This is a genomic window from Vibrio sp., from assembly GCF_038138445.1.
Taxonomy (GTDB): domain Bacteria; phylum Pseudomonadota; class Gammaproteobacteria; order Enterobacterales; family Vibrionaceae; genus Vibrio.
Map to the genome: position 1 here is coordinate 1 of NZ_JAYQDQ010000008.1, position 57,671 is coordinate 57,671.

Genomic DNA, 57,671 nt, shown 5'->3' on the forward strand with positions numbered 1-57,671 from the left:
AACTTTTTTAACTTAATTCTAAGTACTTTGCTTAACGCTTTTTTACCTTCTGAACCGAAGCTGTTAATCAAGTAAAACTTGACTGCGCTCCCGTGTCAGCGAGGGGGAATTATAGAGATCAACTTCACATTGGCAAGCTCTTTTTTTAGTTTTTTTGATTTTTTTTATCGTTTGAAGATTTTCTATTCAATAATCTTCGTTTTTGCTACTTTGGGCCATAGAAAAGCTTAAATTTGCTAGATAAAAAGGATAAAGAATGAACTCTCTCCGTAGCTATAAAAACATTCAACCCCAGCTAGGCCAAAGAGTATATATAGATAGCAGCTCTGTTATTGTTGGCGATATTCACATTGGTCAAGACTCAAGCATCTGGCCGCTTGTTGCTGCTAGAGGGGATGTTAACCATATCCACATAGGAGAGCGAACCAACATACAAGACGGCAGTGTCCTCCACGTCACACATAAAAACGAAAAAAATCCAGAAGGGTTCCCACTTATAATAGGTGATGACGTTACCATTGGGCATAAGGTTATGCTTCACGGCTGCACAATCAGAGACCGAGTCCTAGTTGGCATGGGCGCTATCGTTCTTGACGGCGCATTAATAGAAGCTGATGTAATGATAGGAGCAGGAAGCTTAGTCCCACCAGGTAAAAAGCTTGAAAGTGGATTTTTATATGTCGGAAGTCCAGTGAAACAAGCTCGTCCTTTAACAGAGGAAGAACGAGCTTTCCTACTTAAATCGGCGAGTAACTATGTGCAAAATAAAGAAGACTATCTTCATAAGGTAAAAGATATCAATTACTAATCTCAATCATGCCCTTTTCATCAAAGGCTTCATCTTCAATTAAAGCCTCAGCAAGCTCTTCAATCTCAAAGCGCCACTGAGAAAAAACCGTTAATATATGCTGCTCATTATTCAAAAGGCACCCAGACATCTCCTCTAGTGCCTTTTTACTGATATGGCATTGTATAAGGGCGCCAAAGCACTGTGCCGGAAATAACACAACTTGTTTAGCTTCATCCCACACCTGAGTATCAGAAAACAAGATCGACTGATTCATAGTTTATCCTCAAGATGGTTTTTAAGAGCATCAAGTACTGGCTTTATCTCCGGCCTAACACCTCGCCAAAGAAAGAAACTTTCCGCAGCTTGTCCGACAAGCATGCCCAAACCATCGTAAACTGAGACAGATCCACTATCTATTGCCCACTGGCAAAAAGAAGTATTACCTTTTCCATACATCATATCATAAGCAACGCTGGATGATGAAAAGATCGCGCTAGAGATATCAGGCACCTCACCAGTTAAACTGGCAGATGTTGAGTTAATAATCACATCATATGCTTCCAGCATGGTATCCATTGATTGGGCAACAACCTCACCGTAAGGCTGAAAAACTTCTGCTAACTCCTTGGCCTTACTGTGTGTGCGATTGGCAATCACTATCTTAGCTGGCCCCTGCTCAAGTAACGGCTTTACAACCCCGCGAGCCGCCCCACCAGCTCCAATAAGCAGAATACGAGCACCTTCAAGCTTTACACCATGTCGAAGTAAATCTTGAACAAGGCCCTCTCCATCAGTGTTATCACCTAAGATTTGCCCATCAGCAAGTCTTTTCAGTGTATTGACCGCACCAGCTAGTTGAGCACGCTCAGTAAGCTGGGTCGCCACTCTAAAAGCCTGTTCTTTAAATGGTACTGTGACGTTACATCCTTGACCGCCTTGGTCAAAGAAAGCCTGAACAGTTTCTTCAAACCTATCGATAGGCGCTTGCTCTGCTGTATAAGCGATAGGCTGGTTGGTTTGCTGCGCAAATAGCGTATGAATATAAGGCGATTTACTCTGACCAATCGGATTGCCAAAAACCGCATAACGCACTTTCTGCTCTGTCATGTCCTTACCCACTCAAGACAAAAAGGTCACTCGAATTTAATGACATTATCATCAACCTTACCGAGAAGAAAGCCTACCAATCTCTCGGTTTTAGGAAATGCTTATAAAGCTCCGCTTCATGGCTACCCTCTTCAACCTGATAACCGTATTCCCAGCGAGCCAATGGCGGCATAGACATTAAAATTGACTCGGTTCGCCCACCACTTTGTAATCCAAACAAAGTGCCGCGGTCAAAAACTAAATTAAACTCAACATAGCGACCGCGACGATATAACTGGAACTGGCGCTCTCTATCACCAAAGTCAGTGTCTTTACGTCGCTCAACTATGGGTAAATAGGCCTGAGTATACCCCTCACCAACCGCTTTTATATATGACAAGCATTTATCAAATTCCCAATGATTAAGATCATCGAAAAACAAGCCGCCAACTCCACGCGTTTCGTCACGATGAGGCAGGTAGAAGTATTTGTCACACCAAGCTTTATACTCGCGATAGACGTGCTCGCCAAACGGAGCACAAACTTGCTTAGCGGTATCATGCCAATGCTGCGCATCTTCTTCGAATGGATAAAACGGTGTTAAGTCAAAGCCGCCGCCAAACCACCAAATAGGGTCTTCACCATCTTTTTCAGCAATGAAAAAACGCACGTTGGCGTGCGAGGTAGGGACATAAGGATTATTAGGGTGCATCACTAACGACACACCCATAGCTTCGAAACGTCGACCCGCTAACTCAGGGCGATGAGCCGTTGCTGAAGCTGGCATCTCTTGGCCTTCTACATGTGAAAAATTCACTCCACCTTGCTCAAAGACTGCCCCATCAGTCATGACACGAGTGCGACCTCCGCCGCCTAGTTTCTCTCCGGGCTCTCGACTCCATGCATCTTCTTTAAACTTGGCGACTCCGTCTACCCGTTCCAACTGCTGACAAATTGAATCTTGTAGTTCAATTAAAAATTGCTTTACTGCTTGTTTGTTGATGGCTGGCATTTGTCTTACTTCCCTAACAGAATTAACCTTGTCTCAAAACCTTAGATGTTTTAGCGTCACGAATCTCACTCGGCTTATCTCTTCCACCAGTTTCACCAACCAAAATTGCCGACAATCGGTTTCCTAACTGCTGCTCCACTTCTTGCGATGTCATACAAGGAGGTTGACCACTCAAGTTAGCACTGGTCGAAGTTAACGGTTTTCCAAAAGCATTACACATCTTTTGGACCAAGGGGTGATCGGTAACACGCACCGCTATCGAGTCGAATTGGCCACTCACCAAGTTTGAAACTTTATCGCTACACGGCATAATCCAAGTTACTGGACCAGGCCAAGTGCTATGGACTTGATTAAGTTGCTGCTCAGAAAGCTGAGATTCATCTATGTATGGTAATAACTGCTCATAGCTAGCAGCAATTAAAATCAAGCCTTTCTCAGCAGGTCTTTGCTTTAACTCCAGCAGTTTTATAATGGCTTCCTGGCTATCGGGATCGCAACCAACACCAAACACTCCTTCTGTTGGGTAAGCAATGACCTCACCATTGTTAAGAGCCGATAATACTTGCTCAAAATTATCCACGGATTTTTCCTGTCTGATTTGCACTTGAAGAACCAAAGTTTACAAATATTCTTCTCCAATGCCTAAAGCTATTTGATGACAAATTACACTCATCGCAATCAAAAGCAGGCGCAAACGTTTGCTTGAGGTAAAAATCCTCGTATAATACGGGCAAATTTATCTGCTCATCTAAAAGAGTTGAATTAAGGAGTTGAAGATGAAAGTCGGTATCATCATGGGTTCTAAGTCTGATTGGCCAACCATGAAGCTGGCAGCAGAAATGCTGGATCAGTTTGGAGTGGAGTACGAAACAAAAGTAGTCTCGGCTCATCGCACCCCACAACTTCTTGCCGATTACGCCAATAGTGCTAAACAGCGCGGATTAAAAGTGATTATTGCTGGCGCAGGTGGCGCTGCCCATTTACCTGGTATGGCCGCAGCTTTCACTAGCCTTCCTGTGTTGGGGGTTCCGGTTCAATCGAGAGCGTTAAAAGGCATGGATTCCTTACTTTCCATCGTACAAATGCCAAAAGGCATTGCAGTTGGAACTCTCGCTATTGGCGAAGCAGGCGCAGCCAATGCAGGCATCCTAGCTGCGCAAATTATAGGTACTCATGATGAAGCTGTGATGGCAAAAGTTGAGGCTTTTAGAGATCAACAAACCGAAACAGTTCTCGCTAATCCTAATCCAGCTGAGGAGTAACCCATGCAAGTGTTAGTGCTTGGCGCAGGTCAATTGGCACGTATGATGTCTTTAGCTGGCGCCCCTCTGGGCATCAAGGTCATAGCCTATGACGTCGGTAGTGAAGAAATTGTTCACCCTCTGACACAAGAAAAAATAGGTAAAGGACTAGCGAATGCCATTGAGAAGGCCGATGTCATTAGCGCTGAATTTGAGCATATACCACATCCAATTTTAGATGAGTGCCAAAAAAGTGGGAAACTTCTGCCCTCATCTGAGGCAATAAAGTGCGGCGGTGACCGACGCCTCGAAAAAGCGCTACTGGATAAAGCCAAAGTTCGCAGTGCCAAGTATCATGTTATTCAAACCAAAGAGGATTTCACTCAAGCAATCGAGCAGATTGGCATCCCTATGGTGCTAAAAAGCGCCCTTGGTGGATATGACGGTAAGGGTCAATGGCGTCTAAAAAGCCATGAGCAGATAGAGTCAATTTGGCAAGAGATGAAAATCTGCATTGAATCGGTACATGATCAAGCGATTGTCGCTGAAGAGTTCGTGCCATTTAACCGCGAAGTATCCTTAGTTGGCGTTCGCGCAAAAGATGGGACAATCAAAGTTTATCCATTGGCTGAAAATATCCACACCGATGGTGTGTTGAGTATCTCAACCGCTATTGCTGATAATGAACTGCAGCAACAAGCGGAAACTATGTTCACTGCTGTTGCTAATCAACTTGACTACAGCGGAGTGCTGGCACTTGAGTTCTTTGATCTCGATAGTACTCTGCTTGTCAACGAAATCGCGCCTCGAGTGCATAATTCCGGCCATTGGACACAGCAAGGTGCCGAAACCTGCCAGTTTGAGAACCACCTTAGGGCAGTATGTGGAATGCCTCTTGGTAGCACCAAGCTTGTTCGCGAAACTTCCATGATCAATATCCTTGGAGAAGATCGCCTACCATCTGAGGTCTTTGAGTTATCGGGGTGCCATGTACACTGGTATGGTAAAGAGAAGCGAGCTGGGCGAAAAATGGGCCACATTAATGTGTGTGGTGATTACACAGGCGAGCTACAACGAAAACTTGCTACTTTGTCTAACCTATTGGACTCCTCCGCCTTTCCTGCTGTTCAGCAATGGCGCGATAAAGCGAGCAATTAACAAACCAAGTTATACGGCGCTATTCATAGCGCCGTTTTTTCTCCATTTTAAGCCTGTGTGTAACCACATTTTCGGTCTGCACATTGAAGCTTATTGCCGTTGGCAAGCGTCTTCTCAACTAATAAAGGAAAACCACATTGCTCACAGCAACCTTTCACGGGTGGCTGGTTAAGCGCAAAACGGCACTTAGGGAAATTATCACAAGCATAGAAGGTTTTACCGAAACGGTTTTTCCTCTCAACCAGTTGGCCTTTGTGACACTCGGGGCAGGCTATATCAGCACTTGGGGCTGACTTGGTTTCTTGGTCTAGCGATTCCAAATGGGAGCAGTTTGGATAATCACTGCAACCGATAAACATGCCATAACGACCATGACGTAGCACTAACTCTTGGCCGCACTCGGGGCAAGGTACCCCTAACTCTTTAACAACATGACCATCATTTTGATGCAGTGCTTGAACATAATCGCAACTAGGGTACAAACTGCAGCCAAGAAAAACGCCATGTTTACCATGACGAAGTTGAAGCTGCCCATTGCCTTGCTGAGAGCGACATTTAGGGCATGCTTTTTGTTCTAAAGCGTGCTCATGGGCAGAGAACAGCTGATTATCAATTTTACCACTCATACGCTCTAATGAAGAATACCCTGCTCTTTAGTGTATAGAAGCTCTTCCATTAAGGTATAAGCATTTTCATTCCCCGGCACATTAAACAGCACCATCAACACGATCCACTTTAAATCATCCAACTCAAACTCATCTGTCTCTAACCCCATAATACGGTCGATGACCATTTCACGAGTTTCAGTGGACAAAACGTTAACTTGCTCAAGGAATGTTAAAAAGCCACGAGATTCAATGTTCAGTCTCAAACATTCTTTCTCGGTATAAATACGTGTCGATGTTGACGTGCTACAAATTGAAATCGCCGCGTGCGTTTCGCTCTGTTGTAATGCTGCTAACTCTTCGAGCCAAACAAGGGCTTTATATATGTCTTTTTGATGAAAACCAGCACGAATTAATTCTTCTTCCAGCTCATCTTGATTGACCTGTAACTCTGCATCACTATGGATGTAAGTCTCAAACAGATACATAAGGATATCCATCATCATAGCTCGCCCCTCCCCTTTCGAATATAGCCACCAGAAACTGCAACAACGTGCCCTAAGAGCTCAAGCTCTAAAAGCTGCATCATGACATCTTGAACAGGTATATTGGTCCTGCTTGCAAGAATATCAACAGGTATAGCCTTACTACCTACGTTAGCTAACAGGTGAGGAAATGGCAATTCTTCTTTGCAATCAATTTGTTCAAATGCTTCCATCGTCTCTTTCGATGGGTGAAAATTAGACCAACGTATCAAACAATCTATTTCATCAATAATGTCTGATACCTGTTGAACCAAACACGCTCCCTGCTTTATCAACCAATTACAGCCACGGGCTTGGCTGTGATGGATCGAACCTGGGATAGCGAAGACTTCTCGGCCTTGTTCGCTTGCGTATCGAGCGGTGATAAGCGATCCACTTTTTTCAGCTGCTTCAACAACTAATACACCTAAAGACAAGCCACTAATGATACGATTACGCCGAGGGAAATTCTCTGCTTTTGGCTTTGCATTGGGGTGAAATTCAGACACCAAAGCTCCCTGAGATGCAATTTTTTGCGCAAGCTTTTGATGACGAGCGGGATAAATATTATTTAAGCCACAACCTAAAACCGCCACTGTGTCTCCCCCTACTTGCATAGCGCCATCATGAGCATAACCATCTACTCCTAATGCCATACCACTGGTGATAACCAGGTCTTGCCTAGCCAACTGCATAGCAAAATCTCTTGCAAGATTAAGACCGTCAATACTGGCGTTGCGGCTGCCGACAATGGCAATTTGTGGCTCTTGTAAGCTAATGAGGTCACCTTCAATAAAAAGCACTGGAGGCGCGGAGTCTATTTGTTTTAGTTGCTCAGGATAACCAAGATCATCAAGGGTTAGAATATGCCTGCTTATACCATTGGATTGCCATTCAAGACACTCATCGACGTCTTTGAGCGCTTGATGCTTGAGATATTGAATTTGCCGAGAGTTAAAACCCAACGCGCTTAACGCTTGGGAAGATGACGGGACTATATTGGAGGGTGAATCAATAGCAACAATTTTCTGAAAAGTCTTAGGACCAACTCTTGGGGTAAAGTACAAACTGAGCCAAGAGCTTAGCTCATCACTTTTATTAGGGGAATCACTCAGATGGCACCTCTATATTTCTAGCATGTTGCTCAGTATATAAATTGAACCAGAATAGCCAAGCAAACCTGATTAGTACTCAACTGGCTTTAATTCAGGCAAAACAGTTAAAAGCAATAACCATGCTGTCATTTAGGTGGTAAAATGTCTAGAATTGACCCAGTAAACTTTATCCTGATTCAGCTCAGTTCAAAATTTCGAGTGTATATGTCTGTATTACAAGTATTAACATTTCCAGATGATCGCCTACGCACGGTAGCAAAACCAGTAGAACAGGTGACACCTGAGATTCAAAAGCTCGTCGACGACATGATTGAAACCATGTACGACGAAGAAGGAATTGGCCTTGCTGCCACTCAAGTTGATGTTCACAAACGCGTCGTCGTAATTGACATATCAGAAACGCGCGATCAGCCTATGGTTCTTATCAACCCTGAAATCACTGAAAAACGTGGTGAAGATGGCATCGAAGAAGGCTGCTTATCTGTTCCTGGCGCGAGAGCCTTGGTGCCAAGAGCTGCGGAAGTGACAGTAAAAGCGCTTGACCGAGATGGCAAAGAATTCACATTTGAAGCAGATGAGCTACTCGCGATCTGCGTTCAACATGAACTTGACCACTTACAAGGTAAACTGTTTGTCGACTACCTATCGCCTTTGAAACGTAAGCGCATCCAAGAAAAACTGGCAAAAATAAAACGTTTTAACGAAAAAAACGCCAGTAAAGCCTAACAAATAAACAAAGGAACCCACTTTGAGCAAACCTTTAAAGATTGTTTTTGCTGGTACTCCTGACTTCGCCGCCCGTCATTTGGCGGCGTTGTTGTCTTCTGAGCATGAGGTTATCGCAGTATACACTCAACCTGATCGACCAGCGGGGCGCGGGAAGAAAATCACCGCTAGCCCAGTAAAAACCTTGGCGATTGAGCATAATATCCCTGTCTACCAGCCAGAAAACTTCAAGTCAGACCAAGACAAGCAAGATTTAGCCAGTCTAAAAGCAGAACTTATGGTCGTTGTCGCTTATGGCCTGCTACTGCCTCAAGCTGTTCTCGACATGCCAAAGCTTGGTTGTATCAATGTCCATGGTTCCATTTTGCCAAGGTGGCGCGGTGCCGCACCGATTCAGCGCTCAATTTGGGCGGGCGATGAGCAAACGGGCGTGACCATTATGCAAATGGATATTGGCTTGGACACAGGAGATATGCTGAAGATTGCTACTCTGCCTATCGAGCCGCAAGATACCAGCGCATCTATGTACAACAAACTCGCTGAACTTGGCCCCAAAGCTTTGATCGACTGTCTTGGCGAAATAGCCAATAAATCAGCAAGCGCAGAAAAGCAAGATGACGACCAAGCCAATTACGCCGAAAAGCTTAGCAAAGAAGAAGCTCGCATTGATTGGAGTGACGATGCTAAGCACATTGAACGCTGCGTAAGGGCTTTCAACCCTTGGCCAATCAGTCACTTTGTTGCTGGCGATAAAAACATTAAAGTCTGGCAGAGCAAAGTGGTGCAGCAAGACACTAACCAGGCCCCGGGAACTATAATCCAAGCAGATAAAACTGGTATTTATGTTTCTACTGGTAAAGATATTCTGGTTTTGGAGCAGCTCCAAGTTCCAGGCAAAAAGGCCATGCCAATTCAAGATATTCTGAATTCACGAGCCAATTGGTTTGAAGTCGGTACACAACTGACTTAATTTATACGTACTTTTTGAGGGTGGAGACACCCTCCTTACTATCAAGGTATTTTACATGAATGTTCGCGCTGCTGCGGCTAATGTCCTTTTCCAAGTCGTCGACAAGGGCCAGTCTCTTTCCACTGCACTTCCACTAGCTCAACAGCAAGTTAAACCTCGTGACCAAGCTCTACTTCAAGAAATATGTTACGGCGCCCTGCGCTATCTTCCTCGCCTTGAATCTATAGCTAATGAGCTCATGGATAAGCCACTCAAAGGCAAACAACGTGTTTTTCATCATCTGATTTTAGTTGGTATCTATCAGTTAAGCTTTATGCGTATTCCAGCTCATGCGGCAGTGGGGGAAACGGTTGAGGGCACCAAGACACTCAAAGGCCCTCGCCTGCGCGGTTTAATCAATGCCGTACTGCGTAACTATCAGCGCCAACAGGAAGAACTGGATGCCCACTCGGTCAGCCATAACGCTGGTAAATATGGCCACCCGAGCTGGCTGCTAACCCTACTTCAAGACGCGTACCCTGATAAATGGCAAGACATTGTTGAAGCTAATAATAGCAAGGCACCTATGTGGCTAAGGGTTAATCATAAGCACCATAGCAGTGAAGATTACCAACAGCTTCTTAAAGACAGTGACATCAATAGTATCGCCCATAGTGAAGCACGGGATGCCCTCAGATTAGAAACGCCTTGTGATGTTTCTCAGCTACCTGGTTTTGACCAAGGCTGGGTATCGGTACAAGACGCTGCAGCACAGCTTTCTCTAAACTACCTCACTCCAAAAGATGGCGAGCTGATCCTTGATTGCTGCGCAGCGCCGGGAGGCAAAACAGCGCACATCCTAGAAAGAACTGAAGGGGCTCAAGTTGTTGCTATTGATTGTGATGAAAACCGACTTAAGCGTGTCCATGACAACCTAAGTCGCCTAAAACTAAACGCTCAGGTTATTTACGGTGACGCGCGCCATCCACAGAATTGGTGGCAAGGAGAAAAATTCGATCGAATCTTACTTGACGCTCCGTGCTCTGCCACTGGTGTCATTCGTCGTCATCCAGATATAAAATGGCTAAGACGCCAAGAAGATATAACTGCACTCACCAAGTTACAAAGCGAAATCCTTGATGCTATGTGGCAAGAGTTAAAGCCAGGCGGTACGCTAGTTTACGCGACGTGCTCTATTACTCCCCAAGAAAATAGCGAACAAATAAAGACCTTCCTATCGCGCACCCAAGATGCACAATTAGAAGGCTCTACAACAGAAAAGCCTGGGCGACAAATACTTCCCGGAGAGGAAAGTATGGATGGATTTTACTATGCCATTCTTAAGAAAGTGCATAATGATTAGAGGCTAGCAGTCTTTTCAACTTTGGTTAAACAGGAAACACTATGAAAATCATCATTCTTGGTGCAGGACAAGTCGGCGGGACATTAGCTGAAAATTTGGTGGGCGAAAACAATGATATAACCATAGTTGATAAAGACAGTGACCGACTGCGCGAGCTTCAAGATAAGTATGATTTGCGGGTCGTCAATGGTTATGCGAGTCATCCCGATGTACTGCGCGAAGCTGGCGCTCAAGATGCCGACATGCTGGTTGCTGTAACTAATATGGATGAGACCAATATGGCAGCATGCCAGGTGGCCTTTACTTTGTTTAACACGCCCAACCGTATTGCCAGAATTCGCTCACCACAATACCTATACGAAAAAGAGGCGCTGTTTCAATCTGGTGCAGTGCCTGTCGATCACTTGATTGCCCCAGAAGAATTAGTGACAAGCTATATTGAACGCCTAATTCAATACCCAGGAGCGCTTCAAGTTGTCAGTTTCGCCGACCAAAAAGTAAGTTTAGTTGCAGTTAAAGCCTATTATGGCGGTCCCCTGGTTGGCAATGCTCTTTCTGCTCTTCGAGAACACATGCCGCACATCGATACCAGAGTCGCAGCCATCTTTCGTCAAGGTAGGCCTATCCGCCCACAAGGGACAACTATCATTGAAGCAGATGATGAGGTTTTCTTCGTCGCAGCAAGTAACCATATTCGTTCAGTGATGAGCGAATTACAGCGCCTTGAGAAACCATATCGACGAATAATGATTGTGGGCGGGGGTAATATTGGTGCGAGTCTCGCTAAGTGTCTTGAGCAATCATACAGTGTCAAACTTATAGAGCGCAGCTATATAAGAGCGGAAAAGCTATCTGAAGAGCTTGAGAATACCATAGTTTTCTGCGGCGATGCCGCCGATCAAGAACTGCTACTCGAAGAAAACATCGACCAGGTTGACGTATTCATCGCACTAACAAATGAGGATGAAACCAACATCATGTCTGCCATGCTGGCAAAACGAATGGGCGCTAAAAAGGTCATGGTTTTAATCCAGCGCGGTGCCTATGTGGATCTCGTCCAAGGTGGGGTTATCGATGTTGCCATATCCCCCCAGCAAGCCACCATTTCCGCTTTGCTGACCCATGTTCGCCGAGCAGATATTGTTAACGTATCGTCTCTTCGCCGAGGCGCAGCTGAAGCCATCGAAGCCATTGCGCATGGTGATGAAACAACCTCAAAAGTAGTAGGTCGGGCGATAGGTGACATCAAGCTTCCACCTGCAACCACAATTGGAGCCATTGTACGAGGGGAAGAAGTCTTGATAGCTCACGACCGCACTACTATAGAGCAAGATGATCATGTGGTGATGTTCTTAGTTGATAAGAAGTACGTTGCGGACGTAGAAGCCCTGTTCCAGCCGAGTCCATTCTTCCTCTAGGTTTGAACTTATGGTCAACTTTCGCCCTATTCTGTTTGTTATTGGCTTGGTACTCTCAAAGCTTGCCTTATTTATGTATGTCCCAACGCTGGTGGCTTTTTTTACTGGAACCGCTGGGTTTATCGAGTTTGGCCAAGCCGTTATCATCACCCACATAGCAGCGTTTGCATGTTTAACTATAGGGCGCACTAAAAGCTTCAAGCTCAGTGCTCGAGACATGTTTTTAATCACTAGTTTGGTGTGGACAGTAGCCAGCTCATTTGCGGCTCTACCTTTTGTGTTTATCAATCACATTAGCTTTACCGATGCCTACTTTGAGACCATGTCTGGTATCACAACGACCGGATCAACAGTACTGAGTGGACTCGATGACATGGCGCCGAGCATTTTACTGTGGCGATCCATATTGCAATGGTTGGGTGGTATCGGCTTCATTGTAATGGCGGTTGCGGTGTTGCCAATGCTCAACGTCGGGGGTATGAAGCTCTTTCATACCGAATCATCAGACTGGTCAGATAAAAGCAGTCCCAGAGCCAAAACCGTTGCTAAAAATATTATGCTGGTTTATCTGAGCCTGACAGGTCTGTGTATGATTGGCTACCTTCTTACAGGCATGAGCTTATTTGAAGCAATCAATCACTCATTTACAACCCTTTCTACCGGTGGTTATTCGACTTCTGATGGCTCAATGAACCATTTCTCCCATGGCTCACACTGGGTTGCGACTCTGTTTATGTTTCTTGGCGGCCTACCCTTTTTATTATTTGTGGCCGCACTTAGAAAGCGAACCGTCACTGAGCTGTTTAGTGATGCCCAAGTAAAGGGCTTCACCTATTTGTTCCTAAGTTCTAGTCTTATTATTTCCGGCTGGTTAGTCATTCGAGATGGCTACCACGTCATGGACGCCCTAAGAGTCTCTATGTTCAATATTGTTTCTGTATTGACTACAACAGGGTTTGGCTTGGAGGACTTTACCGCTTGGGGAGCTTTGCCTACCACTTTATTTGCCTTCTTGATGATGGCGGGAGCCTGTTCTGGCTCTACCTCTGGGGGCATTAAGATTTTCCGCTTTCAAATTGCAATCACTCTACTCAATAAACAAATGATGAAACTGATCCACCCTTCAGGTGTGTTTGTTCAGCGATATAACCATAGACCCGTTAACGACGATATTGTTCGCTCAGTCGTCGCATTTGTACTCATGTTTTTCGTCACCATTATTGTTATTGCTGGCTGCCTAAGCGCGCTAGGACTGGATCCTATTACCAGCATCTCTGGTTCCATTACCGCAGTCGCAAACGTAGGACCGGGCATGGGCTCTGTCATTGGTCCAACTGGTAATTTTGCCCCTCTTCCCGATATGGCAAAATGGTTACTCAGCTTTGGTATGCTAATGGGACGACTGGAAATACTCACTATATTGGTATTATTTTTCCCAGCATTTTGGAAGCGCTAAGGACAAAAGATGTATAAAGCTATAAGCTTACTGACTATACTCGCAGCCTCGACTGTAATGGCAGATCAAACAGTGACTTTAAATGATGGTCGCCAAGTCATTTTACATGACAATTTTACTTGGCAATATGTAGCCCAGACGTCACCTGACAAGGCTGAAAGCCTTACTTCAGATAAGTCACAACTTGCAGCCATTCCACTTATCGATAAAAAAACAGACAGCATGATTAAACTCGATAGTAATCACCCTATCATGCAACTGTCAGATTCTGGAGTGGACGTGCTGCTCGGAGCGCCAAGCTATGCTGGTGGTAAGCTCATTATTCCAACCTCTATCACCAATCAAAGCCTCAACTCAGTAATACTCATTGAAATTGAGATTGAAGTATCAGGGATAGATAAAAAAGTTCTCACGAAAAAAAGTATCCAAATATGGCAATCAATCAAACGAATGCCAGATACCTACCTGCGATCACAACAAGTAAAGAAAGGCAAGGATATAGAGCTGGAGGTGGTTAAACAAGACCAGTATCTAATTAGCGCAAATATCACCAGTCTTATCAATCGCTAAACAGGGTCAACATACAAGTAAATGGCGAAAAAATGACAAGCGCAACCTGCCAGAACGAATCCATGCCATATCGCATGGTTGAAGGGAATGCGCTTAGCAACATAGAAGATAACACCAAGTGAATATATTATCCCTCCTGCAGCCAAAAGGGTTAACCCGCCCACTTCTAGGTTAAGCGCAAGTTGATAAATCACCACCAAAGACAACCAGCCCATCATTAAATAGGTTACAAGTGATAGCTTTTTATAACGATAGACAAACGCCAGCTTCATAATAATGCCAATAAGAGCCAATACCCAGATAACTATCATTAAGCCAATCGCAAGAGGGGTTCGTAAGCTGACTAAGAGAAACGGCGTATAACTCCCGGCAATCAGTAAGTAAATTGCACAATGATCAAACGTTTTAAGCGCCCTTTTGGCTCTTTGATAGGGGATAGCATGGTAAAGCGTCGAAGCAAGAAATAGGACTATCATGCTCGCCCCATATATACTCATACTGGTAATAGTGAGAGTATCTGCATTATTATCGACAGCTTTTATTAAAAGTAAAATTAGGCCGACCACCCCTAACAAGATGCCAACGCCATGGGTTAGAGTGTTTGCCAGCTCTTCTGTTGTGCTGTACGCAGGGCTGTGCTGAGTGGTCATAATTAACCATATTGTGGAATAATTGCTCTAGAGTATGACACACTCAGCTTACACATGTAAGCTAAAAATATTAACTTTAGGTTAAGTATGTTTGTCTAGGTATTCGACAACCTGTTTACTCGCTTGTGTTATTGGGGTGTCAACAGGAATAGATAACTGACGTTTCAATTTGCCACTGCCAAGTAAACCAGCCAACATTCCCCGAGTGCCTTTACGATGACGATCAATTTCAAACCAGATTTCAAGATGTTGATCATTTCTATGCGCCACCACCTCTAACTCTCGCCATCGCCCATGGAACGGCCCTGTGGTCGGTACAAATTCAAACTCTTGTACGAAAGGCAAGTCAAAACCCTCGACAGCCTCACATTCAACCTGACGAATACGTAAACCACTCTCTTCCAATACCGTGAAGATACCGTCTAACAAAGGATCTGGGCGTACCGTTAATATATCTTTATCCGTCGGGTCTTTCGCCAAAGCGATATTCAATCCCGTTTCTAGCCATACTTTGGAATCGCCTATTGTCACTGGTGTGTTCCAAGGTATGTTAAGCTCAACATCAAAGTTGCGGGTTTCACCAGGCTCAAGCGTAAACGCATATGGCAAACTCCAACAAGCTAAGGCATGGTTGCTGGGTACTCGTCGCATTCGACTATTCGATCCTTTATCATTACCTTGATTAGAGGGCATTTCCTTGATGTAGCGACAATAGAGTTTTATTTCTATGTTATCTATTTCTTGCGCAGTCGCGCCCCCATAAACATCAACTCTTATGTTTACCTTTTCACCAGGGTAAAGCACTTCTTGTTGAAGTACAGAGTCTACTTTCGCGGATCCTATACCAAAGCTTGCAAGGGTTTTCTTAAAAAACGACATTCACTTCTCCTAGGAACAACACATCTAGATGCAACCTCATAGACTCATACTAATCTGGACGGGAGCTAGACTACTGCAACCTTTCTCACATAATTGCAGTGAGGTTGGATAAAGATAAACGATTAGATATCGACCAATTGATAAGATGGTGCTAGTCTAATCAGTGATATGTATGCTTCATATCACAGTCCCTGATTAGTTACTTGGATTGGCGTGAGCCAGAAGAGTTCCTTGCAACAGCATAGCGCAGCTCATAACTAATTAGGCCATAAATTTGGCAATGGATATGCCTGGCAGTTAGGTTAATCAATGCGACCAACAGTAGTCAGGTGCTCGCACACCAACCGTGCGATGCGTCGCCGCAGTGGCTTTGTAAAGACACCCGCGACACACAATCTCGCGCCCGGAATGACTTTAGTAGAAAAGACGGCATTATTGGCGTCATCTACAGCCAAAGTGACCAAGGCGGCATAGTTAAAAAGCGCAGCGATACTGCGCTTTTTCTTTTATTCCAATATAGTTCCAACTCAATTTAATCCTTGGCACTGGAGCATGCCATTTGATACATTTGACACCATATCATCACAGAAAGTATGGGAATTATCATGAGGTGTCATCGTATTGAAGAGTTGCTTGAGCTCCTAGAACCAGAGTGGAATAAAAACCAAGATCTCAATTTGCTAGCCTTTATTGTCCAACTAGCAAAAGAAGCGGGGTATCAAGGTCCACTAGAAAAGCTCACCGATGATGTATTGATCTACCATCTGAAAATGCGCAATAGCGCCAAAAATGAAATGATCCCTGGCTTAGCGAAAGACCATGAGCCTGATTTTAAGTCTGCACTACTTAAAGCTCGAGGCATCATAAAATAGTTGTTTTCTATTGAGTGTTTTTTTGGTTTTTATATCTAAATCATAAGGATGGGTAAACTGTTAGGTCTTTTTTTTATCAAACTGTACTGCTCTTTGTTGCTAAAGGTTGATTACCTTAAAGAAATAAAAATGACGCCACGTATATAATCATCGCTAAATAAGACAATACTTAACAAGGATTGTCGATAGAGCAAGGCCACAAAGAAGCCTTGCCTTTAGCCCAAGAAGGAAGCGTTATGAGTCAGGACAAGATTGAAGTAAAAGACGTGACTCCCAAAACCTTTAACCCCAAAACTCACAAAACCAAAGGGGACAGGTTTAATCCAAGTAATCGTATATATGTGCGAGAAAGTAAGGGACAATTTCAACGACTACGCCGCTATGGTGGTTGGTTTTTGTTGCTGCTCTTTGCACTTGTGCCATGGATTACATATGGAGAGCGGCAAGCTATACTGCTGGATATAGGTAACCAGCAGTTTAATTTCTTTGGCACCACGCTCTACCCACAAGATCTCACCTTACTGGCGCTGTTATTCGTTATCTCAGCTTTTGGGCTATTTTTTATCACCACATTTTTGGGTCGAGTATGGTGTGGATACCTCTGTCCTCAAACCGTTTGGACCTTTATGTACATTTGGTTTGAAGAAAAGTTTGAAGGAAGTGCCAATAAACGTCGCAAGCAAGATACCGGCAAACTCACTGGCGATCTCATCATGCGTAAAGCTGCCAAGCATTTTGCGTGGATAACTATCGCTCTCGCTACAGGGTTTACCTTTGTTGGTTACTTCGTGCCAATACGCGATCTAGTCATCAATTTCTTCACTTGGGATGAAGCGTTTTGGCCTGTGTTCTGGGTGTTATTCTTTGCTGGATGTACTTATGGTAATGCTGGCTGGATGCGATCCATCATGTGTATTCACATGTGCCCATATGCTCGTTTTCAATCAGCCATGTTCGACAAAGACACCTTTATCGTAGGCTATGACGTAAAACGTGGTGAGTCGCGCGGAGCAAGGTCACGTAAGGCTGATCCAAAAAAGTTAGGCTTAGGTGATTGTGTCGACTGTAATTTATGTGTTCAAGTCTGCCCTACTGGTATCGATATCCGCGATGGCTTGCAGTATGAGTGCATTAACTGCGGCGCCTGTATTGATGCTTGTGATCACACTATGGACAGAATGGGCTACGACAAAGGCTTAATCAGCTATACCACTGAGCACAGACTTTCTGGCAAGCACACTAAGATCATGCGCCCCAAATTACTGGGCTATGGTGCGATATTTGTGTTGATGATCGGATTGTTCTTCGCCCAAATAGCCGCCGTTGACCCTGCGGGCCTGAGTGTGCTTAGAGACAGAAACCAACTATTTAGAGTCAACGAACTCGGTGAAGTCGAAAATACGTACACACTAAAAATCATCAATAAAACACAACAAAAGCAAGAATATAAACTGGACGTAAAAGGGTTAACGGATGTGTCTTGGTATGGAAAGCAAACCGTCAACGTCTTACCTGGAGAAGTCTTTAGCTTACCTATGAGCCTTGGCGTGCAACCCGACAGTCTTAGCTCCCCTGTTGCAACCATAGAGTTTACTCTCTCAGACAATCATGACTTTACTATGTCAGTGGAAAGTAGGTTTATCAAAAAGCTCTAAGCTAGTTCCATTTCACGAGTAAGAAAAAGGCCACCCTTAGCCTTTTTCTTATTCGTGATTAACCACTTGCTGAAACTTTGGCTTCATTGGCACAAAAGGCCACTACCTGACCGTTATTATCGAAAAGCATGCCTTGTTCACTAACTCTATCAATCATGTCTTGATAAGTGACTTGCGCGGCTTGAGAGTCAGGCCAATCATGAGGCTTTTGAATAAAATTGGTGCCCGCCCAGTTTTCATGAAAATAAAGCAACTCTGAACGCTTCCAACAACTGGCTCCTCGTGCTCTGTATGCACTAAACCATACACCTTCATTTTTGCCATTGTTGTAATCAGCTCGGCGAGCAATATTCCACTCGGTATACATCCCTCGCTGCTGCATGACACTACTCCAATCTTGATCTGACTTGATATCGTAGCCCACCAGCAAGGTTTCAAAATGCAAAACCAAGCCCGAATTTTACTGTCATTTTCATTCAGCCGTTCGATACACAGACCTTCAGGATTTGTATTACACCAAGCAGCACTGATAGTGAGCGACGGGCCAAAAATAGTAAGGGAAAATATAACGCCAAATTTACTGTTCATTTTTCGCTATCCATATATACCCCTTGTAAGTTCTGCATCAGATACAAAGCTTACATAGAGAGAAAAGACTATTGGCCAACTCTAAACAATTCAGAGCCCTCCACAATAATTACTGATATCAATGTGAAAAGGAGTATCGCGTGTGAGATGTGCTCAATCAACGACCTGTGTAAAATACAACCAGATAGATGTCTATTTTTTAGCCATTTAGCACATGTTTTTATTGCTACAAATGATAGTTTTAATAACCCCAGCGATAAAATTTCATAACATTCGCAACCTATCAACTTCTAGGTAAAAGAAGCAAGACTAGTAATAAAGAAGCAATCACTTATACTCTGGCTGATTTATTCGTTAGGTATCCTAATGTCGCCCCTTGATGTATATTATTCCATATGAAGTCGTCGAGCTTTTATTACAAGCCATTACACCAGCTACAACACGTCAGCTGCGGATCCTTTGACCTATGACACAACAAGCTTTTAACTTCGATGCATTAACTCCAGACTTTATGTGGTACGCCATAGAAAGCATTGGAATTCGAGCAGAATCTGGTTTCTTACCACTCAATAGTTATGAAAATCGCGTCTATCAGTTCACCGATGAGCAGCGCCAACGCTATGTGGTTAAATTCTATCGTCCAGAACGTTGGACTTTATTGCAAATACAGGAAGAGCATGACTTTACACTAGAGTTAGTAGAGTCGGAGATCCCAGTGGCGCCTCCTGTAAAAATCCAAGACAAAACATTGCACCAATACCAAGGCTACCTCTTCGCCCTCTTTGCAAGTGTAGGAGGGAGACAATTTGAAGTGGATAACCTTGATCAACTTGAAGGGGTAGGACGGTTTTTAGGACGAATTCATAAAGTAGGCTCAAGAATCCCCTTTCAGCACAGACCCACCATTGGCTTGGATGAATACTTATATAAACCACGCCAACTACTTGAGCAGTCTCAGTTTATCCCCACTCATTTAGAAACGGCTTTTTTCAATGATTTAGACTTACTTATCCAGTCTATTAAACAGCATTGGAATGGGTCTGATGACATCATTCGCCTGCACGGCGACTGTCATCCTGGCAATATTCTCTGGCGTGACGGTCCGATGTTTGTCGATCTCGACGATTCGCGCAATGGACCTGCAATACAAGATTTATGGATGCTATTAAGCGGTGAACGCTCTGAAAAACTGGCACAACTTGATATTATCTTGGAGGCGTATCAAGAATTTAACGATTTCGACACTAACCAACTGAAACTAATTGAACCGTTACGTGGTCTACGCATGGTGCATTACATGGCATGGTTAGCCAAGCGATGGCAAGATCCTGCATTTCCAATCGCCTTTCCTTGGTTCAATGACGCAAAATACTGGGAAAGCCAAGTTCTGGCTTTTAAAGAACAAATCTCGGCACTCAGTGAGCCACCACTCTCACTCATGCCACAGTGGTAAGAAGCCCAAATAATCAACACGGAGTCAACAATGAAAAAGCTGTTTGCACTTGTCGCAACTGTCATGCTGAGCCTGTCTGCTCAAGCTGCCCAATACAAAGAAGGGGAACATTACAAAGTTCTCGACTTGGAAGCATCCAAAAAGCCAACGGTCACCGAGTACTTCTCCTTTTTCTGCCCCCACTGTAACACTTTTGAACCCATCATTCAGCAGCTCAAAGCTCAGCTTCCTAAAGACACCAAGTTTCAAAAAGTCCATGTGTCTTTTATGGGGGGCAGTATGGGAGCGCCTATGAGCAGAGCCTACGCAACCATGGTGGTGCTAAAAGCTGAAGACAAAATGATCCCTGTGATGTTTAATCGTATCCACAATATGCGCAAGTCACCTCAAAATGAGCAAGAGCTGCGCCAAATTTTTCTTGACCAAGGTATTGATGCCAAGAAATTTGATGCCGCATTCAAAGGTTTTGCGGTAGATTCCATGGCGCGCCGCTTTGATAAGCAATTTGAACAAAGTGGACTTACAGGGGTACCTGCTGTGATAGTCAACAATAAATATCTTGTTGAAGCTCAAGGCCTCAAGACCATAGATGAGTATTTCGAACTGGTTAATTTCCTAGTTACCAAAAAATAGTCGCTTATCCAGAGTAGCAAAAAAGGAACTTCATCTTCTTTTGCTACTCTCAATACCTGATTTTTTCACTCTGATGAATGTCTTTTAGCTGCTGATCTTTTTCTTGCCACACATCCCCAAGCCATTGTTGAAACTGACGCTTGTAGGGTTTGTCGTTAAAATAATCACCTTTTAGTGTTTCATCTACTGGCAATACTTGGCTACGCACCACGACTTTTTTCATGCGTCCAGTTAATAAATCTCGAAATGGACTTTGATTGTTGCTGGGGTAAGCCAAGGTCACATCAATAACATTATCAAACTGCTCCCCCATCGCGGCCAGAGTGTAGGCTATGCCACCACTTTTAGGTTGCAGTAGGTATTGATACCCAGCAGCGCTTTTTTGCTGTTTTTGTGTGGTAAAACGCGTTCCTTCAACATAATTAACGACTGTGGTTGGTGTGTGTTTAAACTTAGCGCAAGAACGCCGAGTCGTTGCAAGGTCTTGACCACGCTTTTCTGGATGACGCAGCAGGTACTCCCTTGAATAGCGACGCATAAAGGGCATATCTAAAGCCCAGCAAGCCATACCAATAAATGGCACATAGAGTAACTGCTGCTTAAGAAAAAACTTCGGCATGGGAATGCGGTCTTTAAATACACAGCACAACACCACAATATCTGTCCAACTTAAGTGATTACTTATGAGCAAATACCAACCGTCTTTGCGCAAATTATCATCAACCTCTATATCCCATTCGATAGAATTCGTAACAGATAGAATGCCTGCATTGATCGTTGCCCAAAGCCACATAACACCATTAGCCACTGCTGTCGATTTTGCTTTCAACTGAGCGGTTGGCAAGGTCATTTTTATCATAGCAATCATACATATTAGTACTGAACAAAACGCAGAGTTCAGTATGACTAAGGTGGAATTCAATACAAGAATTGGATATGCAAACATAAGACTAAATAATAATGAGATCTCGAGTAGAATTTAAAGGCTTCAGCTGTTGAAGATGAAAACAGCGTGTAATTATACAATCCCATGGTCATATTGAAATCGATATGACAGAGTTTTGTACTCTCTCTGACGCAGGTCAGACAAGTTCTGCGAGAATACCCCCAATTTTCACTTAACTCCGATAAATTAATGACAAGGAAATCACCGAATGAAAACTAGACTCTCGTTGTTAGCTCTTTCGCTTATGGCCTCTGGCGCACAAGCACAGCTAGCGGAGCACTCAGGACTTAGTGGAGAGTTTGCACTTAGTGCTGGCTTTGCCTCAACAACTTCTAATCTCAACACCAGCGGTGATAAAATAATTACTGACGTCAATCAAGATGCCTCAAAAGATAGTGGGGGACTGCTGCTACCACTAGGTTCAATCGCTTATACTTTTGGTTCAAGCTCAGACAAGCAGGTCTATGTAGGTACATCTCGTGAAGATATCGCTGTCGGTAATCTCATTCTTGAAGTTGGCTATAAACAGCAATTAGAGTCAGGAACTATCGTTGACGCCTCATTTTTACCAACTCTGATGCCTGGTGAAGCTTGGTCAGACCCTTATTTAACCAACCAAGAACGTCAAACCACAGATGAAAAAGGCAACGCATTTCGTCTTAAGTTCAATAAAATAATGGGCTCCAGATTTAGTTTAGATACAGCTTATGCCAATAGAGAGATAGAGAATGAACAATCTGGAACATCATACTCGGGATTAAGTCCTACCGATTTAAATAACTTACAACGTGACTCCAAATCTATCTATGTCAAGGGCGACTACAGACAACCATTAAGTAGAAGCTCTTTTATACAACCTTCTCTTACCTACATCAAAACAGACGCGGATGGCGATGCAAATTCTCTCACTTCTGTGGGTGGAGAGCTCACCTACCTTAGAATATTCGATAGACACCAGCTAGCACTGACTGCTGGCTACACCAACCGCTCGTTTGATGGCACCAACCCCATCTATGACAAGGTTCGTGAAGACGATGAGTTAAGCTTCTTTGCTGCTTATGAATACAAAAACTTTATGGGTTGGAAAAACTGGTCTTTGATTTCCCTTTCTGGCTATACAGAGTCTGACTCAAATATTGATTTCTTCGATATGAAGCAATATCTCGTCACTGTAGGTATGAACTACAAGTTCTAAATCAAATGGCCCACAAACTGTGGGCCATTATACTGCTTGATTAGTCAGTTGCTTAAGTAAACGATCCATAGCTCTATAACCTAAGGCTTCAGCTATGTGATGGCGCGCAATACGTTCTTGACCATCAAGGTCTGCAATGGTTCGAGCCACTTTGATGATCCTGTGATACGCGCGTATCGACAAACCAAGCTGATGCAAAGCCGCTTCTAAAAATTGAGCATCTTGTTTTTCAAGCGGGCAGTACCGCTCCATTTCTCGACTGCCAAGCAAAGCATTAACCTTACCCGCTCGCTCCAGCATGTAATACCTTGCCTGCTCTACTCTGGTTTTAACAACCTTAGTTGGCTCTCCTCGCTCCCCTCCCTCAGACAAAGTACCTTTGGGCAGTGCCGGTATTTCAATAGACATGTCAAAGCGATCTAGCAAAGGACCAGAAAGTCGACTCAGATAACGCAAAACAATTTGCGGATTGGCTCTCGAATGATGATCGTCATAGTAGCCTGTTGGGCTTGGATTTAAGGCGCCAACCAACTGAAAACGCGCTGGAAAGCGAGTTTTTCCCTGCGCTCTTGAAATGATAATTTCTCCAGATTCGAGCGGCTCTCGCAAAGAATCCAGCACTTTCCTTTCAAATTCAGGCATTTCATCTAGAAACAATAAACCATTATGCGCTAACGAAATCTCTCCGGGCCTTGGAATAGTCCCACCACCGACTAAAGCAGCCATAGAACTTGAATGGTGCGGAGCACGAAAGGGGCGCTTTTTCCAGTTAAGCGCATTGATGTCTTGCTGGGTCAAAGAAGCCACAGAAGCCGTCTCCATTGCTTCTTCTTCAGTCATATCTGGCAATAAATCACACAAACGCGACGCCAACATAGTTTTTCCTGTTCCCGGGGGGCCAAGAAAAAGTAAGTTGTGGTTACCCGCAGCCGCAATCTCTAGAGCTCGCTTTCCTTGCTGCTGACCTATGATATCTTGCAGATCGCGCTTTTGTTCAACAATCTGGATTTGGTTCATGCTTTGATGTAAATCTAGCGACTGCTGGCCACAAATATCAGCACAAACTTCAAGTAAACTATCTGCTGATTGGTGTGTATCATGCCCAACCAACGCAGCTTGATCGCCGTTGAAATGAGGCACAACCAAGCGTCTTCTCACCTTATTGGCAGCTAAAGCTGCAGGCAAAACCCCTTTTACTCTGCGCAGCTTACCCGACAGTGCCAACTCACCAACAAACTCGCGACTTGATAAACCCTCCACAGGGATTTGTTCGGAGGCAGCCAGAATGCCAAGAGCTATAGGTAAATCAAATCGCCCGCCCTCTTTGGGTAAATCTGCTGGAGCTAAGTTCACTGTGATTCGTTTCGCTGGAAACTCAAATCGTGAGTTGATAATCGCACTTCTTACCCTATCTCGTGATTCTTTGACTGTTGTTTCTGGCAACCCGACCAAAGTAAAACCTGGCATACCATTACTAATGTGCACCTCAACTGCCACCAAAGGGGCTTCAACGCCGACCGATGCCCGGCTATAGATGATCGCAAGTCCCATAACTTTCTTACTCCCAGATAATCGACTTATCTATCTGATAATTGGTTTAATTTGACGACAAGCTTGTTATATAACCTGCAGAGATAATGAAAGAATGTGAAAAAAGAATGATATTTTGCTTGTCATGTAACAGAATTCTGTGTTACCACTAAGGACGCAAACATTTAGTATCAAATTACATAAATAAAGCATTACAAGAAAACATGAATAACAACGCTCACATCAACCTGCTGATTAACCTGATTATCGTGGTAATTATTGATTCCGCGCGGGGGCTGGTGGGCGAAAAATAAACACCAAATTTGAAAAAACCCCCGCACTGAAAAGTTCGGGGGTTTTTTTCAACTTAAACGCTGCTAACAGCAAAATAATAATCACAAATTTAAATGAGTCGGAAAACTTAGCTCGGCCAATAACGGGCAGGAAGAATGGGGAGCGCACATGAGGTGCAACACAACAAAAAGAATACCAAGCAAGATAGGGGGCACTCAATGACAGGTGCTGAATTAGTCGTTGCAGCCCTTAAGCAACAAGGCATTAAAACGGTATTTGGCTATCCAGGTGGTGCCATAATGCCAATCTATGATGCGCTCTATGATGGTGGCGTTGAACATATACTCTGTCGCCATGAGCAGGGAGCTGCAATGGCAGCCATTGGTATGGCTCGAGCCACGCAAGATGTTGCCGTCTGTATGGCCACTTCAGGGCCCGGCGCCACTAACCTAGTGACTGGTCTTGCAGACGCCTTCATGGATTCAATCCCTATGGTGGCCATCACTGGTCAAGTCGCAAGTTCTCACATAGGTACAGACGCATTCCAAGAAATGGATGTGATAGGTATGTCGCTTTCTTGCACCAAACATAGCTATCTAGTTACGGATATTGATGAATTAGCACCAACCCTTGCCGAAGCATTTGAAGTTGCCAAAGCGGGCAGACCAGGCCCCGTTATCGTTGATATTGCTAAAGATGTCCAACTTGCTCAAGCGCCAGTTGATGTATTACCACCTTTCACTCCACCCACTTCCCCACAACCTGATGAGCAAGCGCTGTTTGCAGCACAAAACCTGCTATCGCAGAGTTCGCGCCCTGTTCTTTATGTCGGTGGCGGCGTGCAACTTGGCAAGGCAACCGAGACGGTACGCGAGTTCTTACGCTTAAATCCTATGCCTTCGGTAAGCACCTTAAAAGGCCTAGGTACTATAGAGCGCCATGATCCTCATTATTTAGGTATGCTAGGGATGCACGGTACTAAAGCAGCAAACTTAGTCGTTCAAGAATGTGACTTATTGATTGCTGTCGGCGCTCGCTTTGATGACCGAGTGACTGGCAAACTTGAAACCTTTGCTCCTCACGCTCGGGTTATCCACATTGATATTGATGCGGCAGAGATCAACAAGCTGCGCCATGCGCACGCTCCTTTGCGCGGTACTATCAATACCATACTGCCCAAATTGGAACTAACCCAAGATATTACCCCTTGGGTCAAGCACAGTGAAAGTCTTCGTAGCGGTTTTAAATGGCGCTATGATCACCCTGGTGACCTTATTTTTGCACCTAGGCTATTAAAACAGCTATCCGATATGATGCCAGATAGTTCAATGGTATCGACAGATGTAGGCCAACATCAAATGTGGGCAGCTCAACACATTCAGCCTCGCGACCCGCAAAACTTTATCACTTCTGCTGGACTTGGCACTATGGGGTTTGGACTTCCGGCAGCAATGGGTGCCGCTGTCGCCAGACCTGATGATCAGTCTATCCTTATTACAGGTGACGGCTCTTTCATGATGAACATCCAAGAGCTGGGCACACTTAAACGACGTCAGATCCCAGTAAAAATTGTTTTATTGAATAATCAACGCCTTGGGATGGTGCGTCAATGGCAATCACTCTTCTTTGACGGTCGCCACAGTGAAACGATACTGGATGACAACCCAGATTTCATAACCCTAGCAAAAGCATTCGATATTCCAGGAAAAACCATCACCACCAAGCAAGAGGTGGAACCTGCACTCAAAGAAATGCTGGCAAGTGAAACATCGTATTTACTTCACGTCATGATTGATGAAGAAGAAAATGTATGGCCACTCGTACCACCAGGTGCGTCAAACAATGATATGCTGGAGAACACGTAAAATGGAAAGATATTTAATCGACATCAAAGCAGACGATAAACCCGTTTTACTAGAGCGCGTCCTCAGAGTGGTTCGCCATCGCGGCTTCATTGTTAGGCAGGTTGCTGGGACACAAAACCATGAAAGCAAGATTGCCAGTGTTGAAATCATTGTCGATAGCTATAGACCTATCTCTTTTCTGACCAATCAGATTGAAAAACTCTGGGATGTGCGTACTGTTGAGGTGACTCAAATTGCGAGTGATCAACTCCCTAACAACAATCTTCAGCAAAAAGTTTGCGCATAAAGGAAGGCAACAATGGCTACAAAAACAGCGGAATTTATTTGGTTTAATGGTGAACTGGTTCCTTGGGACAAAGCGAATGTTCATGTTCTCACTCATGCAATGCACTACGGTACTTCTGTGTTCGAAGGCGTGCGTTGTTACAATACCCCAAAAGGTCCAATCATCTTCCGCCATCGTGAGCATGCAAAAAGGCTCAAAGATTCCGCCAAAATTTATCGTTTCCCGATTCCATATTCAGTCGATGAAATCATGGAAGCAACGCGAGAAACCGTACGTGCAAATAAATTAGATAGCGCTTACATCAGGCCGCTTGGCTTTGTCGGCAATGTTGGGCTTGGTGTTTGCCCGCCTGCAAATACAGAAATGGAATTAATCATTGCCGCTTTCCCATGGGGATCTTACCTAGGTGAAGAAGCACTGGAAAAAGGCGTTGACGCCATGATTTCCAGCTGGAACCGAGCTGCACCTAACACTATACCTACAGCAGCAAAAGCGGGTGGTAACTACCTATCATCCCTACTCGTTGGTGGTGAAGCTCGTCGCCACGGTTATGATGAAGGTATTGCGCTGAGCGTCGATGGCTACTTGTCCGAAGGGGCTGGTGAAAACATTTTCGTAATTAAAGATGGTGTCCTCACTACTCCTCCAGCAACTAGCGCGATTCTGCCAGGCATCACGCGTGATTCAATCATGACACTCGCTCGCGATAAAGGCTATCAAGTACAAGAAGCTAACATTGCTCGTGAAGCACTTTATCTCGCCGACGAAGTGTTTATGACAGGTACTGCAGCAGAGGTCGTTCCTGTTGCAACTATCGATAAGATTGAAGTCGGCAGCGGAAAACGCGGACCAATAACAAAAGAGCTCCAAGAAGCTTACTTTGGACTTTTCAACGGCACCACAGAAGATAAGTGGGGCTGGTTGGATTACGTCTAACCAAAAGACACGGCAAATTAAGGAAGTAGTAGAATGCCTAAATACAGATCAGCAACCACCACTCATGGTCGTAACATGGCGGGCGCCCGTGCTCTATGGCGTGCAACCGGCGTAAAAGATGAAGATTTTGGTAAGCCCATTATCGCTGTAGTGAACTCTTTCACTCAATTTGTACCCGGTCATGTACACCTCAAAGACATGGGCCAATTGGTCGCGGGTGAAATAGAAAAAGCAGGTGGTATCGCGAAAGAGTTCAACACAATAGCCGTTGACGATGGTATTGCCATGGGCCACGGCGGCATGTTGTACTCACTACCATCTCGTGAGCTTATTGCTGATTCAGTAGAATATATGGTGAACGCACACTGTGCTGATGCCATGGTTTGTATCTCAAACTGTGACAAAATCACACCGGGAATGCTGATGGCTTCAATGCGCCTCAACATTCCCGTTATTTTTGTTTCAGGTGGTCCAATGGAAGCGGGTAAAACCAAACTTTCAGACCAACTTATCAAGCTCGACTTAGTTGATGCCATGATTCAAGGTGCAGACCCTAAGGTATCTGATGAACAAAGCGAGCAAGTCGAACGTTCAGCGTGCCCTACCTGTGGTTCGTGCTCTGGCATGTTCACTGCAAACTCTATGAACTGTTTAACCGAAGCGCTGGGTTTATCTCAGCCTGGTAACGGGTCAATGCTTGCAACTCATGCCGATCGTGAAGCTTTGTTTATCAATGCCGGTAAGCGTATTGTCGAGCTAACTCGTCGCTACTACGAACAAGATGATGAGTCTGCATTACCACGCAACATCGCCACCTTTGACGCCTTTGAAAATGCTATGGCATTGGATATTGCAATGGGTGGCTCAACCAATACTATTCTTCACCTTCTTGCGGCAGCACAAGAAGGTGAAGTTGACTTCGATATGGACGATATTGACCGTCTATCTCGACAAGTTCCACATCTGTGTAAAGTCGCTCCATCAACACCCAAGTATCATATGGAAGATGTACACCGCGCAGGCGGTGTAATGGCGATCCTAGGTGAATTAGACCGAGCAGGTCTGTTGCACAATGATGCGCGAACTGTGCTCGGACTCTCGATGAAAGAGCAGCTTGCTAAATACGACATCATGCAAACTGAAGATGCTGATGTACTTAAGTTTTACCGAGCTGGACCTGCTGGCATTCGCACGACCAAAGCCTTTTCTCAAGATTGTCGCTGGGATCGCCTCGACGATGATCGTGTCGATGGCTGTATTCGCACCAAAGACAATGCCTTTAGCCAAGAAGGCGGACTTGCCGTTTTATCCGGTAACATTGCCCTTGATGGCTGCATTGTCAAAACCGCGGGCGTCGATGAAAGTATTCTCAAATTCACAGGACCTGCAGTCGTTTTTGAGAGCCAAGAAGATGCGGTTGAAGGCATTCTTGGTGGCAAGGTAAAAGCAGGGGATGTGGTCATCATTCGCTACGAAGGCCCTAAGGGTGGCCCAGGTATGCAAGAGATGCTTTACCCAACCACTTATCTAAAGTCTATGGGGCTTGGCAAAGAATGCGCACTACTGACTGATGGGCGCTTCTCTGGTGGTACATCAGGGTTATCCATTGGACACGCCTCACCTGAAGCGGCTAATGGAGGTGCAATTGGCCTAGTTAAGCAGGGCGACATGATTGCGATTGATATTCCCAATCGCTCAATCTCACTAGAGGTCTCCGAGCAAGAGCTTGCCGAGCGCAGAGCTAAACAAGACGAGCTAGGTTGGAAACCCGTAGATCGTCAGCGTGAAGTTTCTTTTGCCCTAAAAGCATATGCGAGTATGGCAACCAGTGCTGACAAAGGTGCAGTGCGAGATAAGTCTAAGCTCGAGGACTAGCTTATGGCAGCATGTGAATTTTCAGGGAAAGAGAACCAGACTGGCGCAGATTACTTGCGCCAGATCCTAAGAGCGCCAGTCTATGAAGCTGCAACAGTAACGCCATTACAAGCTATGCCACGCTTGAGTGAGCGTATTGGGAATAAGGTGCAGATCAAACGAGAAGACCGCCAGCCTGTTCATTCTTTTAAGTTGCGCGGCGCCTACAACATGGTTGCCAGCTTATCAGAAGAGCAGAAAGCTGCCGGGGTGATTGCCGCCTCAGCTGGTAATCACGCGCAAGGCATGGCGTTATCAGGTACTAAGCTCGGCATAAAAACCACCATTGTCATGCCAAAAACAACCCCAGACATCAAAGTCGATGCTGTGCGCAGTTTTGGTGGACAGGTTGTCTTACACGGCAATAATTTCGATGAAGCGAAAGCAGAAGCGGAACGGTTAGCCAAGCAACATGGTTATACCTTTGTTCCCCCCTTCGATCACCCACTAGTGATTGCAGGCCAAGGGACAATTGGGATGGAGATGCTGCAGCAAAATGGCCACCTCGATCATATCTTTGTACCTGTTGGTGGCGGTGGTTTGGCAGCCGGTGTGGCTGTGCTTGTTAAGCAATTGATGCCAGAAATCAAAGTTATCGCTGTTGAGCCTGAAGATTCTGCCTGCCTTAAAGCAGCGCTTGATGCAGGTGAGCCCGTGGTTATTGATCAAGTCAGTATGTTTGCTGATGGCGTTGCGGTAAAACGTATTGGCGATGAAACATTTAGACTCTGTCAGCAATATCTTGATGGGCATGTTACTGTCTCTAGTGATGAAATTTGCGCCGCAGTCAAAGATATCTTCGAGGATACCCGTGCGATTGCTGAACCTTCTGGCGCACTGGCTCTTGCAGGCCTTAAAAAGTACAGTGAGCAAAACAAACTCGAAAATTGTAGCCTTGGCACAGTGCTATCTGGTGCTAATACTAACTTCCATGGTCTGCGCTATGTTTCAGAACGTTGTGAACTTGGTGAAAAACGTGAAGGCTTACTGGCTGTAACCATTCCCGAACGTCAAGGGGCCTTTTTTGAGTTTTGTCATCTCATTGGTGGGCGTGCGGTGACTGAGTTCAACTACCGCTATAACGACGATGCATTAGCAAATATATTTGTCGGTGTGCGCCTTCAAGGCGGTCAAGAAGAGCTAGAGCACATCATCCATGACCTGCGTGAAGGTGGGTATCCTGTGGTAGATTTATCGGAGGATGAAATGGCTAAGCTACACATTCGCTATATGATTGGAGGCAGGCCATCAAAGCAATTGAAAGAACGTCTCTACAGCTTCGAGTTCCCTGAGTATCCTGGTGCACTACTCAAGTTCCTCAGCACTCTTGGGACCCATTGGAATATCAGCTTATTCAACTACCGCAACCATGGCGCCGACTACGGCCGTGTGCTGTGTGGCTTTGAGCTTGATGAATCCGATCTTTCACGCTTTTCCTCTCATTTGAGAGAACTTGGCTATCAATGTAAAGACGAAACCGATAATCCATCTTATAAGTTCTTTTTATCCTCCTAACAAAGACTAGGGGCTAGACTTGTTCTGCCCCTAACTTCTATGGTTTCATCAATAGTCCGCCATTAGTCTGAATCACCTCACCCGTGATATTCGCTTGATTGGTGAGCATCAAAATACTTTGCGCAATCTCTTCTGGCGACGCAACGGAGCGAGTCGGGATCTGAGACTTCAGCTGCTCTGCATTGGCAAGACCTTTAATCATATCAGTATCAACAAAACCTGCTGCAATGCAGTTTACCGTCACTCCCTTATGGGCATATTCAAGAGCAGTAACACGACTAAAGGCCTCTAAGCCTGCTTTCGCTGCGGCGTAACTAGCGAACCCTTTTTGAGGGAGTGAACTTAGAATACTCGACACACTCACAATGCGCCCATATTGCTGACAGGACATATGACCAACAAACTTTTGGGTCAAAAAAAACGCCGCGCGCAAATTGACACTCAATGTTTCATCAAAATCTTGCAAACAAGTTTTAGCTAAAGGGGATAGGTGAGCAACCCCCGCATTATTAATCAAGATATCAGGCAATAAATTGTCAGATTTAAGCTGCTGATATAAACTTTCGATACTATCAATCTTGGTCATTTCAAGCTCGTAGGCCTCAATACCTTGATCACGCAGCCTCATACGATCTTCAGACTGACGAGCCGTACCCAATACACGATACCCCTCATCTCTAAATGCAATGGCGGTTGCGTAGCCAATTCCACGATTAGCCCCCGTTACTAGAACTGTTTTCATAGCGTCTCCGATGCAAACTTTAAAAGTATTTTATTGTCATAAAATTTAATATCAATTAGGCTAACCTACCATAACTTAGGAGATTAATAATGTTTGAGATACAAATACCTGTTAGATTTCTCGATATGAATGCCGGTCAACATGTTTCACTACATAAAATAATTGACTACTCAATCGAAGCAATAAGTCTATTCTTCATTAATAAGGGGCATTGTATAAATTCGTTTTTTAAAAAGTCTTTTATCGTATCAAAAACAAGCATAAATTGTAAAAAAGAAATACTATATCCTAATCAGCTGACCATTACCCTCACCCCAAAAAAAGTTAGAGATAAGAGCTTTTATTTTGACATTAGTATCAAAGACGAGTGCGAAATCTTATGCGCGACCGTGAATTTTGTCGGTGCTTTTTTAGATAAAAAAAAACAAGCTTGTTATATTAGCGATGAAATGACATCAACATTACTTGATTCTAAATTATAGCTTAATATTCTTTCTAAAAGATGACAAGCAATCTTCTATTACCTTATGGTTTTTTGCAATGTTATAGCCAAAATATTTATCATCAGCCTCACCGGCAATTACAAATGACTCCCTTATCTCTCCACTTTTAATTGCTAAGCCTAAACCATGCCCGATATTATGAGACATCCTTAAATCCATTACATCACGTTCCTCTCCAGTTTTGTGTGCAACCGCATCCCAGAGAGAAAAAACATGATTATGAGTTCTAATAGCCTCAAAAGCATTCTTGTATATTGGGCATATATTAATAAGCTCCTCTTTTAAAAAATCTCCTGCCAACTTTGAGAAGATGAAAAGTAGAATTTTTTGTCACCTAGCTCGATCATATATGTTAAATAGTTGCATTTTATTTTTTTATTCAAATCATAATATAGTTGAGCTATGTTATTTATATCACCTAAACTCACACTCTTAATTACTGATTTTTCGTTAATAATGGTCATAAGTTTTTTCTTATCCATATAATATCATAAGATTCTAAAACATTACTCGAAGGTAGGTTTATCAATTCTCCATCACCTGTTCGGTAAATAAAAAAATCATCAAAAAATGAACCTTCCAATATACTGAAGCCTTTATCTTTAATTTTGATCACTCTTATCTTTGTTTTATCTTTATCATCATCATTTTTAACAGCACCTACAAAATCCCCCACATTAATATAAGGTGGAAAGTAAGTATCAGATGATAATATAATGCTATTAGAATGACTCTCTCGAAAAAAATTAGCTTCGTTAACTGCGGAAAGGTTTCTAAGCATATTATTTTGCTTGGAAGGGGTAATTCCCTCTCCATTAACAACCCAATCAAACGATACATTTACACTTTGATTTCGATAAAACTGCACAAGATTAGCCAAGTAATGAATACTGATCTTGGACTGGTTATTTTCAAAAGTAGACAAAGACGAAGCTTTCAATACCCCGAGCGAAATTTGTTCAACTTCTTTACGACTTAAACCAGATACCTCGCGTATCTGTCTCAATCGGTAGGCAATATCTTTCACTTATGACTCCATCTTAAGAATATCCTTTCTTATAAAACAAAACCTGTTGCATATAAATATCATTTCCAATAGAGTTACTCGTGGTCAAAAAACTCTATTGGAGTTTTTTTGTCAATTGTTGTTGCTTTTTGATAACTGCGAAGTGGGGAGCTTCTAGCCTCCCATAACAAATAGATGAGCACTTAAGCTCCACCTTAAATCTCCAGCTATCTATGCCCCTCTATTTATCAGTGGGGCTTTTTTAGTAATACTCCACTAGAATATCCATAAGTAAAAAACCTTGGACGAAAGTTTCATTTCAGTCATCTACCTTTTGGATCTAAACTCAAAGCCCAACAAAACTCTTGCTTGGTTGTGGAGACCATTTATGTTTAGCGCACTCGTTTTAAGACAAGAACAAAACCAAACTCTCGCTGGTATTGACAAGATAGACGAAAGTCAATTGCCACATGGTGATGTATTAATTGATGTTGATTACTCATCTCTCAATTATAAAGACGGCTTAGCCATCACTGGAAAAGGTAAAATCATCCGTAACTTCCCTATGGTGCCTGGCATAGATCTCTCTGGCACAGTTGCTCATTCGGATAATGATCGCTTCCTAGTCGGTGATAAAGTCGTATTAACAGGATGGGGAGTAGGCGAAAATCACTGGGGAGGTTTGGCTCAGCGCGCTCGTCTACAATCAGATTGGCTTGTTCCCTTACCCGAAGGCCTTAGCAGTAAACAGGCAATGATGATAGGTACTGCGGGCTTAACGGCCATGCTATGTGTTGAGGCTCTCATCGACGCAGGAATTCAACCAGACTCTGGGGACATTCTGGTTACAGGTGCAAGCGGTGGTGTGGGCTCTGTGGCAATAACCCTACTCTCTCAGCTTGGCTACCAAGTCTACGCAGTAACTGGTCGTATCGAACAAAACGGTCCTCTGCTGGAGAAGCTTGGTGCGAAGCGTATAATCGACCGTTCAGAATTTGAACAAGCGGCACGCCCACTAGAAAAACAAGTTTGGGCAGGTGCCATAGACACTGTTGGTAGTAAGGTATTAGCAAAAGTTTTATCCCAAATGGACTACAACGGAGCTGTAGCAGCCTGTGGGCTCGCGGGAGGTTTCGATTTACCCAGCACAGTTATGCCATTTATTCTTCGCAACGTGCGCCTACAAGGTATCGATTCAGTCATGTGCCCAACAGAAAAACGCATTCAGGCTTGGAATAAGCTCGCCAAACTATTACCACAAAGCTACTTCGAGCAAGCCTGTACAGAAATTAAGTTAGAACAAGCGCCAAACTACGCAGAAGACATCACTAACGGAAAGGTTACTGGGCGAGTTGTGATTAAACTCTAACAGTGAAACAACTGAGAGTCAGTCACAATTTGACTGACTCAGCAAAGGCTCTGTTTGTTTGGGCTTGATACTAATCCCGAGCTGCGATGATATATACTGGCTAGAAGATAAACCAGCAAACGACTTTTAAGCTGTCATAATATTTAGATAAAAAAATCCCGCCTTTCAGCGGGGAAGCCCAAGAAAAAATGGGGATAGTATCGGAATGTAACTGGCGCTTTTACCAAGCTCTTAACCTTGGCGATGTTCGGAAGACTCTTGCCAACAACGCGTCTCAAACCAAATACCAAAGACTGTCGCGACCATTCCAGCTATGGGTAATAGTGAGACCTCGTATGAAGGACGAAGCACAAGAGCGCAAAAGCACATAAAGCAAAGCACGGAGTATATTGTTAATCGATCAAGCTCATTCATAAGCAACCCCCGCACACAATGTTATCAAGTTGTTAACTACGTTAAATCAATTCGTGCCGTTTGCCAAGAGGTTATTGAATATTTTTTCTCCGCCAGTATCATCTAGTCCCTTAAAGTTAACTTGAGATATGACCACAATGTTCAATGTAGAGCAGGCAGACAAAATACTGGACGCTGAAGGAATGCGCTGTCCAGAGCCAGTAATGATGGTCAGGAAGACGATCCGCAATATGAAAGACGGTGAGATATTACTTGTGACCGCTGACGACCCTTCCACCACCAGAGATATACCAAGCTTTTGCCGATTTATGGATCATCAACTAATCGATTCACAAACCGAGCAGCTTCCCTATCAATACCTGATCAGAAAAGGGATTAAATAGATACAAAAACCTTTTATTAGCGGCTTTCTTTTGTTCCTAGACTGTTACTTTAGCTTCGAATGTAACTGATCGACTTGCTCTTTCATTTGGCGCATCTCTTCCTGTAAAGGCAGGATATGCGCAACCCTGATCCAAGCCTCAACAGTCAGGGCAGTTAGAACAAACGAGCCTGCAACGATTGGCAGCCACATGTCTGTCAGCGCCATTGCCAGCAAACACAGTATCAAACCAAAGCTAAATAGGTAACTCTGACTTTTGGGGGATATCCCCATATAACGTGTCAGCATAATATTGACCTCTCGTGTAGTTTGGAGAAGATTCATGAGAATTTCATAACACTTTGAGTAACATCATTCTCGTAGCCAACATAGCATGACCATGGTTTAACTGGTGTGTCACTGGTCACGCCCTAATACAAGACACTACCAATATACTCCTTATTAAAGCCGAACAAATTAGAGAACCAAACTGCTTACTGCCAATCCAACAAATAACATAGCTGTTACTTTACGAATCATATCAAGCGGTAACCTGCCCGCAGACATGCGGCCAATAAAAACAACCGGTATATTCGCCAGCAACATACCTATTGTTGTTCCCGCAATGACAAAAATTAATGCCTGGGCATATTGGGCTCCAAGAATAGACGTCGCTATTTGAGTTTTATCCCCTATTTCAGCAACAAAAAAAGCCAGAAAGCTGGTTAGAAAAGCGCCGCGATTTTTCATGCTACTGTCTTCATCTAGCTTGTCTGGAATAACAATCCAAAGCGCCATCACAAGGAAGCTAGCAAACAAAGTCCATTTTAAAATATTAGCGGGCATATGATCAGCGACAACCACGCCTAACCAAGCTGCCAAGGCATGATTAACCAATGTTGCTAACGAGATAGCAATGATAATAGGAATAGGCTTTTGATATCGGCTGGCAAGCAGCAGGGATAATAACTGGGTTTTGTCGCCTATTTCGGCTAGGGCAACAGTGGTAATTGAAATAGCTAAAACGCTCACAACATGCTCAATGGGGCAGGGATTATAATTTTAACCTAAGATAAACCCCGTGCCCCACCCCGGTTCACGATGTTTATCTAAGGTCTTGCTAAACTCATCAGGCGATGAATCTCGGACGCCATGGTGATTTTGCACCAATTATGTTGACGAACGAACCGACAAATTTTTCATCGGTAAGCTACTCCCCAAAGATGGCCAAATTCTAAAGAGCATAGCCCAAAATCACAAGTCAGATTTTCATCAAAAAATAAGTTTTATTAAAAATAGCAACAATAAGCACCTTAAATTCTATTAAATCGCACTTTTGATTACCAATTAAGCAAGATTACCTCTACTCCCATAGCCCAGTTATGGGTATACTTGATTGTTATTTTTTCAACCCTAGTTACTTTGAATCGCACTTTTTGCCTAAAAAGGCAACGAAGCAGGCGAAAATACAAGTAATCACAGAATTGCGCGAACCTGACTTATGCACAAATACGATACCAAAACCTTCCAAGGAATGATCCTCGCGCTGCAGGATTATTGGGCTCAAAATGGTTGCACTATTGTTCAACCACTTGATATGGAGGTTGGCGCTGGCACATCGCATCCAATGACCTGTTTGCGAGCGCTTGGCCCAGAGCCCATGTCAACAGCTTACGTACAACCTTCTCGTCGTCCAACGGATGGTCGTTATGGTGAAAACCCTAACCGCCTACAGCACTACTACCAATTTCAAGTCGCGCTTAAGCCATCCCCAGATAATATTCAAGAATTGTACTTAGGCTCTCTAGAAGTTCTTGGTGTCGACCCGCTAGTACATGACATTCGCTTCGTAGAAGATAACTGGGAAAATCCAACACTAGGTGCTTGGGGACTAGGTTGGGAAGTCTGGCTAAATGGTATGGAGATCTCTCAGTTTACTTACTTCCAGCAAGTGGGTGGACTTGAGTGTAAACCTGTTACTGGTGAGATAACGTACGGCATTGAACGCCTTGCTATGTATATTCAAGAGGTCGATTCTGTCTACGATTTAGTATGGAACAAAGGACCAGATGGCAGCGTTGTCACCTATGGTGACATTTTCCATCAAAATGAAGTAGAGCAATCTACCTATAACTTCGAACATGCTGATGTTGATTTCTTATTTAGCTTCTTTGAGCAGTGCGAAAAAGAATGCCGTGAGTTACTTGAGCTTGAAAAGCCATTGCCGCTTCCTGCCTATGAACGCATCTTAAAAGCAGGCCATGCATTCAACTTGCTTGATGCCCGCAAAGCAATTTCAGTAACAGAACGTCAGCGCTATATTCTGCGTATTCGCAACCTGACCAAGTCAGTTGCTGAAGCATACTATGCATCTCGTGAAGCGCTTGGCTTCCCAATGTGTAAGAAAGAACAGGCGTAAGGGATAAGAGTAACATGGCAAAAGAATTTCTAATCGAACTTGGTACAGAAGAACTTCCACCAACACAGCTTCGTACACTGGCTGAAGCCTTCGCTGCAAATTTTGAATCCGAGCTGCAAAGCGCTGAGCTTGCTCACCAAGGTATCAAGTGGTTTGCTGCACCTAGACGCCTTGCGCTTAAAGTCACTGAGCTAGAAGAAAGCCAAGCAGATAAGATTGTTGAAAAACGTGGCCCTGCTATCACAGCGGCTTTTGATGCAGAAGGCAACCCAACCAAAGCCGCTCAAGGCTGGGCTCGTGGCTGTGGAATAGCGGTAGAGCAAGCCGAACGCATGGTGACAGACAAAGGTGAATGGCTGCTGTTCAAGCAAGAGGTCAAAGGTAAGCAAACGAGTGAAATCATAGTCAATCTTGCTTCAAAAGCGCTCGCCAACCTTCCGATTGCAAAACCAATGCGTTGGGGTAACAAAACCACTCAGTTTATCCGTCCAGTAAAAACCTTGACCATACTAATGGGCTCTGAGTTGATCGAAGGTGAAATACTTGGTGTCGCGTCTGGGCGTAGCATTCGGGGCCATCGCTTTATGGGTGAGCAAGTGTTCAGTATCGAGTCTGCTGAGCAATACCCTGAGATATTGCAAGAGCGCGGTAAAGTTATGGCTGACTACGAGGCTCGTAAACAGATTATCATTGCCGAGGCACAAAAAGCGGCATCAGCAGTTGGCGGCATCGCCGATCTCGAAGATGACCTAGTCGAAGAAGTGACATCTCTGGTTGAATGGCCTGTCGTATTAACAGCCAAATTTGAACAAGAATTCCTAAAAGTACCTTCTGAAGCTCTGGTTTACACCATGAAAGGCGACCAGAAGTATTTCCCTGTTTACGATCAAAACAAGAAGCTTCTACCCAACTTCATCTTCGTATCAAACATTGAGTCGAAAGAGCCTAAGTACGTCATCGAAGGTAACGAAAAGGTCGTTCGCCCTCGCCTAGCAGACGCAGAGTTTTTCTTTAACACTGACAGAAAACGTCCTCTTATCGACCGTCTACCTGAACTAGAGCAAGCCATCTTCCAAAAACAGCTCGGTACGATTAAAGATAAAACCGATCGTATTACCGCATTAGCTGGTTATATCGCTGAGCAAATCGGTGCGGACGTTGAAAAATCAAAACGGGCAGGCCTACTAGCTAAGTGTGATCTAATGACATCCATGGTGTTTGAGTTTACCGACACTCAAGGAGTCATGGGCATGCACTATGCAAGGCACGATGGAGAAGCGGAAGAAGTCGCTGTAGCACTGAATGAACAATATATGCCGCGCTTCGCTGGTGATACTTTACCATCACACGGCGTGTCCACTGCTGTTGCTATCGCAGATAAGCTTGACACCATAGTGGGTATTTTTGGCATTGGACAAGCGCCAAAAGGAAGCGATCCATTTGCTTTGCGCCGTGCATCTTTGGGAGTCCTGCGTATTATCGTTGAAAATGGCTACCATCTGGATCTGACCGATCTTATTGCAAAAGCCAAATCCCTATTCGGCGATAAATTAACCAATGCAACTGTTGAAGATGATGTGGTCGAGTTCATGCTTGGTCGTTTTAACGCTTGGTATAAAGATGAAGGATTCAGCGTAGACATTATTCAGGCCGTTCTAGCACGCCGCCCTACCAAACCAGCAGACTTCGACAGACGCGTAAAAGCGGTTTCCCACTTCCGAGAGCTTGAAGCCGCAGAAGCGCTTGCTGCTGCTAACAAGCGAGTGGGCAACATACTGGCTAAGTTTGACGGTAAGCTTGCAGAATCTATTGATCTTGCTCTTCTTCAAGAAGATGCCGAAAAAGCGCTGGCTGAAAACGTTGAAGTCATGGCAGAAGCTCTAGAGCCAGCCTTTGCAACTGGCAACTACCAAGAAGCATTGAGCAAACTCGCGGACTTACGAGAGCCTGTCGATGCTTTCTTTGATAATGTCATGGTCATGGCTGATGATGAAGCCTTGAAAAAGAACCGTCTTACTCTTCTGAATAAGTTGAGAAACCTGTTCCTACAAATCGCAGATATTTCACTTCTTCAAAAGTAAAACATGCAACAATAGACATGTGATAAAGCCCAACTTATCAAAGTTGGGCTTTATTTTTTACACGACCAAATTTTGTCCTTTGCCTCACGATCACATTAAGGTATGTTCAAGGATTGCCTGAACATTGACAGTCAATTAGTCTTGCGCAAGGAGACCTTACTGACCTCTGGTTTTAGCAATTAATATAAAAACAATCACAACACATCAGGTATAACGACAAATGCAATTCTCTAAGTTTGGTGAAAAGTTTAACCAATATTCCGGAATAACTCGTCTCATGGATGACTTAAACGATGGCCTGCGCACTCCTGGTGCCATGATGCTTGGAGGAGGCAACCCTGCAGCCATTCCCGCAATGCTCGATTACTTTCAACAAGCTAGTGAGAAAATGCTCTCAAATGGAGAGCTTGTCGCCGCTCTGACCAACTATGACGGCCCTCAAGGGAAAAATACGTTTATTACCGCGTTAGCAGATCTGCTCAAAAAAACCTATGGCTGGGATATTAGTGCTAAAAACATCAGCCTTACCAACGGCAGCCAAAGTGGCTTTTTTTACCTATTTAACTTACTGGCAGGCCAGCAACCTGACGGCTCACATAAGAAAATTCTCTTACCTTTAGCACCAGAGTACATAGGTTATGGCGACGCAGGTGTTGATGAGAATATTTTTGTTTCATACCAACCGGATATTGAAATTCTCGATAATGGCCTTTTCAAATACCATGTGAATTTTGAAGAACTTAAAGTCGATGAGTCTGTCGCTGCTATTTGCGCATCACGGCCGACAAACCCCACAGGTAATGTTCTCACTGATGAAGAAATAGAGAAGCTAGATCAAATCGCTCGTGACAACAATATTCCACTTTTGATAGACAACGCCTATGGGCTGCCCTTCCCCAATATTATTTTTGAGGATGTAAAACCATTTTGGAATGAAAATACCATTTTGTGTATGAGTCTATCGAAACTTGGGCTGCCCGGAATACGCTGTGGAATTGTGATTGCGAGCGAAGAAATCACTCAAGCTCTCACCAATATGAATGGCATCATTAGCCTAGCGCCTGGTAGTTTGGGCCCGGCTCTTGGGTATCATATGATCGAAAATGATGACCTACTCAAGCTTAGCACTGAGGTTATCAAACCTTTCTACCAACAAAAATCACAGCGAGCAGTAGAGCTACTGCAAAGGGAAATAACCGATCCTCGCTTTAGAATCCATAAACCCGAAGGCGCGATTTTCCTTTGGCTTTGGTTTGATGAACTACCGATAACTACCATGGAACTCTATCAAAGATTAAAAGCGCGAGGCGTTCTTATTGTTCCGGGCGAGTACTTCTTTATTGGTCAAGAAGATGATTGGGAACATGCCCACCAATGTTTGCGCATGAACTATGTGCAAGACGATGACATGATGCAAAAAGGCATCAGAATTATTGCTGAAGAAGTAGGCAAAGCCTACCAACAAAAGTAACGATTGATGATCGCAACAAAAAAGAGCGCCTATGGCGCTCTTTCACTCTTTATCTAACAGCAACTTTGTAGTTTTAGCCCTCAATAAGCTTTTTACCATTGATGGCTATGGTGCGCGGTTGCATAGCTTCTGGTATTTCTCTTTCCAGCTCTATATGCAAAAGCCCATTTTCCATACTGGCACCAACTACTTTTACATAATCGGCCAACTGGAACTTGCGTTCAAAGTCACGCTCAGCGATCCCCTGATACACATAGTTTTTGCTTTCTTCCTCTTTACGTTCACCTTTAACGATCAAGGTATTCTCTTTCTGAGTCAGCTCTAGCTGCTCTTCAGAAAAACCTGCAACTGCCATAGTAATACGGTAGTTGTTTTCGTCTTTTTGTTCGATGTTATAAGGAGGGTAACCGCCAGAAGTGTTTTTCGCGGATGTTGCTTCCATCATATTAAACAAACGATCGAAGCCAATTGCGTTACGGTATAAAGGAGTGAAATCTACAGTTCTCATAATGCTATCCTCATTTTAAGCGATAGTCTTAGCCGTGAGTTTGCGCGGATCTATCTCGTACAGGCCCTTGCCGACTAAGGGATTCATTCACTACTCCTCAGGTTCTGTTAACTCTGGGACCTAGTGTCGAATCAAGTTCAATTATGTGCCTCCAAAGTCATCCTCTCCTGAGCGATACTTTATTGGCGGTTAGTGAGGTTCTGTTTCTTCTCTCTTGAGCAAGACATCTATCCTCTTCAATACTAGATGTGTGGGTACGACAAGTACTTTTCAAGAGGAATTGAATAAAAAGTTGTGCATCATGATGTGTGGCAAGTGAAAACAAAAAAGCACCGCCAATTAGCGGTGCTTTTTTAACATATAGTAACTAGTCCTAGACATCCAAGTTAGCAACCTTGAGAGCATTTTCTTCGATAAAGTTTCGACGCGGCTCTACTTGGTCACCCATTAAGGTCGTAAACAGCTGATCCGCACCAACCGCATCTTCAATCGTTACTTGCATCATGCGACGCGTTTCAGGATCCATGGTCGTCTCCCACAGCTGGTCCGGGTTCATTTCTCCCAAACCTTTGTAGCGCTGGCGAGTAAGACCTCGGCGAGACTCTTTAATCAACCAATTTAGCGCATCAACAAAACTAGACACTAGCTGAGTGCGCTCACCTCGTTGAATGTAAGCCCCTTCTTCAATTAAGCCATCAAGCGCCTCTGACAGGCTTGCTAACTTAGCGTATTCCTTTGAATTGATCAGATCGACGCTTAATGCAAATTCGTGAGTCACACCATGGGTGCGAACTAAAATCTTCGGCAGATTTAGGTCAAGCTCAACATGCCGCTCGACTTCGTAGCTGTACTGGCTTGCACCCACTTCCTTAGCATTGAGCTGCTCCACCAGCTGCTTGGTCCATGCATCAACAAAGCTAGCATCATGACATTTTTCTGCCGTAATACGCGGCGTGTAGATCAACTCATGAACTAAAGCGCGCGGATAGCGGCGGCTCATACGTTCCGCCAGCTTAATTGCCGCATTATATTGGTGAACCAATTTTTCAAGCGCTTCTCCAGCAAGAGCTGGTGCTTGTGCATTTACATGCAAGGCCGCATTATCAAGCGCAAGAGCAACCTCATATTGATTCATCGCATCTTCATCTTTGATGTATTGCTCTTGCTTACCTTTCTTCACTTTATAAAGCGGTGGCTGAGCAATATACACATAGCCACGCTCTATAAGCTCTGGCATTTGGCGATAGAAGAAGGTCAAAAGCAATGTACGAATATGAGAACCATCCACATCCGCATCTGTCATGATAATGATGTTGTGATAGCGTAGTTTATCAGGGTTATACTCATCCCGTCCGATACCACAACCCAAGGCGGTAATTAGGGTAGCAACTTCTTGCGAGGACAGCATTTTGTCAAAACGCGCTTTTTCTACGTTAAGAATTTTACCTTTCAATGGCAAAATTGCTTGATTCTTGCGGTTACGACCTTGTTTAGCTGAGCCCCCCGCAGAATCACCCTCCACTATATATAGTTCTGAAAGTGCAGGATCTTTTTCTTGGCAGTCTGCCAACTTGCCTGGTAAGCCTGCCAAATCAAGTGCGCCTTTGCGACGTGTCATTTCACGAGCTTTGCGAGCAGCTTCACGAGCTCGAGCCGCATCGATAATCTTACTACAAACCGTCTTGGCTTCTGTTGGGTGTTCAACCAAAAACTCAGACAGCTTTTCTCCCATAACCGACTCAACCGCTGATTTCACCTCAGAGGAAACAAGCTTGTCTTTTGTCTGACTGGAGAATTTTGGATCTGGCACTTTCACAGAGATAACAGCAGTCAGACCTTCCCGAGCATCATCACCCGATGTGGCTGTTTTTGCTTTCTTAGAAAAGCCTTCCTTGTCCATAAAGGAGTTCAGAGTACGGGTCAGAGCCGCTCTAAAACCCGCAAGGTGAGTACCGCCATCTCGCTGGGGAATATTGTTAGTAAAACAATAGATATTTTCTTGGAAGCCATCATTCCACTGCATTGCTACTTCTACTGCAATGCCATCTTCTCGCTCCGCATTAAAGTGAAATACTTTCTCAATGATGGGGGTTTTGTTGGTGTTAAGATGTTCAACGAAGGCCTGAATGCCACCTTCATACATGAAGTGATCACTTTTATCTTCTTCACGCTCATCAACTAACTTAATAGACACACCAGAGTTAAGAAATGACAGTTCACGCAAGCGCTTAGCTAAAATATCATAGTGAAATTCTATATTAGAGAAAGTCTCTTCACTCGGCCAAAAACGAATTTCTGTGCCGGTTTTATCTGTATTACCAATGACAGACAGCGGAGCCTTCGGCTCTCCATGATGATAGGTTTGAGTATGAATCTGTCCACCACGGTGAATCGTTAATGACACTTCCTTAGATAGAGCATTAACAACTGAAACACCAACACCGTGTAAACCACCCGATACCTTATACGAGTTGTCATCAAACTTACCACCAGCATGAAGCACTGTCATGATAACTTCTGCAGCAGAAACATTCTCTTCAGGGTGCATCTCGGTTGGTATACCACGTCCATCATCACGCACAGAGACTGAGCCATCTTCATGAATCGTCACTATGATGTCTTTACAGTGGCCAGCTAACGCTTCATCAATAGAGTTATCCACCACCTCAAACACCATGTGGTGTAGGCCAGTACCATCGTCGGTATCGCCTATGTACATTCCCGGACGCTTACGTACCGCATCTAGGCCCTTTAGTACTTTAATACTCGATGAATCGTAATTTTCAGACATGAGTTATCTTCCACTATATATTTTGCTCTATTGTGCCATGTTCCAGCCGGAACATCTTGCCCTTTTCGTCTAACATATCGTCGATTTGACTTTGCGTAATAGAGCTGACAAAAACTTGTGCCCGCGTCTCTCTTAAGCAATCAGCAAGACGCTTACGACGTTGGCTATCTAATTCTGAAGCAAAGTCATCAATTAAATAGATGCATTGCTTACCAGTCACTTCGGTTAGGTGTTGTCCTTGTGCCACTCTCAAGGCACATACCATAAGCTTAAGCTGACCACGTGAAAGCACATCCTCAACAGGTGTCCCATTCACTTTGATTTTTAAATCGGCTTTATTTGGGCCGCTAAAAGTATACCCTAACAGCTGATCTCGTTCGAAGTTTTCGGCCAAGATTGATGCATAAGGAGTACTCTTTTCCCACCCTCGATAGTACTTAATCTGGATTTCAAATTCAGGCAAAAAAACCTGGCATATTCGCACTATTTTTTCACTCACCTGACTGACATATTCTGCTCGCCAGCGGCTTATGCTTTCAGCTAAGCTAGCCATTTCTTGATCCCAGTAAGAAAGCTCGCGGTAGCATGAAGCAGTTTTCAAAAGAGCATTGCGCTGTTTATTGAGACGCTTAAATCTTCCCCATGCATCAAAAAATGCAGGCTCAACATGAAATACACCCCAATCAATAAATGCTCTGCGATGCTTTGGTCCATCGGTTAATAAATCAAAACCTTCTGGATGAATCATTTGCAGTGGTAAAACCTGCGCAAGCTGGGCCAATTTCTGGCCGGGTTGACCCCCTATTTTAACCTCTGTTGAGCCATCACGCTGCTTATTAATGCCAATAGGTAGCTCAAATTGATCCGAGTTCAAAAAACGGCCATGGACAAACAACTGATCGCAATCATTCTGAATCACTCGTCCAGTTAGACTGCTCTTAAATGAGCGGCCATGCCCAAGCATGTATATGGCTTCAAGAACGCTAGTTTTACCACTACCATTTGGGCCAATAAGAAAGTTAAAGCCTGCTGATAATTCAATATCACAGGCTTCAATGTTACGAAATTGCTGAATAGCGAGGCGGGACAGTGGCATATTAAAGTCGCATTGGCGAGACCACGTATATAGAGCTGTCGTCTTGCGTATTTTCAATCATCGCACTGGCGTTCGCTCCTGACATTGAAACTCTCACCTTTTCACAGCGCAAGGTATTCAACACATCTGAGACATAACTGACATTAAAACCAATCTCAATCGGTTCACCTTCATAGCTGACATCAAGCGTTTCTTCTGCTTCTTCTTGCTCTGGGTTATTAGCCGTAATCTTCAACTCACTACCAGATAAGTTAACTCGCACGCCACGAAACTTCTCATTGGATAAAATCGCTGCACGCGAGAAAGCCTGACGCAACTCATCACAATCAGCTTCAAGTATCTTAGTTGTTGACTGAGGCATGACTCGGCGATAGTCAGGAAAGCGGCCATCAACCAGTTTAGAAGTAAACACAAAACGGTCAACTTCAGCGCGAAGATTAGAACTACCAATCTGCAAGGTGACATCCTGCTCTGGCGCGTCGAGTAATTTCATCAACTCTAATACACCTTTGCGCGGAACTATAATTTGCTGCTGGGCAAACTCAGTATCGAGCTGAGCCTGTGATACTGCCATGCGGTGCCCATCTGTCGCAACACTACGCAATGTTGTACCATCGATTTCAAACAGCATACCATTTAGATAGTAACGTACATCTTGGTTAGCCATGGAAAACTGTGTTTTCTCGATCAATGTTCGAAGTGCTCCTTGAGTCAGGGACAGCTTCACATCACTTTGCCAATCTTCAATGTTAGGAAAATCGTTGGCTGGTAAGGTCGATAAAGAAAAGCGGCTTCTACCCGAGCGCACTTGTGCTTTATCCCCATCAAGAATGAAGGTGATAACCGAATCATCGGCAAGTCCTCGGCAGATATCGAGAAATTTACGAGAAGGAACTGTAACACTGCCAGCTTCGAAGTCTCCTTCTAAAGCCACACGACTAATAAGTTCAACTTCCAAATCCGTTGCCGTCATTGAAAGCATATTACCCTCAACTTTAAGCAACAAATTACCAAGAATAGGAAGGGCTGGGCGTCCACCCAAAGCACCCGACACTTGCTGAAGCGGCTTAAGTAGCTGGCTACGCTCAATAGAAAATTTCATAGTACGCTCTTTTCAGAATTCGTTTAGCTTTATAAAGAATGAATCGATTTCTTGCTTAGAATACTGCGATTTAAGAAGAAAGGGTACGAATCAAATTAGAATAATCTTCTTTAATATCGTGGCTTTCTTCACGCAGCTGCTCGATTTTCCGACAAGCGTGCAGTACCGTTGTGTGATCACGACCGCCAAAGGCATCACCTATCTCTGGCAAACTGTGGTTAGTCAACTCTTTGGCTAACGCCATGGCTAATTGACGAGGACGAGCAACAGAGCGCGAACGACGCTTCGACAACAAATCAGCAACCTTGATCTTATAGTACTCTGCCACTGTTTTCTGAATATTATCTATCGTGACGAGCTTTTCTTGCAAGGCAAGAAGATCGCGCAAGGCTTCTCGTACAAAATCAATGGTAATAGGACGCCCAGTAAAATTGGCATTGGCGATAACACGGTTAAGTGCACCTTCCAGCTCTCGAACGTTAGAGCGCAACCTTTTAGCAATAAAGAAAGCAACTTCATCAGCGAGATGAATTTGGTGATCTTCTGCTTTTTTCATCAAAATAGCGACGCGAGTTTCCAGCTCTGGTGGCTCGATCGCAACCGTCAGTCCCCAACCAAAACGAGATTTAAGACGATCTTCTACACCACTGATCTCTTTAGGGTAACGATCTGAGGTCAGGATGATCTGTTGATTACCTTCCAACAAGGCATTAAAAGTGTGGAAAAATTCTTCTTGAGATCGCTCTTTATTGGCAAAGAACTGGATGTCATCAATAAGCAAAGCATCAACACTGCGATAGTAGCGCTTAAACTCTTCAATCGCATTATTTTGCAGCGCTTTAACCATATCCTGCACAAAACGCTCAGAGTGCATGTAAACAACTTTAGCGTTAGGCTTGTTATCCACAATAGCATTACCAACAGCATGCAATAAGTGTGTTTTACCTAGACCTGTACCACCGTATAGAAATAGAGGGTTATACGCAGCTCCAGGGTTATCAGCGACCTGCCTCGCGGCAGCCAAACCAAGTTGGTTAGATTTACCTTCAACAAAGTTATTGAATTTATGCTTAATGTTAACGTTAGATCTATGGTTTATTTCAGCCACTCGCTGCTCATCATCATCCCAGGTTTTATGCACTGGCTTACGCGCTTGCAATTGAGCAGGCGCAGATGACTCAGCAGCAACATCTGCCGGTGTTCTTTTTGGTACAGGTTTAGGTGCTGAGACAGGTTTACTCCCGACCTCAAAACGCAAACTGGGAATGTCGTTTCCACAGTAATCCTGCAATAAGCGATTGATACTATTAAGATACCTATCACGAACCCAATCCATTACAAAACGGTTAGGTGCGAATAAAGTGAGCGTGCTGTCATTGAGCTCCGCTTGTAACGGGCGTACCCACATACTGAACTCTGTAGCTGGTAGCTCTTCTTGAAGCTGCTGCATACATTGCAACCAAAGCGAAGATGACACGTTGGGCCCACCCTAAATAAATGATCGAAAAAGATTTGTAATTTTACCTGTTGATAACCAAGATCGCCAGTAAATGATCGAGGTTCCAGTGAATAAGATCTAAGTTATTCACAATATCTTCTTTATTATTCGTAAGATCAACACAAGCAGCCCTATTGTTACTCACAAAAAGATCCACATTTGAGCAATTTCTCACAGATCTAAACTCTGGTGATAACTCTGTGGAACAAGTTTTCTTAAGTTGTGATTGGCCGCGCTATTTTTGATCCTTTCACTCACAGCTTATTCCTCCACTGTCTAGGTTATTGCTCTTGGTTATTTTCATTAGTAAGCAAATTAACAGTAGTATCAGTTCCATTAAACTATGGAGTTTTACTATGAAAAACTGGATTAAGGCTACAATAGCCGCATTAGCATTTTCTGCAATAACCGTTCAAGCCGCAACCAATGTCAAAGTAGGCATGTCTGGCCGTTATTACCCTTTTACATTTGTTGAACAAGACAAGCTGCAAGGGTTTGAAGTGGATCTTTGGGATGAAATAGGTAAGCGTAACGACTATGAGATCGAATACGTTACCGCCAATTTCTCAGGATTGTTTGGTCTACTTGAAACAGGACGTATTGATACCATTTCAAACCAAATAACCATCACAGATGCACGAAAAAACAAATACCTTTTTGCCAACCCTTATGTTGTTGATGGTGCACAAATCACGGTTAGAAAGGGCAATACAAGTATAAAAAACATAAACGATCTAGAAGGTAAAACGGTTGCCGTTAACTTGGGATCTAACTTCGAACAACTGCTAAGAAAGCATGACCAAAACGGTAAAATAAACATTAAGACATACGATACTGGAATTGAGCACGATGTCGCTTTAGGTCGAGCCGATGCTTTTGTCATGGACCGACTTTCTGCACTTGAACTTATCAAGAAAACAGGTCTACCTTTGCAACTAGCTGGCAAACCATTCGAAACCATCGAAAATGCCTGGCCATTTGTTGATAACGACAAAGGTCACAAACTTCAAGGTGAAGTAAATAAAGCTCTTGCAGTCATGCGTACCGATGGAACATTAAATACCATCTCGCAGAAATGGTTTGGTGCGGACATCACCCAATAATTTATACGAAGACAAGGCAGCCCACTGTACCTATTTATGGCAGTGGGTTGTTACTTTTTGGCAAGACGAATTTTATCGAGATACGCTATGGGATTTGATTTCAACTACATGCTAAACCTAATGCCAATACTTCTAAAGTATCTTGGTACCACCATGGAAATGGCGACATTTGGTTTAGTCTTTGCGTTAATATTGGCCGTCATACTGGCTAATATTAGAGTATTTCGCGTACCAGTATTGGATCAACTGAGCCAAATCTATATTAGCTTTTTTCGTGGTACACCGCTCCTAGTTCAACTGTTTCTTCTTTACTATGGGTTACCACAAATTTTTCCACTGTTTGTAGGGCTCGATGCCTTTAGCGCTGCTGTGATTGGCCTAACTCTGCACTTTGCAGCTTACATGGCGGAAAGTATTCGAGCAGCAATCATAGGGGTAGACCGCAGTCAGATGGAAGCCAGCATGTCTGTAGGAATGACCACTTTCCAAGCTATGCGTCGGATAATCCTTCCTCAAGCAACGAGAATTGCGCTCCCGTCACTGATGAATTACTTCATTGATATGATTAAATCAACTTCGCTAGCCTTCACTTTGGGCGTTGCTGAGATCATGGCTAAAGCACAAATGGAGGCTTCATCCAGTTTCCGTTTCTTCGAAGCCTTTTTGGCCGTCGCATTAATTTATTGGGCAGTGGTTGTCATTCTCACCCGAATACAAAACTGGGCAGAGGTCAAACTGAATAAGGCGTATATAAGATGATTAAGCTTAGCAATATCCATAAACGCTTTGGCGATTCAAATGTTCTTAATGGCATTGATCTTGAAATCAAACAAGGTGAGATCATTGTCATTATCGGCTCCAGCGGGACAGGAAAATCAACCTTACTCCGCACGGTTAATTTTTTAGAACAAGCCGATAAAGGTGAAATAACCATAGGTGATATCAGTGTTGATGCAGAAAAACACTCAAAATCTGAGATACTCAAGCTGCGTCGAAAAACAGGATTTGTTTTCCAAAGCTATGCACTATTTGCCCATATGACGGCAAAGCAAAACATTGCCGAAGGGTTAATTACGGTTCACGGCTGGAAAAAAGCACTCGCCCTAACACACGCGCAAAAAATTCTCGATGATATTGGCCTTGGCGATAAAGGAGATAGTTATCCAGCTGCTCTTTCAGGCGGTCAGCAACAACGTGTAGGTATAGGTCGAGCCATGGCGCTTCAACCAGAACTATTATTGTTTGATGAACCAACTTCAGCTCTCGATCCTGAGTGGGTTGGCGAGGTTCTACAACTTATGAAAGAACTGGCCAACAAGGATCAGACCATGTTGGTAGTCACTCACGAGATGCAATTTGCCCGAGAAGTCGCAGATAGAGTGATCTTTATGGCCGAAGGACATATTGTAGAGCAAGGTACTCCACAGGATATTTTTAATCATCCACAGGATCCTCGACTAAAAAAATTCCTTAGACAAGTAGGCGAAAAATAAAGATCGCCACCGAACAGCGCTTGATCCTTGAGATTTTGTGCACACTCCGTATAATCGCTCAGCCGGAATTTAGCAGTTGCTCAATGATTGACACTTTGTGTGACTGTGATTACAATTCCGCCTCTTTGTTTAGAGGTGTCGGTCTGTCTTATCTGCTTAGCAAGAGACAAAATGACCAACGCAAGGATAACATTGACCTAAAACTACTGATCAGTAAAGGTAATTATCATGAAACGCACTTTTCAACCTTCAGTTCTAAAGCGCAAGCGTACTCACGGTTTCCGTGCTCGCATGGCAACTAAGAACGGTCGTAAAGTAATCAATGCACGTCGTGCAAAAGGCCGTGCGCGCCTTTCAAAGTAATCATTAGTTTATTTTGAATACGTACGCGTTCAATCGGGAGTTACGTTTGTTAACTCCCGAGCATTACAAAAATGTCTTCCAGCAAGCTCATAGAGCCGGCTCACCTCATTTCACTATCATTGCTCGTAATAACTCTCTTTCTCACCCAAGATTGGGGTTAGCTGTTCCGAAAAAGCAAATTAAAACAGCGCCTGCTCGTAATCGCTTTAAGCGCCTAGCTCGTGAAAGTTTTCGCAATAAACAACATCAGCTTCCTAATAAGGATTTTGTTGTTATTGCTAAAAAAAGTGCTCAGGATCTCAGCAATGATGAAATTTTTAAGTTGTTTGATAAATTATGGCAACGTCTGTCTCGCCCTTCGCGTGGGTAGCTATCGGGTTAGTCCGTCTTTACCAAGGCCTAATAAGTCCACTGATAGGACCGCGTTGTCGTTTCACTCCAACCTGCTCAAGTTACGCTATTGAAGCACTTAAATCTTATGGATTTGTAAAAGGTTGTTGGTTATCGAGCAAACGTCTATTAAAATGCCACCCTTTGAATGCGGGTGGTTTTGACCCAGTACCCCCAGTCCAGAAACAAGACAGAGATAAATAACGATGGATTCTCAACGTAATATCCTGTTGATCGCGCTAGCACTGGTTTCTTTCTTGTTGTTTCAACAATGGCAAGTAGCAAAGAATCCAGCACCACAGCCGGTTGAACAGGCACAATCAAGCAGTACAGCACCTGCACCGTCTCTTGCGGATGATTTAGATCCCGCTCCCGCGCAGCAAGCGTCTGCTAAAACGATTACCGTGACAACTGACGTCTTGACTCTGTCGATTGATACGGTAGGTGGTGATGTGATCACCGCAGACCTAAATCAATACTCAGCTGAGCTTAACTCCGCAGACCCATTCGTTCTATTGAAAAATGAAGCGGGTCATCAGTTCATAGCCCAAAGTGGATTAGTCGGACCTCAAGGTATCGATTTGAGCAGTGGCAACCGTCCTGCTTATCAAGTCGCAGCTGACAGTTTCACCCTAGCCGATGGCCAAGATGATTTACGTATTCCAATGACTTATCAAGCCAATGGACTTGAGTATACAAAGACCTTCATTTTAAAGCGCGGCAGTTATGCAGTTGATGTTGAATATGATGTAGTAAACAACTCAGGCAACAACGCCACTTTTGGTATGTATGCTCACCTACGCCAAAATTTAATGGATGATGGCGGTAGTATAACCATGCCAACTTATCGTGGCGGTGCATACTCGAGCGAAGAAACACGCTATAAAAAATACAGCTTTGACGATATGCAAGACCGCAATCTATCGGTCAACCTGCCAGATGGTCAAGGTTGGGCTGCTATGATTCAGCATTATTTCGCTACTGCTTGGGTACCTCGCAATGAACCTGGTACCAACCTCTACACTCGCGTAATTGGCAACCTTGGTGATATTGGCGTTCGCATGCCAAACAAAACCATAGCTAACGGTGACTCTGCTCAGTTTACAGCAACGCTTTGGATTGGTCCTAAGCTTCAAGAACAAATGGCAGAAGTGGCGCCAAATCTAGATTTGGTAGTGGATTACGGCTGGTTATGGTTTATCGCTAAACCACTTCATACTCTGCTTTCTTTCATTCAGGGATTTGTTGGCAACTGGGGTCTGGCAATTATCTGTCTAACTTTCATTGTACGTGGTGCTATGTACCCGCTGACCAAGGCTCAGTACACCTCAATGGCTAAAATGCGTATGCTTCAGCCTAAGCTGCAAGCTATGCGTGAGCGTATTGGTGATGACCGCCAGCGTATGAGCCAAGAAATGATGGAGCTGTATAAGAAAGAGAAAGTGAACCCATTGGGTGGCTGTTTACCTCTACTTTTACAAATGCCTATCTTTATCGCGCTGTATTGGGCACTGATGGAATCGGTAGAACTTCGTCATTCTCCATTCTTTGGTTGGATTACTGACTTATCAGCACAAGATCCATACTACATCTTACCGTTGCTGATGGGCGCTTCTATGTTCATGATTCAAAAGATGAGCCCAACCACAGTCACAGATCCTATGCAGCAGAAGATCATGACCTTTATGCCGGTTATGTTTACTTTCTTCTTCCTATTTTTCCCATCAGGCCTAGTGCTGTATTGGCTAGTATCAAACGTTGTGACACTTATCCAACAAACATTGATATACAAGTCACTGGAAAAGAAAGGCTTGCATAGCAAGTAAGCCATTAATAGAAATACCATCAAAAGGCGACCAAAGGGTCGCCTTTTCGTTTTGAGCTGATTACAATTCAGCTAACAGATATTTGCCTTATAGGGCATGCAAAGACAACACAGGCACATTTATGACAACTGATACCATAGTGGCTCAAGCCACCGCTCCTGGTCGTGGGGGCGTAGGCATTATTCGTGTATCCGGTCCTCTTGCGAGTCAAGTCGCGCTGGCGGTAACTGGTAAGCAACTACGGCCTCGATATGCTGAATACCTGCCATTTATCGACCAAGATGGTATTCAGCTTGACCAAGGTATTGCCCTATTTTTCCCGAATCCAAATTCTTTTACAGGGGAAGATGTTCTTGAACTTCAAGGACACGGTGGACCAGTCGTGATGGACATGCTCATCAAGCGTATCTTAAAAATAGAGGGGATCAGAACCGCGCGTCCTGGTGAATTTTCTGAGCGAGCGTTTCTAAATGATAAGCTGGATCTTGCTCAAGCAGAAGCGATCGCCGATTTAATTGATGCCAGTTCAGAGCAAGCAGCAAAGTCCGCGTTAAAATCTCTCCAAGGTGCTTTCTCACAGCGTATTCATGCACTAGTAGAGTCTCTAATCCATCTAAGAATTTATGTCGAAGCAGCGATTGATTTTCCTGAAGAGGAAATAGACTTCCTTGCTGATGGCAAAGTATCAACTGATCTACAGGCAATCATAGACAAACTCAATTCAGTTCGAAAAGAGGCCAATCAAGGGGCCATTATGCGCGAAGGCATGAAAGTGGTTATTGCAGGTAGACCAAATGCGGGTAAATCCAGCCTTCTCAATGTGCTATCTGGCAAAGAGTCTGCGATAGTGACAGACATTGCAGGTACTACACGTGATGTTCTTCGTGAGCACATACATATAGATGGTATGCCGCTGCATATCATAGACACAGCAGGGTTACGCGACGCCTCTGATGAAGTAGAAAAGATCGGTATTGAAAGAGCTTGGGAAGAAATAGAGCAAGCCGATCGCGTACTTTTCATGGTGGATGGCACAACAACCGATGCCACCGACCCCAAAGAAATATGGCCAGACTTTGTTGATCGCTTAGCAGACAATATTGGCATAACAGTGATCCGCAACAAAGCCGATCAAACCACTGAGGAAATCGGAATTTGTCATGTTAATAATCCGACCTTGATTCGTTTATCTGCTCGAACGGGACAAGGTGTTGAGGCGCTGCGCCACCATCTCAAAGAGTGTATGGGCTTTGCTGGCAGTAATGAAGGTGGTTTTATGGCACGCCGGCGCCACCTCGAAGCACTAGAACAAGCAGCAACGCATCTTGATATTGGCCAGCAACAACTCGAAGGCTATATGGCAGGAGAAATTTTAGCAGAAGAGCTCCGAATAGCTCAGCAGCACCTTAATGAAATAACCGGCGAATTTAGTTCTGATGACCTACTCGGTCGTATTTTCTCTTCCTTTTGTATTGGGAAGTAACTCATCGGCTCAGCGAATAAAGTGAGCAATCTTTAGATAAAGGAAACAGCATGATCCAAATCATTACAGGTAGTACTCTAGGTGGTGCAGAATATGTTGGCGATCACCTAAACGATCTATTAGTAAAACATGGGTTTGAAACCTGTATTCATAACGAGCCAGTACTCGATGAAATTCCAGCAGAGGGGACTTGGCTTGTCATCACCTCTACTCACGGTGCTGGGGATTATCCGGATAATATTCAGCCTTTTATTCAAGCGTTACAAGACACCCCACCAAAAATGTCTAATGTAAAATATGCCGTGATCGCTATTGGAGACTCAAGTTATGACACCTTTTGTGGAGCTGGGAAGCATGCACATGCTTTACTTGAAGATATAGGAGCCACACCTATCACAGAATGTCTAACCATTGATGTTCTAAGCCATGATGTACCTGAAGATGCCGCCGAAGCATGGTTAACAAAATACATTCATCAACTCTAAAAGCAGATAGGAAGTAGCAATAAGCACTGCTTCCTACCCTGATTATTTTCCTACAAACACTCAACCCCCTTGTGGATAAAATAACAATTATCCGGTGATCAACCTATAGTTATCCCAATAACAACTTATTGATCATAATTACGCTGTGTATAACTAGCTATTTTGATCTCAGGAAATCCCTGTTTAGATCAAAGCTAGATCACAAGCTAAGATCTTACTAAGATCCATGATCTTGTTGATCAATTTTCACTTATCCACAGAAAATGGCGATCCTAATAATAGATCCAATAAAAGATCATATATAAGATCATATAAGATTAAGCTTTGTCAGTTGCTTAGATGAAAAACATCAAAAGCGATTTTCTATCACAGCGAAAGCAGGTAGAATAACGCTCTTTTTATTTACCTATATCTCTTTTGAATACCAGAGGTCAGTACATGTTGTACCATGAAAGTTTTGATGTCATTGTTGTTGGTGGTGGACATGCAGGAACCGAAGCTGCCCTTGCATCAGCTAGAACAGGGCAAAAAACCTTATTATTGACTCATAACATCGATACTTTAGGCCAAATGTCATGCAATCCTGCAATCGGTGGGATTGGTAAAGGACATTTAGTCAAAGAAGTGGATGCTATGGGTGGTCTGATGGCTAAAGCGATTGATCACGCTGGTATTCAGTTTAGAACTCTCAACGCTTCTAAAGGTCCAGCAGTGAGAGCAACCCGTGCTCAAGCAGACAGAGCCTTATACAAGGCTTATGTTCGTGAAGCATTAGAAAATGAGCCAAATCTCACTTTATTTCAACAATCTGTCGACGATTTGATTGTTGAACAAGATCGCGCGGTTGGGGTTGTTACTCAAATGGGCCTTAAATTCCGAGCTCAAGCGATTGTACTGACAGTAGGAACTTTTCTTGGTGGTAAGCTTCACATTGGTATGGAAAGCTCATCAGGAGGCCGTGCAGGCGATCCTCCTTCTATTGCTCTAGCTCACAGGCTAAGAGAACTCCCATTTAGAGTAGATCGGCTTAAAACAGGAACACCTCCAAGAATCGATGCACGAAGTGTAGATTTCTCTGATCTTCAAGTTCAACATGGTGATGATCCAACCCCTATATTTTCATTTATGGGTCAAAGATCACAGCATCCAAGACAAATTCCCTGCTTTATCACTCATACAAACGATCATACTCATGAGATCATTAGAAATAACCTTGATCGCAGTCCAATGTACTCAGGTGTTATTGAGGGGATTGGCCCACGTTATTGCCCATCCATTGAAGATAAGGTAATGCGTTTTGCTGATAAGAACAGTCACCAGATATTTATTGAACCTGAAGGACTAACCACTCACGAGTTATACCCTAACGGCATTTCCACCAGTCTGCCTTTCGATGTTCAGGTCGAGATCGTAAGATCCATGAAAGGGTTTGAGAATGCGCATATTGTTCGTCCAGGTTATGCAATCGAATATGACTTTTTTGATCCTAGGGACCTAAAACAAACCTATGAGACTAAATTTATCCAAGGTTTATTTTTTGCAGGTCAAATCAATGGCACAACTGGGTATGAAGAAGCCGCTGCGCAAGGCTTGGTTGCAGGGCTTAATGCCAGTTTATATAGCCAAGAAAAAGAAGGTTGGAGCCCTCGAAGGGATCAGGCTTATATGGGTGTTTTGATCGATGATCTCTCTACCATGGGTACAAAAGAGCCCTATCGTATGTTTACCTCTCGCGCTGAATACCGTTTGCTCTTACGGGAAGATAATGCTGATTTACGTTTAACAGAAAAAGCGCGCGAGTTAGGTCTTGTCGATGACATTCGCTGGGCACGATTTAATCAAAAAGTAGAAAATATTGCTACCGAAAGACAAAGGCTTCAAGATGCCTGGATGAATCCCAAATCTGCAGGTGTTGATGAGCTTAATCTTTTACTCAAAACACC

Annotated in this window: 59 protein-coding genes (1 of these 59 running past the window's edge); 36 read left to right on the forward strand and 23 right to left on the reverse strand. The window is 43.9% G+C overall.

Annotated elements, in window-relative coordinates; genetic code table 11:
• Positions 1-256: 256 nt before the first annotated feature.
• Positions 257-808: a gamma carbonic anhydrase family protein gene (locus AAFM34_RS04090; RefSeq protein ID WP_341660240.1), complete on the forward strand. Its 552-nt coding sequence runs from the start codon at positions 257-259 to the stop codon at positions 806-808.
• Here the strand turns inward: AAFM34_RS04090 and AAFM34_RS04095 are convergent.
• The 4 genes from AAFM34_RS04095 to AAFM34_RS04110 form a co-directional block, all read right to left on the reverse strand.
• Positions 798-1,064, reverse strand: a complete 267-nt coding sequence (locus AAFM34_RS04095) for a DUF1488 domain-containing protein (protein WP_341660242.1) — start codon at positions 1,062-1,064, stop codon at positions 798-800. The two genes, AAFM34_RS04090 and AAFM34_RS04095, sit on opposite strands and share 11 nt — an antisense overlap.
• Positions 1,061-1,897, reverse strand: a complete 837-nt coding sequence (aroE, locus tag AAFM34_RS04100) for a shikimate dehydrogenase (protein WP_341660244.1) — start codon at positions 1,895-1,897, stop codon at positions 1,061-1,063. The genes AAFM34_RS04095 and aroE overlap by 4 nt, the downstream gene beginning before the upstream one ends.
• A gap of 73 nt (positions 1,898-1,970) precedes the next feature.
• On the reverse strand, positions 1,971-2,888 hold the full coding sequence (gene hemF / locus AAFM34_RS04105) for an oxygen-dependent coproporphyrinogen oxidase (RefSeq protein WP_341660246.1): 918 nt from the start codon (positions 2,886-2,888) through the stop codon (positions 1,971-1,973).
• A gap of 22 nt (positions 2,889-2,910) precedes the next feature.
• Positions 2,911-3,468: an L-threonylcarbamoyladenylate synthase gene (locus AAFM34_RS04110; protein WP_341660248.1), complete on the reverse strand. Its 558-nt coding sequence runs from the start codon at positions 3,466-3,468 to the stop codon at positions 2,911-2,913.
• A gap of 196 nt (positions 3,469-3,664) precedes the next feature.
• Here AAFM34_RS04110 and purE point away from each other — a divergent pair, with 196 nt between their 5' ends.
• Together purE and AAFM34_RS04120 are read left to right on the forward strand one after the other, a co-directional pair.
• A complete protein-coding gene (purE, locus tag AAFM34_RS04115) occupies positions 3,665-4,150 on the forward strand; it encodes a 5-(carboxyamino)imidazole ribonucleotide mutase (protein WP_239173935.1) in 486 nt (161 codons plus the stop codon).
• Between the two features lie 3 nt (positions 4,151-4,153).
• Positions 4,154-5,287, forward strand: coding sequence for a 5-(carboxyamino)imidazole ribonucleotide synthase (locus tag AAFM34_RS04120; RefSeq protein WP_341660253.1), 1,134 nt, complete (start codon positions 4,154-4,156; stop codon positions 5,285-5,287).
• Positions 5,288-5,334: 47 nt separating this feature from the next.
• On the opposite strand, the gene AAFM34_RS04125 is transcribed toward AAFM34_RS04120, so the two are convergent.
• The 3 genes from AAFM34_RS04125 to dprA are packed head-to-tail and all read right to left on the reverse strand — an operon-like array spanning position 5,335 to position 7,483.
• Entirely contained in the window at positions 5,335-5,913 is a 579-nt protein-coding gene (locus AAFM34_RS04125; RefSeq protein ID WP_341660255.1) for a topoisomerase DNA-binding C4 zinc finger domain-containing protein, read from the reverse strand.
• A gap of 5 nt (positions 5,914-5,918) precedes the next feature.
• Positions 5,919-6,398, reverse strand: coding sequence for a DUF494 family protein (locus tag AAFM34_RS04130; RefSeq protein ID WP_114787755.1), 480 nt, complete (start codon positions 6,396-6,398; stop codon positions 5,919-5,921).
• Positions 6,395-7,483, reverse strand: coding sequence for a DNA-processing protein DprA (gene dprA, locus AAFM34_RS04135; protein WP_341660258.1), 1,089 nt, complete (start codon positions 7,481-7,483; stop codon positions 6,395-6,397). The genes AAFM34_RS04130 and dprA overlap by 4 nt, the downstream gene beginning before the upstream one ends.
• Positions 7,484-7,735: 252 nt before the next feature.
• On the opposite strand from dprA, the gene def reads away from it, so the two are divergent.
• The 6 genes from def to AAFM34_RS04165 are packed head-to-tail and all read left to right on the forward strand — an operon-like array spanning position 7,736 to position 14,013.
• Entirely contained in the window at positions 7,736-8,257 is a 522-nt protein-coding gene (gene def, locus AAFM34_RS04140; protein ID WP_341660390.1) for a peptide deformylase, read from the forward strand.
• A 22-nt stretch (positions 8,258-8,279) separates the two neighbouring features.
• Positions 8,280-9,227, forward strand: a complete 948-nt coding sequence (gene fmt / locus AAFM34_RS04145) for a methionyl-tRNA formyltransferase (protein WP_341660260.1) — start codon at positions 8,280-8,282, stop codon at positions 9,225-9,227.
• A gap of 55 nt (positions 9,228-9,282) precedes the next feature.
• Entirely contained in the window at positions 9,283-10,569 is a 1,287-nt protein-coding gene (gene rsmB, locus AAFM34_RS04150) for a 16S rRNA (cytosine(967)-C(5))-methyltransferase RsmB (RefSeq protein WP_341660262.1), read from the forward strand.
• Positions 10,570-10,610: 41 nt separating this feature from the next.
• The gene (trkA, locus tag AAFM34_RS04155; RefSeq protein ID WP_341660264.1) at positions 10,611-11,987 is read left to right on the forward strand and encodes a Trk system potassium transporter TrkA; all 1,377 of its coding nucleotides are present in this window, start codon (positions 10,611-10,613) and stop codon (positions 11,985-11,987) included.
• A gap of 10 nt (positions 11,988-11,997) precedes the next feature.
• Positions 11,998-13,443: a TrkH family potassium uptake protein gene (locus AAFM34_RS04160; protein WP_341660265.1), complete on the forward strand. Its 1,446-nt coding sequence runs from the start codon at positions 11,998-12,000 to the stop codon at positions 13,441-13,443.
• 9 nt (positions 13,444-13,452) lie between these two features.
• On the forward strand, positions 13,453-14,013 hold the full coding sequence (locus AAFM34_RS04165; protein WP_341660267.1) for a DUF3157 family protein: 561 nt from the start codon (positions 13,453-13,455) through the stop codon (positions 14,011-14,013).
• Here the strand turns inward: AAFM34_RS04165 and AAFM34_RS04170 are convergent.
• On the reverse strand, positions 14,010-14,663 hold the full coding sequence (locus AAFM34_RS04170) for a hemolysin III family protein (RefSeq protein ID WP_341660269.1): 654 nt from the start codon (positions 14,661-14,663) through the stop codon (positions 14,010-14,012). The two genes, AAFM34_RS04165 and AAFM34_RS04170, sit on opposite strands and share 4 nt — an antisense overlap.
• An 81-nt stretch (positions 14,664-14,744) precedes the next feature.
• Entirely contained in the window at positions 14,745-15,542 is a 798-nt protein-coding gene (locus tag AAFM34_RS04175) for a sporulation protein (protein ID WP_341660271.1), read from the reverse strand.
• Between the two features lie 309 nt (positions 15,543-15,851).
• Here AAFM34_RS04175 and AAFM34_RS04180 point away from each other — a divergent pair, with 309 nt between their 5' ends.
• From AAFM34_RS04180 to ccoG, 3 genes are all read left to right on the forward strand, one after another.
• Positions 15,852-16,016, forward strand: a complete 165-nt coding sequence (locus AAFM34_RS04180; RefSeq protein WP_172971794.1) for a hypothetical protein — start codon at positions 15,852-15,854, stop codon at positions 16,014-16,016.
• Between the two features lie 131 nt (positions 16,017-16,147).
• Entirely contained in the window at positions 16,148-16,414 is a 267-nt protein-coding gene (locus AAFM34_RS04185; RefSeq protein WP_341660275.1) for a YihD family protein, read from the forward strand.
• 236 nt (positions 16,415-16,650) lie between these two features.
• Complete coding sequence (ccoG, locus tag AAFM34_RS04190) at positions 16,651-18,069, forward strand: cytochrome c oxidase accessory protein CcoG (RefSeq protein ID WP_341660277.1); 1,419 nt, start codon at positions 16,651-16,653, stop codon at positions 18,067-18,069.
• A gap of 58 nt (positions 18,070-18,127) precedes the next feature.
• Here the strand turns inward: ccoG and AAFM34_RS04195 are convergent, their stop codons facing one another.
• Positions 18,128-18,514 carry a hypothetical protein gene (locus tag AAFM34_RS04195; RefSeq protein WP_341660279.1) on the reverse strand — a complete coding sequence of 129 codons (387 nt, stop codon included), beginning with the start codon at positions 18,512-18,514 and terminating at the stop codon, positions 18,128-18,130.
• 609 nt (positions 18,515-19,123) lie between these two features.
• On the opposite strand from AAFM34_RS04195, the gene AAFM34_RS04200 reads away from it, so the two are divergent.
• Both AAFM34_RS04200 and AAFM34_RS04205 read left to right on the forward strand, forming a co-directional pair.
• The gene (locus AAFM34_RS04200) at positions 19,124-20,110 is read left to right on the forward strand and encodes a serine/threonine protein kinase (RefSeq protein WP_341660281.1); all 987 of its coding nucleotides are present in this window, start codon (positions 19,124-19,126) and stop codon (positions 20,108-20,110) included.
• Positions 20,111-20,140: 30 nt separating this feature from the next.
• Positions 20,141-20,743, forward strand: a complete 603-nt coding sequence (locus AAFM34_RS04205; RefSeq protein ID WP_341660283.1) for a thiol:disulfide interchange protein DsbA/DsbL — start codon at positions 20,141-20,143, stop codon at positions 20,741-20,743.
• 49 nt (positions 20,744-20,792) lie between these two features.
• On the opposite strand, the gene AAFM34_RS04210 is transcribed toward AAFM34_RS04205, so the two are convergent.
• Positions 20,793-21,689, reverse strand: a complete 897-nt coding sequence (locus AAFM34_RS04210; RefSeq protein WP_341660285.1) for an acyltransferase — start codon at positions 21,687-21,689, stop codon at positions 20,793-20,795.
• 208 nt (positions 21,690-21,897) lie between these two features.
• On the opposite strand from AAFM34_RS04210, the gene AAFM34_RS04215 reads away from it, so the two are divergent.
• On the forward strand, positions 21,898-22,884 hold the full coding sequence (locus tag AAFM34_RS04215) for a DUF2860 domain-containing protein (protein ID WP_341660287.1): 987 nt from the start codon (positions 21,898-21,900) through the stop codon (positions 22,882-22,884).
• A gap of 27 nt (positions 22,885-22,911) precedes the next feature.
• Here the strand turns inward: AAFM34_RS04215 and AAFM34_RS04220 are convergent, their stop codons facing one another.
• Complete coding sequence (locus AAFM34_RS04220; RefSeq protein ID WP_341660289.1) at positions 22,912-24,435, reverse strand: YifB family Mg chelatase-like AAA ATPase; 1,524 nt, start codon at positions 24,433-24,435, stop codon at positions 22,912-22,914.
• 491 nt (positions 24,436-24,926) lie between these two features.
• On the opposite strand from AAFM34_RS04220, the gene ilvG reads away from it, so the two are divergent.
• The 5 genes from ilvG to ilvA are packed head-to-tail and all read left to right on the forward strand — an operon-like array spanning position 24,927 to position 31,224.
• A complete protein-coding gene (ilvG, locus tag AAFM34_RS04225) occupies positions 24,927-26,573 on the forward strand; it encodes an acetolactate synthase 2 catalytic subunit (protein WP_341660392.1) in 1,647 nt (548 codons plus the stop codon).
• A 1-nt stretch (position 26,574) separates the two neighbouring features.
• Positions 26,575-26,859 carry an acetolactate synthase 2 small subunit gene (gene ilvM, locus AAFM34_RS04230; protein ID WP_341660291.1) on the forward strand — a complete coding sequence of 95 codons (285 nt, stop codon included), beginning with the start codon at positions 26,575-26,577 and terminating at the stop codon, positions 26,857-26,859.
• 12 nt (positions 26,860-26,871) lie between these two features.
• Positions 26,872-27,795: a branched-chain-amino-acid transaminase gene (gene ilvE, locus AAFM34_RS04235; protein WP_341660293.1), complete on the forward strand. Its 924-nt coding sequence runs from the start codon at positions 26,872-26,874 to the stop codon at positions 27,793-27,795.
• Between the two features lie 33 nt (positions 27,796-27,828).
• The gene (ilvD, locus tag AAFM34_RS04240) at positions 27,829-29,670 is read left to right on the forward strand and encodes a dihydroxy-acid dehydratase (protein WP_341660295.1); all 1,842 of its coding nucleotides are present in this window, start codon (positions 27,829-27,831) and stop codon (positions 29,668-29,670) included.
• Between the two features lie 3 nt (positions 29,671-29,673).
• Positions 29,674-31,224, forward strand: a complete 1,551-nt coding sequence (ilvA, locus tag AAFM34_RS04245; RefSeq protein ID WP_341660297.1) for a threonine ammonia-lyase, biosynthetic — start codon at positions 29,674-29,676, stop codon at positions 31,222-31,224.
• Between the two features lie 37 nt (positions 31,225-31,261).
• On the opposite strand, the gene AAFM34_RS04250 is transcribed toward ilvA, so the two are convergent.
• On the reverse strand, positions 31,262-31,966 hold the full coding sequence (locus AAFM34_RS04250; protein WP_341660299.1) for an SDR family oxidoreductase: 705 nt from the start codon (positions 31,964-31,966) through the stop codon (positions 31,262-31,264).
• A gap of 89 nt (positions 31,967-32,055) precedes the next feature.
• Here AAFM34_RS04250 and AAFM34_RS04255 point away from each other — a divergent pair, with 89 nt between their 5' ends.
• Entirely contained in the window at positions 32,056-32,448 is a 393-nt protein-coding gene (locus AAFM34_RS04255; RefSeq protein ID WP_341660301.1) for an acyl-CoA thioesterase, read from the forward strand.
• On the opposite strand, the gene AAFM34_RS04260 is transcribed toward AAFM34_RS04255, so the two are convergent.
• Positions 32,443-32,769, reverse strand: coding sequence for a hypothetical protein (locus AAFM34_RS04260; RefSeq protein WP_341660303.1), 327 nt, complete (start codon positions 32,767-32,769; stop codon positions 32,443-32,445). The genes AAFM34_RS04255 and AAFM34_RS04260 overlap by 6 nt on opposite strands.
• Positions 32,770-32,929: 160 nt before the next feature.
• Positions 32,930-33,496 (reverse strand): helix-turn-helix transcriptional regulator, encoded by a 567-nt coding sequence (locus AAFM34_RS04265; protein WP_341660305.1) that lies wholly within the window; start codon positions 33,494-33,496, stop codon positions 32,930-32,932.
• A gap of 367 nt (positions 33,497-33,863) precedes the next feature.
• On the opposite strand from AAFM34_RS04265, the gene AAFM34_RS04270 reads away from it, so the two are divergent.
• Entirely contained in the window at positions 33,864-34,844 is a 981-nt protein-coding gene (locus tag AAFM34_RS04270; RefSeq protein WP_341660307.1) for an MDR family oxidoreductase, read from the forward strand.
• Positions 34,845-35,075: 231 nt separating this feature from the next.
• On the opposite strand, the gene AAFM34_RS04275 is transcribed toward AAFM34_RS04270, so the two are convergent.
• A complete protein-coding gene (locus AAFM34_RS04275) occupies positions 35,076-35,258 on the reverse strand; it encodes a hypothetical protein (protein ID WP_341660309.1) in 183 nt (60 codons plus the stop codon).
• Positions 35,259-35,386: 128 nt separating this feature from the next.
• Here AAFM34_RS04275 and tusA point away from each other — a divergent pair, with 128 nt between their 5' ends.
• Positions 35,387-35,641: a sulfurtransferase TusA gene (gene tusA / locus AAFM34_RS04280; RefSeq protein ID WP_371833249.1), complete on the forward strand. Its 255-nt coding sequence runs from the start codon at positions 35,387-35,389 to the stop codon at positions 35,639-35,641.
• A gap of 44 nt (positions 35,642-35,685) precedes the next feature.
• Here the strand turns inward: tusA and AAFM34_RS04285 are convergent, their stop codons facing one another.
• Positions 35,686-35,928: a hypothetical protein gene (locus AAFM34_RS04285; protein WP_341660396.1), complete on the reverse strand. Its 243-nt coding sequence runs from the start codon at positions 35,926-35,928 to the stop codon at positions 35,686-35,688.
• Between the two features lie 168 nt (positions 35,929-36,096).
• Positions 36,097-36,651, reverse strand: a complete 555-nt coding sequence (locus AAFM34_RS04290) for a TMEM165/GDT1 family protein (protein ID WP_341660311.1) — start codon at positions 36,649-36,651, stop codon at positions 36,097-36,099.
• Positions 36,652-37,120: 469 nt separating this feature from the next.
• Here AAFM34_RS04290 and glyQ point away from each other — a divergent pair, with 469 nt between their 5' ends.
• From glyQ to AAFM34_RS04305, 3 genes are all read left to right on the forward strand, one after another.
• Positions 37,121-38,038: a glycine--tRNA ligase subunit alpha gene (glyQ, locus tag AAFM34_RS04295; RefSeq protein ID WP_341660313.1), complete on the forward strand. Its 918-nt coding sequence runs from the start codon at positions 37,121-37,123 to the stop codon at positions 38,036-38,038.
• Positions 38,039-38,052: 14 nt separating this feature from the next.
• On the forward strand, positions 38,053-40,119 hold the full coding sequence (gene glyS / locus AAFM34_RS04300; RefSeq protein WP_341660315.1) for a glycine--tRNA ligase subunit beta: 2,067 nt from the start codon (positions 38,053-38,055) through the stop codon (positions 40,117-40,119).
• A gap of 220 nt (positions 40,120-40,339) precedes the next feature.
• Positions 40,340-41,590: a valine--pyruvate transaminase gene (locus AAFM34_RS04305; RefSeq protein WP_341660317.1), complete on the forward strand. Its 1,251-nt coding sequence runs from the start codon at positions 40,340-40,342 to the stop codon at positions 41,588-41,590.
• Positions 41,591-41,663: 73 nt separating this feature from the next.
• On the opposite strand, the gene AAFM34_RS04310 is transcribed toward AAFM34_RS04305, so the two are convergent.
• The 5 genes from AAFM34_RS04310 to dnaA all read right to left on the reverse strand — a co-directional run bounded on the left by AAFM34_RS04310 (position 41,664) and on the right by dnaA (position 48,564).
• Positions 41,664-42,098: an Hsp20 family protein gene (locus tag AAFM34_RS04310; RefSeq protein ID WP_341660319.1), complete on the reverse strand. Its 435-nt coding sequence runs from the start codon at positions 42,096-42,098 to the stop codon at positions 41,664-41,666.
• A 373-nt stretch (positions 42,099-42,471) separates the two neighbouring features.
• Positions 42,472-44,889, reverse strand: coding sequence for a DNA topoisomerase (ATP-hydrolyzing) subunit B (gyrB, locus tag AAFM34_RS04315; protein WP_341660321.1), 2,418 nt, complete (start codon positions 44,887-44,889; stop codon positions 42,472-42,474).
• A 13-nt stretch (positions 44,890-44,902) separates the two neighbouring features.
• On the reverse strand, positions 44,903-45,985 hold the full coding sequence (gene recF / locus AAFM34_RS04320; RefSeq protein ID WP_341660323.1) for a DNA replication/repair protein RecF: 1,083 nt from the start codon (positions 45,983-45,985) through the stop codon (positions 44,903-44,905).
• A gap of 1 nt (position 45,986) precedes the next feature.
• Positions 45,987-47,087, reverse strand: a complete 1,101-nt coding sequence (gene dnaN, locus AAFM34_RS04325) for a DNA polymerase III subunit beta (protein WP_341660325.1) — start codon at positions 47,085-47,087, stop codon at positions 45,987-45,989.
• 70 nt (positions 47,088-47,157) lie between these two features.
• Complete coding sequence (gene dnaA / locus AAFM34_RS04330; RefSeq protein ID WP_114787725.1) at positions 47,158-48,564, reverse strand: chromosomal replication initiator protein DnaA; 1,407 nt, start codon at positions 48,562-48,564, stop codon at positions 47,158-47,160.
• A gap of 377 nt (positions 48,565-48,941) precedes the next feature.
• Between dnaA and AAFM34_RS04335 the strand changes: the two genes are divergently transcribed.
• The 10 genes from AAFM34_RS04335 to mnmG form a co-directional block, all read left to right on the forward strand.
• The gene (locus tag AAFM34_RS04335) at positions 48,942-49,688 is read left to right on the forward strand and encodes an amino acid ABC transporter substrate-binding protein (protein ID WP_341660328.1); all 747 of its coding nucleotides are present in this window, start codon (positions 48,942-48,944) and stop codon (positions 49,686-49,688) included.
• Between the two features lie 87 nt (positions 49,689-49,775).
• Entirely contained in the window at positions 49,776-50,447 is a 672-nt protein-coding gene (locus tag AAFM34_RS04340) for an amino acid ABC transporter permease (protein WP_341660330.1), read from the forward strand.
• The gene (locus AAFM34_RS04345; RefSeq protein ID WP_341660332.1) at positions 50,444-51,181 is read left to right on the forward strand and encodes an amino acid ABC transporter ATP-binding protein; all 738 of its coding nucleotides are present in this window, start codon (positions 50,444-50,446) and stop codon (positions 51,179-51,181) included. The genes AAFM34_RS04340 and AAFM34_RS04345 overlap by 4 nt, the downstream gene beginning before the upstream one ends.
• Positions 51,182-51,409: 228 nt before the next feature.
• Positions 51,410-51,544, forward strand: coding sequence for a 50S ribosomal protein L34 (gene rpmH, locus AAFM34_RS04350; RefSeq protein ID WP_006880025.1), 135 nt, complete (start codon positions 51,410-51,412; stop codon positions 51,542-51,544).
• Between the two features lie 46 nt (positions 51,545-51,590).
• On the forward strand, positions 51,591-51,914 hold the full coding sequence (gene rnpA, locus AAFM34_RS04355) for a ribonuclease P protein component (RefSeq protein ID WP_240314543.1): 324 nt from the start codon (positions 51,591-51,593) through the stop codon (positions 51,912-51,914).
• Positions 51,881-52,138, forward strand: a complete 258-nt coding sequence (yidD, locus tag AAFM34_RS04360) for a membrane protein insertion efficiency factor YidD (RefSeq protein WP_114787720.1) — start codon at positions 51,881-51,883, stop codon at positions 52,136-52,138. Before rnpA ends, yidD begins: the two co-directional genes overlap by 34 nt.
• Before the next feature lie 2 nt (positions 52,139-52,140).
• Positions 52,141-53,760, forward strand: a complete 1,620-nt coding sequence (gene yidC / locus AAFM34_RS04365) for a membrane protein insertase YidC (protein WP_341660341.1) — start codon at positions 52,141-52,143, stop codon at positions 53,758-53,760.
• Positions 53,761-53,881: 121 nt separating this feature from the next.
• A complete protein-coding gene (gene mnmE / locus AAFM34_RS04370; RefSeq protein ID WP_341660343.1) occupies positions 53,882-55,243 on the forward strand; it encodes a tRNA uridine-5-carboxymethylaminomethyl(34) synthesis GTPase MnmE in 1,362 nt (453 codons plus the stop codon).
• A 50-nt stretch (positions 55,244-55,293) separates the two neighbouring features.
• Positions 55,294-55,728, forward strand: coding sequence for an FMN-binding protein MioC (gene mioC, locus AAFM34_RS04375; RefSeq protein WP_341660345.1), 435 nt, complete (start codon positions 55,294-55,296; stop codon positions 55,726-55,728).
• Between the two features lie 438 nt (positions 55,729-56,166).
• On the forward strand, positions 56,167-57,671 hold the 5' portion of the coding sequence (mnmG, locus tag AAFM34_RS04380) for a tRNA uridine-5-carboxymethylaminomethyl(34) synthesis enzyme MnmG (RefSeq protein WP_341660347.1). The gene runs 391 nt beyond the window's last position; the window shows 1,505 of its 1,896 coding nt (coding positions 1-1,505); it begins with the start codon at positions 56,167-56,169; the stop codon falls past the right edge of the window.

Coding starts and splice junctions, on each gene's coding strand:
- AAFM34_RS04090 (WP_341660240.1), top strand. CDS start 257: ATGAACTCTCTCCGTAGCTATAAAAACATTCAACCCCAGCTAGGCCAA.
- AAFM34_RS04095 (WP_341660242.1), bottom strand. CDS start 1,064: ATGAATCAGTCGATCTTGTTTTCTGATACTCAGGTGTGGGATGAAGCT.
- aroE (WP_341660244.1), bottom strand. CDS start 1,897: ATGACAGAGCAGAAAGTGCGTTATGCGGTTTTTGGCAATCCGATTGGT.
- hemF (WP_341660246.1), bottom strand. CDS start 2,888: ATGCCAGCCATCAACAAACAAGCAGTAAAGCAATTTTTAATTGAACTA.
- purE (WP_239173935.1), top strand. CDS start 3,665: ATGAAAGTCGGTATCATCATGGGTTCTAAGTCTGATTGGCCAACCATG.
- AAFM34_RS04120 (WP_341660253.1), top strand. CDS start 4,154: ATGCAAGTGTTAGTGCTTGGCGCAGGTCAATTGGCACGTATGATGTCT.
- AAFM34_RS04125 (WP_341660255.1), bottom strand. CDS start 5,913: ATGAGTGGTAAAATTGATAATCAGCTGTTCTCTGCCCATGAGCACGCT.
- AAFM34_RS04130 (WP_114787755.1), bottom strand. CDS start 6,398: ATGATGATGGATATCCTTATGTATCTGTTTGAGACTTACATCCATAGT.
- def (WP_341660390.1), top strand. CDS start 7,736: ATGTCTGTATTACAAGTATTAACATTTCCAGATGATCGCCTACGCACG.
- rsmB (WP_341660262.1), top strand. CDS start 9,283: ATGAATGTTCGCGCTGCTGCGGCTAATGTCCTTTTCCAAGTCGTCGAC.
- trkA (WP_341660264.1), top strand. CDS start 10,611: ATGAAAATCATCATTCTTGGTGCAGGACAAGTCGGCGGGACATTAGCT.
- AAFM34_RS04160 (WP_341660265.1), top strand. CDS start 11,998: ATGGTCAACTTTCGCCCTATTCTGTTTGTTATTGGCTTGGTACTCTCA.
- AAFM34_RS04165 (WP_341660267.1), top strand. CDS start 13,453: ATGTATAAAGCTATAAGCTTACTGACTATACTCGCAGCCTCGACTGTA.
- AAFM34_RS04170 (WP_341660269.1), bottom strand. CDS start 14,663: ATGACCACTCAGCACAGCCCTGCGTACAGCACAACAGAAGAGCTGGCA.
- AAFM34_RS04175 (WP_341660271.1), bottom strand. CDS start 15,542: ATGTCGTTTTTTAAGAAAACCCTTGCAAGCTTTGGTATAGGATCCGCG.
- AAFM34_RS04180 (WP_172971794.1), top strand. CDS start 15,852: ATGCGACCAACAGTAGTCAGGTGCTCGCACACCAACCGTGCGATGCGT.
- AAFM34_RS04185 (WP_341660275.1), top strand. CDS start 16,148: ATGAGGTGTCATCGTATTGAAGAGTTGCTTGAGCTCCTAGAACCAGAG.
- ccoG (WP_341660277.1), top strand. CDS start 16,651: ATGAGTCAGGACAAGATTGAAGTAAAAGACGTGACTCCCAAAACCTTT.
- AAFM34_RS04200 (WP_341660281.1), top strand. CDS start 19,124: ATGACACAACAAGCTTTTAACTTCGATGCATTAACTCCAGACTTTATG.
- AAFM34_RS04205 (WP_341660283.1), top strand. CDS start 20,141: ATGAAAAAGCTGTTTGCACTTGTCGCAACTGTCATGCTGAGCCTGTCT.
- AAFM34_RS04210 (WP_341660285.1), bottom strand. CDS start 21,689: ATGTTTGCATATCCAATTCTTGTATTGAATTCCACCTTAGTCATACTG.
- AAFM34_RS04215 (WP_341660287.1), top strand. CDS start 21,898: ATGAAAACTAGACTCTCGTTGTTAGCTCTTTCGCTTATGGCCTCTGGC.
- AAFM34_RS04220 (WP_341660289.1), bottom strand. CDS start 24,435: ATGGGACTTGCGATCATCTATAGCCGGGCATCGGTCGGCGTTGAAGCC.
- ilvG (WP_341660392.1), top strand. CDS start 24,927: ATGACAGGTGCTGAATTAGTCGTTGCAGCCCTTAAGCAACAAGGCATT.
- ilvM (WP_341660291.1), top strand. CDS start 26,575: ATGGAAAGATATTTAATCGACATCAAAGCAGACGATAAACCCGTTTTA.
- ilvE (WP_341660293.1), top strand. CDS start 26,872: ATGGCTACAAAAACAGCGGAATTTATTTGGTTTAATGGTGAACTGGTT.
- ilvD (WP_341660295.1), top strand. CDS start 27,829: ATGCCTAAATACAGATCAGCAACCACCACTCATGGTCGTAACATGGCG.
- ilvA (WP_341660297.1), top strand. CDS start 29,674: ATGGCAGCATGTGAATTTTCAGGGAAAGAGAACCAGACTGGCGCAGAT.
- AAFM34_RS04250 (WP_341660299.1), bottom strand. CDS start 31,966: ATGAAAACAGTTCTAGTAACGGGGGCTAATCGTGGAATTGGCTACGCA.
- AAFM34_RS04255 (WP_341660301.1), top strand. CDS start 32,056: ATGTTTGAGATACAAATACCTGTTAGATTTCTCGATATGAATGCCGGT.
- AAFM34_RS04270 (WP_341660307.1), top strand. CDS start 33,864: ATGTTTAGCGCACTCGTTTTAAGACAAGAACAAAACCAAACTCTCGCT.
- AAFM34_RS04275 (WP_341660309.1), bottom strand. CDS start 35,258: ATGAATGAGCTTGATCGATTAACAATATACTCCGTGCTTTGCTTTATG.
- tusA (WP_371833249.1), top strand. CDS start 35,387: ATGACCACAATGTTCAATGTAGAGCAGGCAGACAAAATACTGGACGCT.
- AAFM34_RS04285 (WP_341660396.1), bottom strand. CDS start 35,928: ATGCTGACACGTTATATGGGGATATCCCCCAAAAGTCAGAGTTACCTA.
- glyQ (WP_341660313.1), top strand. CDS start 37,121: ATGCACAAATACGATACCAAAACCTTCCAAGGAATGATCCTCGCGCTG.
- glyS (WP_341660315.1), top strand. CDS start 38,053: ATGGCAAAAGAATTTCTAATCGAACTTGGTACAGAAGAACTTCCACCA.
- AAFM34_RS04305 (WP_341660317.1), top strand. CDS start 40,340: ATGCAATTCTCTAAGTTTGGTGAAAAGTTTAACCAATATTCCGGAATA.
- AAFM34_RS04310 (WP_341660319.1), bottom strand. CDS start 42,098: ATGAGAACTGTAGATTTCACTCCTTTATACCGTAACGCAATTGGCTTC.
- gyrB (WP_341660321.1), bottom strand. CDS start 44,889: ATGTCTGAAAATTACGATTCATCGAGTATTAAAGTACTAAAGGGCCTA.
- recF (WP_341660323.1), bottom strand. CDS start 45,985: ATGCCACTGTCCCGCCTCGCTATTCAGCAATTTCGTAACATTGAAGCC.
- dnaN (WP_341660325.1), bottom strand. CDS start 47,087: ATGAAATTTTCTATTGAGCGTAGCCAGCTACTTAAGCCGCTTCAGCAA.
- AAFM34_RS04335 (WP_341660328.1), top strand. CDS start 48,942: ATGAAAAACTGGATTAAGGCTACAATAGCCGCATTAGCATTTTCTGCA.
- AAFM34_RS04340 (WP_341660330.1), top strand. CDS start 49,776: ATGGGATTTGATTTCAACTACATGCTAAACCTAATGCCAATACTTCTA.
- AAFM34_RS04345 (WP_341660332.1), top strand. CDS start 50,444: ATGATTAAGCTTAGCAATATCCATAAACGCTTTGGCGATTCAAATGTT.
- rpmH (WP_006880025.1), top strand. CDS start 51,410: ATGAAACGCACTTTTCAACCTTCAGTTCTAAAGCGCAAGCGTACTCAC.
- yidD (WP_114787720.1), top strand. CDS start 51,881: ATGGCAACGTCTGTCTCGCCCTTCGCGTGGGTAGCTATCGGGTTAGTC.
- yidC (WP_341660341.1), top strand. CDS start 52,141: ATGGATTCTCAACGTAATATCCTGTTGATCGCGCTAGCACTGGTTTCT.
- mnmE (WP_341660343.1), top strand. CDS start 53,882: ATGACAACTGATACCATAGTGGCTCAAGCCACCGCTCCTGGTCGTGGG.
- mioC (WP_341660345.1), top strand. CDS start 55,294: ATGATCCAAATCATTACAGGTAGTACTCTAGGTGGTGCAGAATATGTT.